The 57,671-nt window shown below is 63.0% G+C and carries 47 protein-coding genes (2 of these 47 cut by a window edge); 11 read left to right on the top strand and 36 right to left on the bottom strand.

The genetic code is table 11. The features are described from left to right. The 12 genes from H7687_RS22105 to rnr all read right to left on the bottom strand — a co-directional run. Positions 1 to 137: the 5' portion of a type IV pilin protein gene (locus tag H7687_RS22105; protein WP_183347385.1), read on the bottom strand. 91 nt of this gene lie to the left of the window's left edge; the window shows 137 of its 228 coding nt (coding positions 1–137); it begins with the start codon at positions 135 to 137; its stop codon lies beyond the left edge, outside the window. A 215-nt stretch (positions 138 to 352) separates the two neighbouring features. Next, positions 353 to 1,729, bottom strand: coding sequence for a sigma-54-dependent transcriptional regulator (locus H7687_RS11445; RefSeq protein ID WP_183347387.1), 1,377 nt, complete (start codon positions 1,727 to 1,729; stop codon positions 353 to 355). Between the two features lie 43 nt (positions 1,730 to 1,772). Beyond that, positions 1,773 to 3,395 carry a two-component system sensor histidine kinase NtrB gene (locus H7687_RS11450; protein WP_183347389.1) on the bottom strand — a complete coding sequence of 541 codons (1,623 nt, stop codon included), beginning with the start codon at positions 3,393 to 3,395 and terminating at the stop codon, positions 1,773 to 1,775. Between the two features lie 4 nt (positions 3,396 to 3,399). Continuing rightward, positions 3,400 to 4,623 carry a type II secretion system F family protein gene (locus tag H7687_RS11455; protein WP_183347391.1) on the bottom strand — a complete coding sequence of 408 codons (1,224 nt, stop codon included), beginning with the start codon at positions 4,621 to 4,623 and terminating at the stop codon, positions 3,400 to 3,402. A 40-nt stretch (positions 4,624 to 4,663) separates the two neighbouring features. Then, positions 4,664 to 5,767 (bottom strand): type IV pilus twitching motility protein PilT, encoded by a 1,104-nt coding sequence (locus H7687_RS11460; protein WP_183347392.1) that lies wholly within the window; start codon positions 5,765 to 5,767, stop codon positions 4,664 to 4,666. Between the two features lie 32 nt (positions 5,768 to 5,799). After that, positions 5,800 to 7,506 carry a type IV-A pilus assembly ATPase PilB gene (gene pilB, locus H7687_RS11465; RefSeq protein WP_183347394.1) on the bottom strand — a complete coding sequence of 569 codons (1,707 nt, stop codon included), beginning with the start codon at positions 7,504 to 7,506 and terminating at the stop codon, positions 5,800 to 5,802. A 72-nt stretch (positions 7,507 to 7,578) separates the two neighbouring features. Next, complete coding sequence (locus tag H7687_RS11470; RefSeq protein WP_183347396.1) at positions 7,579 to 8,433, bottom strand: shikimate dehydrogenase; 855 nt, start codon at positions 8,431 to 8,433, stop codon at positions 7,579 to 7,581. Beyond that, a complete protein-coding gene (locus H7687_RS11475; RefSeq protein WP_183347398.1) occupies positions 8,433 to 10,289 on the bottom strand; it encodes a glycosyltransferase family 117 protein in 1,857 nt (618 codons plus the stop codon). Before H7687_RS11475 ends, H7687_RS11470 begins: the two co-directional genes overlap by 1 nt. After that, a complete protein-coding gene (locus H7687_RS11480; RefSeq protein WP_183347399.1) occupies positions 10,279 to 11,307 on the bottom strand; it encodes a lysylphosphatidylglycerol synthase transmembrane domain-containing protein in 1,029 nt (342 codons plus the stop codon). The genes H7687_RS11475 and H7687_RS11480 overlap by 11 nt, the downstream gene beginning before the upstream one ends. 66 nt (positions 11,308 to 11,373) lie before the next feature. Beyond that, positions 11,374 to 12,360 carry a bifunctional riboflavin kinase/FAD synthetase gene (locus H7687_RS11485; RefSeq protein ID WP_183347401.1) on the bottom strand — a complete coding sequence of 329 codons (987 nt, stop codon included), beginning with the start codon at positions 12,358 to 12,360 and terminating at the stop codon, positions 11,374 to 11,376. Positions 12,361 to 12,375: 15 nt separating this feature from the next. Further along, positions 12,376 to 13,224: a twin-arginine translocase subunit TatC gene (gene tatC, locus H7687_RS11490; RefSeq protein WP_183347403.1), complete on the bottom strand. Its 849-nt coding sequence runs from the start codon at positions 13,222 to 13,224 to the stop codon at positions 12,376 to 12,378. A gap of 81 nt (positions 13,225 to 13,305) precedes the next feature. Continuing rightward, on the bottom strand, positions 13,306 to 15,519 hold the full coding sequence (gene rnr, locus H7687_RS11495; protein ID WP_183347405.1) for a ribonuclease R: 2,214 nt from the start codon (positions 15,517 to 15,519) through the stop codon (positions 13,306 to 13,308). A gap of 475 nt (positions 15,520 to 15,994) precedes the next feature. On the opposite strand from rnr, the gene H7687_RS11500 reads away from it, so the two are divergent. Continuing rightward, on the top strand, positions 15,995 to 18,124 hold the full coding sequence (locus tag H7687_RS11500; protein ID WP_183347407.1) for a transglycosylase SLT domain-containing protein: 2,130 nt from the start codon (positions 15,995 to 15,997) through the stop codon (positions 18,122 to 18,124). A gap of 93 nt (positions 18,125 to 18,217) precedes the next feature. Here H7687_RS11500 and H7687_RS11505 read toward each other — a convergent pair whose 3' ends face one another. The 5 genes from H7687_RS11505 to H7687_RS11525 all read right to left on the bottom strand — a co-directional run bounded on the left by H7687_RS11505 (position 18,218) and on the right by H7687_RS11525 (position 24,061). Then, a complete protein-coding gene (locus tag H7687_RS11505; RefSeq protein ID WP_183347409.1) occupies positions 18,218 to 19,843 on the bottom strand; it encodes a sensor histidine kinase in 1,626 nt (541 codons plus the stop codon). 199 nt (positions 19,844 to 20,042) lie between these two features. After that, positions 20,043 to 20,408, bottom strand: a complete 366-nt coding sequence (locus tag H7687_RS11510) for a response regulator (RefSeq protein WP_183347411.1) — start codon at positions 20,406 to 20,408, stop codon at positions 20,043 to 20,045. Between the two features lie 158 nt (positions 20,409 to 20,566). Next, positions 20,567 to 21,400, bottom strand: coding sequence for a class I SAM-dependent methyltransferase (locus H7687_RS11515; RefSeq protein WP_183347413.1), 834 nt, complete (start codon positions 21,398 to 21,400; stop codon positions 20,567 to 20,569). Further along, positions 21,390 to 22,370 carry a glycosyltransferase family 2 protein gene (locus tag H7687_RS11520; protein WP_183347414.1) on the bottom strand — a complete coding sequence of 327 codons (981 nt, stop codon included), beginning with the start codon at positions 22,368 to 22,370 and terminating at the stop codon, positions 21,390 to 21,392. The genes H7687_RS11515 and H7687_RS11520 overlap by 11 nt, the downstream gene beginning before the upstream one ends. Beyond that, on the bottom strand, positions 22,367 to 24,061 hold the full coding sequence (locus tag H7687_RS11525; RefSeq protein ID WP_183347416.1) for a glycosyltransferase family protein: 1,695 nt from the start codon (positions 24,059 to 24,061) through the stop codon (positions 22,367 to 22,369). The genes H7687_RS11520 and H7687_RS11525 overlap by 4 nt, the downstream gene beginning before the upstream one ends. 256 nt (positions 24,062 to 24,317) lie before the next feature. On the opposite strand from H7687_RS11525, the gene H7687_RS11530 reads away from it, so the two are divergent. The 4 genes from H7687_RS11530 (at position 24,318) to H7687_RS11545 (ending at position 28,992) form a co-directional block, all read left to right on the top strand. After that, a complete protein-coding gene (locus tag H7687_RS11530; protein ID WP_183347418.1) occupies positions 24,318 to 24,749 on the top strand; it encodes a MarR family winged helix-turn-helix transcriptional regulator in 432 nt (143 codons plus the stop codon). A 13-nt stretch (positions 24,750 to 24,762) separates the two neighbouring features. Then, positions 24,763 to 26,028, top strand: a complete 1,266-nt coding sequence (locus tag H7687_RS11535; RefSeq protein ID WP_183347420.1) for a TolC family protein — start codon at positions 24,763 to 24,765, stop codon at positions 26,026 to 26,028. Between the two features lie 67 nt (positions 26,029 to 26,095). Beyond that, complete coding sequence (locus H7687_RS11540) at positions 26,096 to 27,178, top strand: HlyD family secretion protein (RefSeq protein WP_183347423.1); 1,083 nt, start codon at positions 26,096 to 26,098, stop codon at positions 27,176 to 27,178. A gap of 254 nt (positions 27,179 to 27,432) precedes the next feature. Then, the gene (locus H7687_RS11545) at positions 27,433 to 28,992 is read left to right on the top strand and encodes a DHA2 family efflux MFS transporter permease subunit (protein WP_183347424.1); all 1,560 of its coding nucleotides are present in this window, start codon (positions 27,433 to 27,435) and stop codon (positions 28,990 to 28,992) included. Between the two features lie 474 nt (positions 28,993 to 29,466). Here H7687_RS11545 and H7687_RS11550 read toward each other — a convergent pair whose 3' ends face one another. The 14 genes from H7687_RS11550 to H7687_RS11615 all read right to left on the bottom strand — a co-directional run bounded on the left by H7687_RS11550 (position 29,467) and on the right by H7687_RS11615 (position 44,370). Further along, positions 29,467 to 29,736 carry a hypothetical protein gene (locus H7687_RS11550; protein WP_183347426.1) on the bottom strand — a complete coding sequence of 90 codons (270 nt, stop codon included), beginning with the start codon at positions 29,734 to 29,736 and terminating at the stop codon, positions 29,467 to 29,469. Positions 29,737 to 29,953: 217 nt separating this feature from the next. Further along, positions 29,954 to 30,235 carry a peptidylprolyl isomerase gene (locus H7687_RS11555; RefSeq protein ID WP_183347428.1) on the bottom strand — a complete coding sequence of 94 codons (282 nt, stop codon included), beginning with the start codon at positions 30,233 to 30,235 and terminating at the stop codon, positions 29,954 to 29,956. A gap of 140 nt (positions 30,236 to 30,375) precedes the next feature. Beyond that, the gene (locus H7687_RS11560; RefSeq protein ID WP_183347430.1) at positions 30,376 to 31,095 is read right to left on the bottom strand and encodes a pyridoxine 5'-phosphate synthase; all 720 of its coding nucleotides are present in this window, start codon (positions 31,093 to 31,095) and stop codon (positions 30,376 to 30,378) included. After that, the gene (glmM, locus tag H7687_RS11565; RefSeq protein WP_183347432.1) at positions 31,088 to 32,452 is read right to left on the bottom strand and encodes a phosphoglucosamine mutase; all 1,365 of its coding nucleotides are present in this window, start codon (positions 32,450 to 32,452) and stop codon (positions 31,088 to 31,090) included. The genes H7687_RS11560 and glmM overlap by 8 nt, the downstream gene beginning before the upstream one ends. Positions 32,453 to 32,622: 170 nt before the next feature. After that, on the bottom strand, positions 32,623 to 33,012 hold the full coding sequence (locus tag H7687_RS11570; protein ID WP_183347434.1) for a YbbR-like domain-containing protein: 390 nt from the start codon (positions 33,010 to 33,012) through the stop codon (positions 32,623 to 32,625). Next, entirely contained in the window at positions 33,009 to 33,767 is a 759-nt protein-coding gene (gene cdaA, locus H7687_RS11575; protein WP_183347435.1) for a diadenylate cyclase CdaA, read from the bottom strand. Before cdaA ends, H7687_RS11570 begins: the two co-directional genes overlap by 4 nt. Positions 33,768 to 33,812: 45 nt before the next feature. Further along, the gene (gene folP / locus H7687_RS11580; RefSeq protein ID WP_183347437.1) at positions 33,813 to 34,649 is read right to left on the bottom strand and encodes a dihydropteroate synthase; all 837 of its coding nucleotides are present in this window, start codon (positions 34,647 to 34,649) and stop codon (positions 33,813 to 33,815) included. Then, the gene (ftsH, locus tag H7687_RS11585; protein WP_183347439.1) at positions 34,649 to 36,487 is read right to left on the bottom strand and encodes an ATP-dependent zinc metalloprotease FtsH; all 1,839 of its coding nucleotides are present in this window, start codon (positions 36,485 to 36,487) and stop codon (positions 34,649 to 34,651) included. The genes folP and ftsH overlap by 1 nt, the downstream gene beginning before the upstream one ends. 179 nt (positions 36,488 to 36,666) lie before the next feature. After that, positions 36,667 to 38,043, bottom strand: a complete 1,377-nt coding sequence (gene tilS, locus H7687_RS11590) for a tRNA lysidine(34) synthetase TilS (RefSeq protein ID WP_183347449.1) — start codon at positions 38,041 to 38,043, stop codon at positions 36,667 to 36,669. A gap of 248 nt (positions 38,044 to 38,291) precedes the next feature. Then, the gene (locus tag H7687_RS11595; RefSeq protein WP_183347451.1) at positions 38,292 to 38,804 is read right to left on the bottom strand and encodes a hypothetical protein; all 513 of its coding nucleotides are present in this window, start codon (positions 38,802 to 38,804) and stop codon (positions 38,292 to 38,294) included. A gap of 176 nt (positions 38,805 to 38,980) precedes the next feature. After that, positions 38,981 to 39,835 carry an oligopeptide ABC transporter permease gene (opp4C, locus tag H7687_RS11600; protein WP_183347453.1) on the bottom strand — a complete coding sequence of 285 codons (855 nt, stop codon included), beginning with the start codon at positions 39,833 to 39,835 and terminating at the stop codon, positions 38,981 to 38,983. Between the two features lie 81 nt (positions 39,836 to 39,916). After that, positions 39,917 to 40,897: an ABC transporter permease gene (locus H7687_RS11605; protein ID WP_183347455.1), complete on the bottom strand. Its 981-nt coding sequence runs from the start codon at positions 40,895 to 40,897 to the stop codon at positions 39,917 to 39,919. A gap of 177 nt (positions 40,898 to 41,074) precedes the next feature. Next, the gene (locus H7687_RS11610) at positions 41,075 to 42,655 is read right to left on the bottom strand and encodes a peptide-binding protein (RefSeq protein WP_183347457.1); all 1,581 of its coding nucleotides are present in this window, start codon (positions 42,653 to 42,655) and stop codon (positions 41,075 to 41,077) included. Then, positions 42,652 to 44,370 carry a tetratricopeptide repeat protein gene (locus tag H7687_RS11615; protein WP_183347459.1) on the bottom strand — a complete coding sequence of 573 codons (1,719 nt, stop codon included), beginning with the start codon at positions 44,368 to 44,370 and terminating at the stop codon, positions 42,652 to 42,654. The genes H7687_RS11610 and H7687_RS11615 overlap by 4 nt, the downstream gene beginning before the upstream one ends. A gap of 213 nt (positions 44,371 to 44,583) precedes the next feature. Here H7687_RS11615 and H7687_RS11620 point away from each other — a divergent pair, with 213 nt between their 5' ends. The 5 genes from H7687_RS11620 to H7687_RS11640 all read left to right on the top strand — a co-directional run bounded on the left by H7687_RS11620 (position 44,584) and on the right by H7687_RS11640 (position 50,514). Next, entirely contained in the window at positions 44,584 to 46,146 is a 1,563-nt protein-coding gene (locus tag H7687_RS11620) for a bifunctional aminoglycoside phosphotransferase/ATP-binding protein (RefSeq protein ID WP_183347461.1), read from the top strand. After that, entirely contained in the window at positions 46,143 to 46,391 is a 249-nt protein-coding gene (locus H7687_RS11625) for a hypothetical protein (RefSeq protein WP_183347463.1), read from the top strand. Before H7687_RS11620 ends, H7687_RS11625 begins: the two co-directional genes overlap by 4 nt. Next, on the top strand, positions 46,391 to 49,627 hold the full coding sequence (locus tag H7687_RS11630; protein ID WP_183347465.1) for a SpoIIE family protein phosphatase: 3,237 nt from the start codon (positions 46,391 to 46,393) through the stop codon (positions 49,625 to 49,627). The genes H7687_RS11625 and H7687_RS11630 overlap by 1 nt, the downstream gene beginning before the upstream one ends. A 91-nt stretch (positions 49,628 to 49,718) precedes the next feature. After that, the gene (locus tag H7687_RS11635) at positions 49,719 to 50,060 is read left to right on the top strand and encodes an STAS domain-containing protein (protein ID WP_183347466.1); all 342 of its coding nucleotides are present in this window, start codon (positions 49,719 to 49,721) and stop codon (positions 50,058 to 50,060) included. A gap of 31 nt (positions 50,061 to 50,091) precedes the next feature. Next, on the top strand, positions 50,092 to 50,514 hold the full coding sequence (locus H7687_RS11640) for an ATP-binding protein (protein ID WP_183347468.1): 423 nt from the start codon (positions 50,092 to 50,094) through the stop codon (positions 50,512 to 50,514). On the opposite strand, the gene lgt is transcribed toward H7687_RS11640, so the two are convergent. The 5 genes from lgt to H7687_RS11665 all read right to left on the bottom strand — a co-directional run bounded on the left by lgt (position 50,515) and on the right by H7687_RS11665 (position 55,363). Further along, positions 50,515 to 51,288 carry a prolipoprotein diacylglyceryl transferase gene (gene lgt, locus H7687_RS11645; protein WP_183347470.1) on the bottom strand — a complete coding sequence of 258 codons (774 nt, stop codon included), beginning with the start codon at positions 51,286 to 51,288 and terminating at the stop codon, positions 50,515 to 50,517. 238 nt (positions 51,289 to 51,526) lie between these two features. Beyond that, a complete protein-coding gene (locus H7687_RS11650) occupies positions 51,527 to 52,024 on the bottom strand; it encodes a DUF4124 domain-containing protein (RefSeq protein ID WP_183347471.1) in 498 nt (165 codons plus the stop codon). A 63-nt stretch (positions 52,025 to 52,087) separates the two neighbouring features. Further along, positions 52,088 to 52,432 (bottom strand): histidine triad nucleotide-binding protein, encoded by a 345-nt coding sequence (locus tag H7687_RS11655; protein WP_183347474.1) that lies wholly within the window; start codon positions 52,430 to 52,432, stop codon positions 52,088 to 52,090. A gap of 37 nt (positions 52,433 to 52,469) precedes the next feature. Then, positions 52,470 to 53,234, bottom strand: a complete 765-nt coding sequence (locus H7687_RS11660; protein ID WP_183347476.1) for a TlyA family RNA methyltransferase — start codon at positions 53,232 to 53,234, stop codon at positions 52,470 to 52,472. Between the two features lie 287 nt (positions 53,235 to 53,521). Next, positions 53,522 to 55,363, bottom strand: coding sequence for a UbiD family decarboxylase (locus tag H7687_RS11665; RefSeq protein ID WP_183347478.1), 1,842 nt, complete (start codon positions 55,361 to 55,363; stop codon positions 53,522 to 53,524). A gap of 165 nt (positions 55,364 to 55,528) precedes the next feature. On the opposite strand from H7687_RS11665, the gene H7687_RS11670 reads away from it, so the two are divergent. Beyond that, positions 55,529 to 57,671, top strand: the 5' portion of a protein-coding gene (locus H7687_RS11670; protein WP_183347480.1) for a PAS domain-containing sensor histidine kinase. 356 nt of this gene lie beyond the right edge of the window; the window shows 2,143 of its 2,499 coding nt (coding positions 1–2,143); its start codon is at positions 55,529 to 55,531; its stop codon lies beyond the right edge, outside the window.

Genomic DNA, 57,671 nt, shown 5'->3' on the forward strand with positions numbered 1-57,671 from the left:
GCGGCGCTGTTGTAGGCCTTGGCACGGTACGCGGAGAACTGCGGGATGGCGATGGCGGCGAGGATGCCGATGATCGCGACGACGATCAAGAGCTCGATCAGGGTGAAGCCTTTGTTGCTTCTGATTTTGTTTAACATCTGTTTCTCCTTTTCGTTGGTGGATTGCCGAATTGAAGATCTGGTTAGATCATCGGTACCGCAAGACGAATGCTATAGAGCAACATGTGGGCCAAAGTAACGAAACAGACATAAGCAGATTAAATACAACAGTTTTCAGACAGGAGGGCTCTTCTGAGACAGAAACCAAAAACGTCACTGCGACAATTTAGGCAACCTGGAAGTGACGTTTTTTGTCAGTCAGCCTCGTCCATGCCGAATTTGGCCAGACGGTAGCGGAAGGAACGGAAGGTCATCCCCAGGAGCGCCGCCGCCCGCTTCTTGACCCCGCCGCTCTTGTCCAGGGCCTGCACCAGGAGCTTCTGTTCCAGGGTGTCCAGGTACGCCTGCAGGTCGATCCCCTCCTCCGGGATCTCCAGTTCCCCCGCGGGGGCCGCGGTGACGCGATGGTCGCGCACCGAGGGAGGGAGGCAGTCGAGCACGATCACCCGGCTCCCCAGCACGACGCAGCGCTCCACCAGGTTCTCGAGTTCCCTCACGTTGCCCGGGAAGGGGTAGTTGAACAGCGCGCGCAGGGCTTCGGGGGTGATGATGTCGCCGGAGCCGGACCAGAGCGAGTACTTCTTGTAAAAGTGCTCGACCAGCGCCGGGATGTCGTCGGCGCGCTCCCTGAGCGACGGCATGCGGATCTGCACCACGTTGAGGCGGTAGAACAGGTCCTCGCGGAAGGACCCCTCGCGCACCTGCTCCTCGAGGTTGCGGTTGGAGGCGGCCACGATGCGCACGTCGGCCTTGAGGGAAGTCCCTCCCCCCACCCTGCGGAACTCGCGCTCCTGCAGCACCCGCAAGAGCTTGGCCTGCAGTTGCAGGGGCACCTCGCCGATCTCGTCGAGGAACAGGGTGCCGCCTTCGGCCTGCTCGAAGAGGCCGGAACGGTCGGCGATGGCGCCGGTGAAGGAGCCCCTGGTGTGACCGAAGAGTTCGCTCTCGATGAGGGTCTCGGGGATGGCGCCGCAGTTCACCGCGAGGAAGGAGGCGTTCCTGCGCGGGGAGTTGTAATGAATGGCCCGGGCGGCCAGTTCCTTGCCGGTGCCGCTTTCCCCGGTGATGAGCACGTTGGCCATGCTGTCGGCGACCTTCTCGATCAGCTCGTAGACCTCGCGCATCTGCTTGCTTTTGCCGATCAGGCCGCTGAAGCTGAAGCGCTCCTGCACCTCGGCCTTGAGTCGCTTGTTTTCCTGCACCAGGCTCTGCTTCTCGAGCGCCTTACGCACCAGCACCTTCACCTCTTCCACCTTGAAGGGCTTGCCGATGTAGTCGTAGGCGCCCAGTTTCATGGCCTCGACCGCCTGCTCGGCGGTGGTGAAGGCGGTTATCAGCAACACCGCGGTGTCGGGGGCCTGCGCCTTGATCCGGGAGAGCAGGTCGATGCCGCTCAGCCCGGGCATGCTGACGTCGGAGATCACCATGTCGTAGTGCTGCTGTCCCAGGCAGGCAAGGGCGGTCTCGGCGCTGTCGGCCTGGTCCACCCGGTGCCCCTCGCCGTCGAGGAGGATGCCCAGGAACTCCCGCATGCTCAGTTCGTCATCGACAACCAAAATTCTGGCAGCCATCTATAACTCCTTGGATTGTTTCTACCTTAACCTCAACCTGCCTTTACGCCGGCAGGTGCAGGGTGACCGTGGTCCCCTTGCCCAGGGTGCTGTTGATCGACATCCTGCCGCCGTTGGTCTCCACGATGCGGTAGACGGTGGCGAGCCCGAGCCCGGTGCCCCCCTTCTTGGTGGTGAAGAACGGCTCGAAGACCTGCTTGACGTCCTCCTGACTCATGCCCGACCCGTTGTCGCGGATGCGGATGCGCACCTCCTGGCGGCCGTCGCTGGTGACCAGGGCGCCGTCTATGCCGATGCTGCCGGGGCCGGGCATGGCTTCAGCGGCATTGACCAGGAGGTTCCAGAACACCTGGGAACACTGGTCCTTGTCGAACTGCACCACCAGGTCGCCGGGGAGCCCGTTGTCGACCTCCACCCCCTCCATCCGGGGATCGGTGGCCAGCAGCGCACAGAGGTCGGTGATCACCTTGTGCAGGTTCAGGGCGACCTTGCTGGGCTGGTTGGGCTTGGCGTAGAGCAGGAAATCGCGCAGCAGCCCGTCCAGGCGGTCGGTTTCCCTGATGATGATGGAAAAAAGGCGCTCGTCCTTCTCGTCCACCCAGGGCCTCAGGGCGACCAACTGCACCGAGCCGCTGATGGCGGCCAGGGGGTTGCGGATCTCGTGCGCCATGCGCGCCGAGAGCTCCCCGAGGGCGGCCAGGCGGTCGGCCCGTTTCAGGTCCGCTGCCATGCGCTTGATCTCGGTCAGGTCATGCAGGTCGATGATGGCCCCGACCGTCTCGCCGTGCTTGCCCAGCAGCGGGACCGACTTGTAGGAGAGCAGCAACTCCCTGCCGTCGCGCCCACGGTGCTGGAACTCCCCCTGCCCCGACTCGAGGCAGGTAGGCCCGAAGCAGGCGCACCCGGGCAGAATCTCCGCCAGGGGGCGGTCGTAGGCCTCCTGCTGCGAAACGCCGGTCAGCAGTTCGGCGTAGCGGTTGAAGACCCGGATCCGGCCCGACGCGTTGATGGTCAACAGCCCGCTGTCGATGGTGGACACGATGCAGGAGTTGAGGCGCTCCAGCTCCTCGTAGTCGATCACCTTTTCCTGCAGGGCGCTCTCGGAGACCCGGGCCCGCTCGGCCAGGTGACCGGCCAGGAACGCGGTCAGGAAGAAGGCGGCGCAGTGGAGAAAGATCAGGTAGAAGAGGTACTCCGCCCCCCACTGCTGCGCCGGGTAGGCGGTGAGCCCCAGGGGGGCCAGCTTGCCGTAGTACTGGAAGTCCAGGATGGCGCCGTAGAGGATGACGCACAGCGAGGCGGTGTAGTAGGCCTGGGAGCGGGCCAAGAGCACGCTGGCGCTGATGATGGTGAGGAAGTAGAGAAAGGCGTAGTGGGACGTCACCCCGCCGGAGACCAGGATCAGCACCGTGACCAGGATCAGGTCCCAGACGATCTGCAGATGGGTCAGGGTGCGGACCGTGAGCGCCGTCGCCTTGCGCAGCACCCAAAGGGAAAGCAGCGAGAAAAGGTAAGTGGCGCCGATCAACCGGAGCAGTACTCTCCCGGCGACCTCGCCACTTACGTCGTAGGTGTGAACGTCAAGGTAAACGGTGGTGACCAGGAACACGGACACCACCAGCAGTCTTAGCAGTATGAACCAGAAGACTTTTTTCTTTTCAATCATCCACTTAACCGCCGACTGTGCCTGCCAGCTTGAAGATCGGCAGATACATGGCGATAACCAGGCCACCGACCGTGGTGCCCAGGAACACCATGAGCAACGGCTCCATCATCGAGGTGAGCGCACCGACGGCGTCGTCGACCTCGTCGTCGTAGAAATCGGCGATCTTGTTGAGCATGGCGTCCATGGCGCCGGTCGCCTCGCCGACGGAGATCATCTGCACCACCATGGGGGGGAAGACGCCGCTTTCCGCGAGCGGTTCCGCGATGGTCTTGCCCTCGGAGATGGACTGGCGCACGTTGTAGATCGCCTCTTCCACGATCTTGTTGCCGGCGGTCTTGGCGACGATCTCGAGGCCGTCCATGATCGGGACGCCGGAGCTGATCATGGTGCCCAGGGTACGGGTGAACTTGGCGACGGAGACCTTGCGGACCAGGGGACCGATGACCGGTGCCTTGAGCGCCAGGGCATCGATCATCTTCCTGCCGGCGGGGGTCTGGTAGTACTTGCCGATGGCGTACTTGATGCCGAACATGGCGGCGATGATCACCACGATGTACTTGACCAGGAAGTTGGACAGGGCGATGACGAACTTGGTCGGCGCCGGCAGCTCGCCGCCGAAGTCGGCGAACATCTTGGCGAAGGTCGGTATGACGAAGACCAGGATGACGCCCACCACGATGACCGCGATGGACATGATGGTCATCGGGTAGACCATGGCGCCCTTGACCTGCTTCTTGAGCTTCATGGCCTTTTCGATGTAGGCCGCAAGGCGCGCCAGGATGGTGTCGAGGATACCGCCCACCTCACCCGCGGCCACCAGGTTGACGTAGAGCTGGTCGAAGGCCTTGGGGTGCTTGGCGAGCGCGTCGGCGAAGGTGGAGCCGCTCTCCACGCTCTCCTTGACCCTCACCAGGATATCCTTGAAGGTCTTGTTTTCCTGCTGGCTGGAGAGGATGTCCAGACACTGCACCAGCGGCAGGCCGGAATCGATCATGGTGGCGAACTGGCGGGTGAAGACGACCAGGTCCTTGGTCTCGATCTTCTTGGGACCGCCCATTCCCGGGATCTTGAGCTCCATGGAAAAGCCCTTGCCCTGCTCCCGGACCGTGATGCCGTTGAAACCGTATTTCTTGAGCTGCGCCTCCACCATGGCGGCGCTGGCGGCTTCCATGACGCCCTTTTGGACGCTCCCCGCCTTGCTCCTTGCTTCCCAATCGAACTTTGCCATCTAGGTACTCCTTTCCCGGCAACACCGGGACTGGCTGATGCTATCTTTGCGGCGGGCGCCGGATCTGCGCCGCGCCCGAGCCCCCCGGGGCCAGCATCTGCTTCAGCTCGTCCGGTTCGGAGGAGCGGCCCAGGGCATCGTCCACGGTGATGAGGCGCCGCGACAGAAGCCCCATCAGACACTGGTTCATGGTCTGCATGCCGAACTTCTCCTGTCCGACCTGCATCTGCGAGTAGATCTGGTGCACCTTGTCTTCACGGATCAGGTTCCTGATCGCCGGGTTGGGAACCATGACCTCGAGCGCCAGGGCACGTCCCGGCCCGGTCGCCCTCGGTATCAGGGTCTGGGACATGACCCCTTCCAGCACGAAGGAGAGCTGGGTCCTCACCTGGGTCTGCTGGTAGGGAGGGAAGACGTCGATGATCCTGTTGATGGTCTGGGCGCAGGAGTTGGTGTGCAGCGTGGCGAAGCAGAGGTGGCCGGTCTCGGCGAGAGTCAGCGCCGCCTCGATGGTCTCCAGGTCGCGCAACTCGCCGATCAGGACCACGTCCGGGTCCTGGCGCAGCACGTACTTCAGGGCGTGCTTGAAGCTCTTGGTGTCGGCGCCGACTTCGCGCTGGTTCACGATGCACCCCTTGTGCGGGTGCAGGTACTCGATCGGGTCCTCCACGGTCACGATGTGGTCGTGGCGGTTGATGTTGATGTGGTCGATCATGGAGGCGAGCGTGGTCGACTTGCCGGAGCCGGTAGGCCCGGTGACCAGGATCAGGCCGCGCGGCTTGTCGCACAGGGCCCTGGCGACCGGGGGAAGCCCCAGTTCCTCGAAGGTGAGGATCTTGTAGGGGATCACCCTGAAGACGCCGGCGACCGCGCCGCGCTGCACGAAGATGTTCCCCCTGAAACGCGACAGCCCCTTCACGCCGAAGGAGAGGTCCAGCTCGTTTTCCTCTTCGAACCTGTGCTTCTGCGCATCGGTCAGGATGCTGTAGCAGAGCTGCTTGGTCTCGATGGCGGTGAGCGGCGGGACGTCCATCGGGGTGAGTCTACCGTCGATGCGGATCTGCGGCGAGGTATTGGTGGTGATGTGGAGGTCGGAGCCGCCCCTCTCCACCAGTTCCTTGAGCATTTGATGAAAGTTGATCATGAATACCTCGTCTCCGTTACCCTTTGGTGGCGTCAGTCATCGGCCACCGTGACTCTCAGAACTTCCTCGAATGACGTGACCCCTTCCATGAGCTTGGTGAGGCCGGACTGGCGCATGGTCTTCACCCCGAGGCGCATGGACTCGCGCTTGATCTCGGCGGTGTTGGCGCCGTTCAGGATCAGTTCGCGGATCGGCTCCAGCATCGGCATGACCTGGTAGAAGCCCACCCTCCCCTTGTAGCCGGTGCCGTTGCACTTGGCGCAGCCGGTGCCGCGGTAGCAGACCACGGACGGGGCCTGGTCGGCCGGGACGCCGGCGTCAATCAGGGCCTGCACCGGCACCTCCTCGACCACCTTGCACTCGCCGCAGACGCGGCGCGCCAGGCGCTGCGCCGTGATCAGGTTCACCGCGGAGGCGACCAGGAACGGCTCGATGCCCATGTTGAGCAGACGGTTGATGGTGGAGGGGGCGTCGTTGGTGTGCAGGGTCGACAGCACCAGGTGGCCGGTCAAGGCCGCCTTGACACCGATCTCCGCGGTCTCGAAGTCACGGATCTCGCCGATCATGATCACGTCCGGGTCCTGGCGCAGGAAGGCGCGCAGCGCGGCGGCGAAGTTCAGGCCGATGTCCTCGTGCATCTGCACCTGGTTGATGCCGGCGAAGTTGAACTCGACCGGGTCCTCGGCGGTGGAGATGTTCTCGGTCACCTTGTTCAGCTCGGAGAGCGCGGAGTACAGCGAAACGGTCTTGCCGCTACCGGTAGGACCGGTTACCAGCACCATGCCGAAGGGCTTGTGGATCTCCCTCTGGAAGTGCGCCAGCGCCTCGGGCTCGTAGCCCAGCTTGGTCATGTCCAGCTGCAGGTTGCTCTTGTCCAGGAGACGCAGAACGATCTTTTCGCCGAACAGGGTGGGGAGCACCGAGACACGGAAGTCCATGTCCTTGCCGCCCCCCAGCTTGATCTTGATGCGGCCGTCCTGGGGCAGGCGCCGCTCGGCGATGTCCAGTTCGCTCATGATCTTGATGCGGGAGGTGATGGCGTTTTTCAGCTTCAGGGGGGGCTTCATCACCTCGTAGAGCACGCCGTCGATGCGGTAGCGCACCCGGAAGTACTTCTCGTAAGGCTCGATATGGATATCGGACGCCTTCTTCTTGATGGCGTCGGTGAGGATGAGGTTCACCAGCTTGACGACCGGGGCGTCCTCGGTGGCGCGCTCCAGGGAGCCGACGTCGATGTCCTCTTCGTCCCCGATGACTTCCAGGTCCTCCATCTCCAGGTCGCTCATCACGTCGGCCAGGGAGGCGCTCTGGTCGTAGAACCTGTCGATGGCCGCCTTGATCGAGCTCTCGGCAACGACGACAACTTCGACGTTATAGCCGGTCATGAACTTGATGTCGTCGATGGCGAAGATGTTGCTCGGGTCGCTCATGGCGATGATGAGCGTGGAGCCGGCCCGGTTCACCGGAACGATCTGGTACTTGTGAGCGATCTCGGCGGGGATGATCTTGACCACGGCGGCATCAACCTCGTAGTCGGCGAGATTGATAGTGGGAACACCGTACTGCTTGGAGAGAAACGAGGTGAGATCTGCCTCGTTGATCAGCCCATCCCTGACCAGAATGGAGCCCAGACGCAGTTGGCCGCCCGCAGCTTTCTGTTCCGCGAGCGCCTGCTTCAGCTGTTCCTTGGTGATCAGGTTGTTTGTGACCAGCAGTTCACCCAGTCTGCTTACGTGCATAGCTACCTCAGGGGTTAAATATCCTGTGAATGGTATTTTGTAATCGCTTTAATGTCAAGGAATAGCTGCAGGTTACAGAACCGCTGCCAGCGCCCCTTCCATGCACCCCCCGGGCGGGGTTACCCCGGTCCAGATCCGGAACGCCGCCTCGCCCTGGGCGACCAGCATGGCGAAGCCGTTGGCGCAGGGGATGCCAAGCGCCCGGGCCTGGGCCAGAAGCGGCGTGACCGGGGGCGCGTACACCATGTCGTACAGGCATCCCCCCGGCTTCAGGGAGGAGAGCGCGAGCCCCGGGAAAGAGTCGCCGGCCATCCCCACCGAGGTGGTGTTGACCACCAGGTCGAAGCCCGCCATGAGGCCGGCATCGGAGAGGCAGTCCAGCCCGCGGGTGACGAAGCGGGTCTGGGGCAGCCGCGCGGCAACCAGTTGCGCCAGCGCCGCGGCTGAATCCTGCGAGCGGTTGGCGATGGTGACCCCGGCGGCCCCGGCCAGGGCCAGCGAGACCACGGCGCTGCGGGCCGCTCCCCCGGCACCGAGCACCAGGATGTTCTTCCCGGCCGGATCGAAAGAGAGTTTGTCGCGCACGGCGGCGATGAGGCCGATGCCGTCGGTGTTGTAGCCGGTGAGCTTCCCTTCCCGCGCCACCACGGTGTTGACCGCGCCGATCAGTTCGGCCTCCGGGGTCACCTGGTCCAAAAGCGGGATGATGGCCACCTTGTGGGGAATGGTGACGCTGAAACCGGCCACGCCGACCGACTTGAGCCCCGCGATCCCCTCGGCCAGGCGCTCCGGCGCCACCGGGAAGGGAACGTAGATCCAGTCCAGGCCCAGCGCCTGGAAGGCGGCGTTGTGCAGTACCGGCGACAGCGAATGGGACACCGGCCAGCCGATGATCCCGGTTACCGTGGTCTTCCCGGTGATGGCCATCACTGCACCCCGCTCGCCTTCAGGATGGCGTCGATCTGCGGCTTGTTTTCCGGCGAGATGGCCGCCGCGATCTGCAGGTCGCGCACCGCCGCCTCCTTCTGCCCCATGCGCAGCCGGGTCTGGCCGGACTCGATCAGGGCCGCGGCGTAGATCAGGATCGCCTTGCCGGTGTCGAGGTCGCGGAAGAACATGTCGTGGTCACCCAGCACGCCGCGCAGCGAGTAGATGGGCCAGCTGTCCAGGTCGGGCGGGGACTGCGGCACCGCAGGGTTGTCCAGCCGGAAGGTGATGCCGCGCTGGTGCAGCACGAAATTCTTGAAGTCGATCGAGTACTTGGTGGAGAAGTCCACGAAGACCGGGCGGCGGTTGTACTGCTCGGAGACCGAGGTGAGCAGCGTGTTGTCCGGCGAGCGGTAATCCATGGGGAGCTTGTACAGCTGGCTCCCCTTGAACATGCGGGGCATGCTGTCCAGGTACCAGTCGAACACCAGGTGCGGGGTATGCGGCAGGTCGAGGTCTTCGCGCATCCGCTCCACCCCCTGCAGGTACCACAGCGGGAAGGCGCCGGAATCGCCCCAGGTGTACATCACCGCGTTCTGCGGCAGCGAGCGGAGCGTGTTGCTGGCGTAGTCGAAGGCGATGTAGTTCTCGTGCTGGTCGTTCTCCACGAAGTTGCGGGCGAAGATGTTCACCGGGAGCATGAACAGCAGCACCAGCAGCGCCAGGCGCAGCGGCGCCGAGTCGGGCAGGCGCTGGGCCGCCTCCTTGAGCAGGGTGAAGAGCCCGACGCCGATGAAGACGGCGGAGAGGCAGTAGAGCGGGGTGAAGAACTCCTCGGTAAGGAAGATCAGCTCGCCCGGGGTGTTGAAGTAGCCGACGATCACCGCCAGGAACGAGCCCAGCGCGATCAGGTAGCCCAGCACCAGTTCACGCTTCTTGAAGCAGAGGTAACCAAGGCCGATGATCAAGAGCGCCATCCCCACCACGGTGAACTCGTAAGGGACGTTGAAGGCGTTCAGCTGCGACCAGAGCAGGTTCAGGTCGCGGTTGGGCTTCTCGGTCGGGTACCCCTTGCGCAGTATGTTCCAGAGGAACTGTTCCAGGTTTTTCGAGTCGCCCCAGTTGAGCACCGGGTGCTGGAAGGCGCGCACCACCAGGTGCAGGTGGATGCCGAAGCCGAGCACGCCGAAGGCGAAGGCGATGAAGAACTCCTTGAAGCGCAGGATGACGCGGTGATCCGCGGACCAGAGCAGGAAGGCGTAGGTCGGGATCATGAGCACCATGATCTGGTGCGCGCCGGCGCCGAGGCCGCAGAGAAAGGCGCCCAGGTAGACGTAGGCGGGGCGCTCGTCGCCGGAGAGGAAGCTCTCCCGCCACAAAAGCATCAGGTAGAAGACCACCGCGCAGATGAAGGCCAGCAGCGGATAGGGCTTGTCGTGGTTGGACTGCAGCCAGAGCCTCGCGGTGCAGGCGAAGGTGACGGCGGCGGCCAGGGCGGAGAGCTTCACCGGCAGCCCGCGGAAGCGCCCCTGCCAGGAGGTCTCTTCCCCTTCCAGGAACTTCACCGTCAACAGGTAGACGCCGTAGCAGGCAAGGGCCGCCGAAACCGCGGTGGCGAAGTTGACCCTTAAGGCGATGCTGCCGATGGGGAGGAAGGTGAAGGGCTTGGCGTAGTTGATGAACAGCGGATACCCCGGGGAGTGCGCCACGCCCAGGGACGCGATGGCGGTCAGGAACTCGCCGCTGTCGAAGAAGGTCACCGTGGGGGCCAGTGTCAAAAGGTAGATGAACAAGGGGATGCTGAAGGCCAGGATGGCGAAGTGGTCCAGCCTGCCGAGGATTCCGTTATTGTTCACGCAGTTGCTCCTGAGAGGTATTTTCGCTGATGTTCCTGATGGAAAGCTTGTCCCGCCACAGGCAGCCCAGCCCGGCGACGGTGACCGGGAAAAAGCCCATGGCGTGGATGACGATGGCAATGCTCAGGGCCCTTTCGCTGCCGATCTCGAAGGCGGACAGGGCGGTGACGCAGGCCAGGTGATGGGTCCCGATGAACCCGGGAGAAGCCGGCACCATGACCGCAAAGACCAGGAAGACCATGATGAACATGGCCGCGGTCGGCGGCAGGTGCACGCCGAAGGCGCGCAGCATCAGGTCCACGGGCCAGATGGCGGTGGCCCAGACCAGGAGCGAGCTGACCAGGATGCCCATGATGCTGCCGGCATCGCCCGGGAAGCGGATGCCCGAGATGAACGAGCGCAGCATGCCGTCGATCTTCTCGCCCAGGTGCGGGGCCAGCGGGCGCACCAGGCGCGCCACCAGGGAAAGTGTGAACCCGGTGTGCCGCCTAAGCAGGAACAAGAAGGCGAGCACGCCGACATAGAGCGCGAAGGTGACGTAGCCGCCGGTCACCATGGCGTGCTCGACACCTTCCATCCCGGCAGGCAGCCTGATGGTGAAGAAGGTGACCAGGAGCACCAGGAGGATGGTGAAGCCGTCGCAAAGCCGGTCCAGGACCAGCGATGCGAAGACGGCGCTGGTGCCGATCCCCTCCTTGCTCCCCAGCGAGTAGGCACGCACCAGTTCCCCCAGCCGGGCCGGCAGCAGGTTGTTGGCCATGTAGCCGATCAGTGTGGAAGGGAAAAGGTTGCCCAGGCTGGTCTTCTTGATGGGCAAGAGCAGGAACTTCCAGCGCACCGCGCGCAGGTAGTAGCTGGCGAAGGTAAGCACGAGCGCCGGCGCCAGGTAGCGGTAGTCCAGCCCGGCGAACGCCTCGGCCATCTTGTGGAAGTCGATCTTCCGGAACAGCAGAAGGAGACAGACGGCGCTGATGACGAGGCCGAGCAAGAGCTTTTTATCGAGTTTTCGTGTGAACAATCCGGCTCCTGTCTTGGCATGGGGACTGGCTCCGCCAGGTGCCTGTCCCCTTTAGCGTTGTCCCCTTCAGCGCTTGGTGGGCCGGGCGACGCAGTCCCAGTCGCCGCCGCTCTCCGAGGCGACCGGCCGGGCCTCCCGGAGGATGTCGCGGCAGCGCTCCACGTCGGCCGCGATGGCACTTTTCAGTTCGTCCAGGCTCGCGAACCTCTTCTCCCCGCGCAGCCGCTCGATGAAGAAGAGCGTGATCTCGCGGCCGTACAGGTCCTCCTCGAAGTCGAGCAGGAACACCTCGATGGAGAGGCGGTCGTTGCCGAAGGTGGGGTTCGGGCCGATGTTGCAGGCGCCGTCCAGGAGCCGGTCGCCCAGGCAGACCTTGACCGCGTAGACCCCGACCGACGGGATCAGGTCCTTGTCGGTGTCGATGTTGGCGGTGGGAAAGCCGAGCCCCCGTCCCCGCTCGTGGCCGTGCACCACGGTGCCGGTGATGGAGAAGTGCCGCCCCAGAAGCTGCGCCGCGGCGGCGACGTCGCCGGCGCTCACCAGCCTGCGCACGGCGGTGGAGCTGTAGACCGTGGCGCCGTCGGAGATGGGCTGCAGCTCCTCTACGCTGTAGCCGTAGCGCGTGCCCAGTTCCCGCAACAGCCCCACGTCCCCTTCCCTGCCGCGCCCGAAGGCGTAGTCGTAGCCGATCACCAGCCGCTCCGTCCCGATCGCCTCGACCAGGACCCGCTGCACGAATTCGGCCGCGGGCAAGGCGGCAAAGGTCTCATCGAACGGAATCTCAAGGAGATAGTCGATGCCGGAGCCCTCGATGAGGGATTCCTTCTCCTGGCTGGTGGTGATCAGCCGCACCTCCTTGTGGGCCGCCACCACCTTGAGAGGATGCGGCACGAAGGTGATCACCACGGAAACGCCGTCGAGCTCGCGGGCGAGATCCCTCACTGTGCGGAAGATCTCGCGGTGCCCCAGGTGTACGCCGTCGAAGTTGCCGATGGTGACTACCGGGCGGCGCAGTTTGCCCTTGATGTCCGAGACGCTTCTGAAAATGACCATGGATGGAGGGGATCCTTACGCCTCGACCGGCTCGACGTCCGTCTTGGGCACCTTCTTCTTCCCGAAGAGGAGCGCGACCCAGATGCTGATCTCGTACATGAGATAGAGCGGGATCATGATGACGAACATGGTCACCAGGTCCGCGTGGAAGGCGGCGACGATGGAGCTGACCAGGAGCGCGTATTTCCTGCGGGTGGCCAGCATGCGGTAGTTGACGATGCCGAAACGGGCCAGAAGCAGCGCCAGGATCGGGAGCTCGAAAATGAGTCCGAACATGAGGATCAGGCGCAGGCAGAAGTTGATGTAGGCCGAGATGTTGTACCAGCTTTGCAGCCCGCTCGCCTCGTAGGAGAGCGAGAAGTTGATGATCACCGGCCAGATGATGATCAAGAAGAACATGGCCCCGGCGCAAAAGGCGAGGGTTGCCGTGGTGACGAACGGGACCACCAGGCGCCGCTCCTTGCGCGTCAGCCCCGGCGCCACGAAGAGCCAGAACTGGTGGAACAGGACCGGGAGCACGATGACCAGGCCGGCCAGCATGGAGATCTTGCACTGCACGAAGAACGGCTCCAGCGGCGCGCTGTAGTTGAGCATGCGCGGCTTTTCCGCGACCTGGTGCTCCTCGCCCAGCTTCATGCGCTGGTACGCCTCCGGGTAGCTCTGCTTCACCTTTTCGTAGAGGGATTTCTTTATGTCCGACAGGTAGGTCTTGCCGGTCAGCGGCTGCTCGACGAACTTCAAGAGGTCGGTGGAAAAGTTCCAGGCGACCCCCATGCCGACGACGATGGCGAAAACGCAGACGATCAGCCGTTTCCGGAGTTCCACCAGGTGCTCCATGAACGGCAGTACCTTTTCTTCAACCATAAAACGTGTATCTCCTAATTAATGCCGCGCAGAGCTCAAACTAACTCTATACCACAGCGCGGAAAGCCAGCGCAACAGCTTTCAACGGCGCCTGGGCTTGGGGCGTTTCCCCTTGATGGGGATGCGCTGGTAGGCGTTGCGCACGTCGGCGATGGGCTCGATGGGGCGCTTCTCCAGGGTCCCCACCAGGGCGAACTCCACCTGCTTGCGCGGCTCGTTGACCGCCGCCACCTTGACCCTGATCTTGTCGGCGATGCGGTACATGGCGCGGCTGCGCTCCCCGACCAGGGCGTGGCTCTTCTCCAGGTGCACGTAGTAGTCCTGGGGGAGGGTCGCGACCGGCACCATCCCCTCCACGAAGAGGTCGACCAGTTCCACGAACAGGCCGAAGGGGGCGACGCCGGTAATGAAGCCGTCGTACTCCTCGCCGATCTTGTCGCGCATGAACTGCATCTTCTTCAGATCGACCATCTCGCGTTCCGCCTCCATGGCGATGCGCTCGCGCTTGCTGGTGTGCAGGGCCGTTTCCGGCAGCCGCGCCTCCAGCCGGTCCTTGTCGACCCCCTTCATCTTCCCGGCCAAGACCCTCTTAAGGATGCGGTGCACCACGAGGTCCGGATAGCGCCGGATGGGCGAGGTGAAGTGGGTATAGGACGAGGCGGCCAGGCCGAAGTGCCCCATGTTTTCGGCGCTGTAGCGCGCCTGCTTCATGCAGCGCAGGAGCACCTCGTTGATGAGCCGCTCCTCGGGCTTGCCCGCCACCTCGGCCAGAAGCTTCTGCAGGGCGACCGGGCTCACCTTCTCTTCCACCACCTTGAGGATGTAGCCGAAGCCGAAGACGAACTCCGAGAGGTCCTGCAGCTTGACCGGGTCGGGGTTCTCGTGGATGCGATACAGCGACGGGACGGGAGTCGACTCCAGGAAGTGCGCCACCGCCTCGTTGGCGGCCAGCATGAATTCCTCGATGATGCGGTGGGCCAGGTTACGCTCGGCGCGCACGATGGCCGTGGTCTCCCCCTGCAGGTCCAGGATGATCTGCGGCTCGGGGAGGTCGAAGTCGATGCTCCCCCTCCCCTTGCGCACCGCGTTCAGCCGGAGGGACAGCTCCTCCATCACCTTCAGGTCCGCGACCAGGTGCCGGTTCGCCTCGATGGCCCCGGCGTCAATATCCACCAGGATCTTTTTCACCGTGGTGTAGGTGAGCCGCGCCGCGCTTTTGATCACGCTGGTATAGAACTTCTGCTCCACCCGGGCGCCGGCCGCGTCGAAGAGCATCTCGGCGGTCATGGTCAGGCGGTCCACCTGCGGGTTCAACGAGCAGATGCCGTTGGAGAGCTGCTCGGGGAGCATGGGGATGCAGCGGTCCGGGAAATAGACCGAGGTGCCGCGCAGGTAGGCTTCCGTGTCCAGGCGCGAGCCCTCGGCGACGTAGTGCGAGACGTCGGCGATGGAGACCCAGAGGCGGATCTTGTCCCCCTCGCGGACGACCGAGACCGCGTCGTCGAAGTCGCGGGCGGTCTCGCCGTCGATGGTGACGGTGAGCCGTTCGCGCAGGTCCACCCGCCCCTGGATGGCCTCCTCGGTCACCTGCTGGGGCTGCTGTTCCGCCTCGGCCATGACCTTCTCGTCGAAGACGTGCGGCAGCTCGTACTTCTTGATGACGGTAAGCGCCTCGACTTCCGGGTCGTTCGCCTCGCCCAGCACCTCGACGATGCGCCCCTCCAGCGGGCGCGCGCCTGCGGGGTAGGAGGTGATCTGCGCCAGCACGATCTGGCCGTTCTTCGCCTTGGAGGCGCCGCCTGCGAGGCCAGGCGTCACAAAGAGGTCGCGCCCGAGCTTGGGGTCGTCCGGGATCACCCGTCCCGCCTTGCCGACCGCCTCGAAGCGGCCGACGATCTCGGTGACGCCGCGCTGCACCAGCGCCGTGATGCGCCCTTCCCGCTTGCCGTCGCGCCGGGTCGAGACCACCTGCGCCTCGACGGTGTCGCCGTTCATGTATTCCGAGAGGTAGCGCGCCGGCACGAAGAGGTCCTCGCCGCCGTCCTCGGGCATGACGAAGCCGTAGCCGTCCCGGTGCGTGGAGAGCTTGCCGCGCACGGTGTCGCCCGCCCCGGCCACCGTGTAGATCCGTCCCGGCAGCTTGGCGATCTCCCCGGTCTCCACCAGGTAGTCGAGCATGTCGTCGAGTCGGCCCCGCTCGTGCCGGGATACGTTGAGAGCCTTCAGCATCTGCCGGTACGGTACCGGCTCCCCCTTGCCGAGCAGCCTCAGGATGGCGTCTTTACCTTTACGCATGTAATAGCCCCTTCGGGAAATTGTTGAAATCAGTACCGTTGGATAATGCAGAAGGGGCAGGAGAAAGTCAAGGAGAGCAGGCGGCATTGTCCCCCTCTCCCCCTGGGAGAGGGTGCCCGAAGGGCGGGTGAGGGCTTTGCCCACTACGGTCATTTTGCCCTTGGCAACGCCCTCACCCCTGCCCCTCTCCCGGAGGGCGAGGGGGTGGACGGGCACGCTGAAACTGCTGCGCGTTGGTGGTCTGTGAGTACCCTCTCCCTCCGGGAGAGGGTGCCCGAAGGGCGGGTGAGGGCGCTGCCGGCTGCGATCTTTTTGCCCCTGGCAACACCCTCACCCCTGCCCCTCTCCCGGAGGGCGAGGGGGTGTGGACGGATGCGGGGTAAGAACACACAGAATGACGGCAGCTTTTGCATTGCCTTTTCCGCTCCGCTTCGGTACAAATACGGGTTAGCTTTTGAAACGACAGGGAGTAGCCATGTTTTGCCGTACCATTGCAGCAGCCGCGATCGTGTTGTACGCCACCCTTCCCGCCTCAGCCGTCAACCTCAACAAAGCCGACACATCGCTCAGCGCAGCAGCCCAACGCATGCAGGTCAAGGATTTTCGTGGCGCCCGCGAGGCGGCCGCGACCATCAACGACCCGGCCCTGCGCTCCTTCATGGCGGGCATGGCCGCCGCCAAGATGGAACAGTGGGAAGAGGCCGCCGCGCAGCTTCCCACCGCCGCAGACGGCTATCCGCTCCTGGCCGACTACGCCCTCTACTACCAGGGGCTCGCCCTGTCCAAACTGCAGCGCCACGACCAGGCCCTGGCTCCCCTGTACAAACTGCTCAAGGACCACGCCGACAGCCGCCTGGCGCGCCAGGCCCTGATCCTCTACGCCGACACCCTCGCCGCAGCCGGCCACCCCAAGGAAGCGCAGCAAAGCTACGCCACCTTCGTGGAACGCTACCCGTCCGGCAACGACTCCATATCCGCCATCTTCGGTTCCGCCCTGTGCAAGATCAAGCTGGGCGATGCTGCCGCCGCCGCGGCGGTCCTGCGCAACATCTACCTGGTCTACCCGGCCTCCCCCTACGGGGACAAGGCGGCGCAGGAACTGCAGGGCCTTGCCGCCCAAGGGATCAAGGTCGATCCCTACAGCAGCGCCGAACTGTACAAGCGCGCCGGCACCCTGTCCGACCTCGGTCGGCACCTCAAGGCGGCAGAGGCGTACGCGGAGATCCCGCTCGCCGGTGAAAGCGACGACTTCGTACGCAAGGTGAAGTTCAAAAAGGGACAGGCCCTGTACAAGTCCAAGCGCTACCAGCAGGCGCAAAGCACCTTCAGCTCGCTTGCCGGGAATACCGAGGCGGAACTCTGGCTCGCGCGCACGCTCGACAAGGCGGGCAAGGGGGACGAAGCCTTCCAGCTCTTCCAGAAACTCGGCCAGGACCCCAAAGGTGGCACAGTGGCCCAGGAGGCGATGCTGGAGGCGGCCTACCTGAAACGGTTCCAAAGACAGTGGAGCCAGGCGGTACCGCTGTTCAAGAAGTACCTCGCCATGGCGCCCAGCCAGAAAAACGGCAACGTGCTGTGGGAAGCCGCGTGGTGCAGCTACCAGGCGCATGACTACCAGGAGGCGGCCGCGCAGTTCAGGAAACTGGCCGAGCGCGAGGATCTGCGCGACAAGGCGCTCTACTGGCTGGCCAGGACCCTCACCCTCACCGGTGACGACAAGGGCGCGCAGTCGGTGCTGGCCACCCTGGCCGCCGAGTTCCCGCTCGGATACTACGCGCTGATCAGCAATCAGTTCCAAGGTTCAGAGGCGCTGCCGCAGCCCCCGAAAAACATGGCCGAGGTGCTCCCCATGCCCTCCGGTTTCGAGCGGGAGAAGGCGCTGATCACGCTCGGACTTTTCGAGGAGGCCGCACGGGAACTCTCTCTTTCCAAAAAGGGGAAGAACCCGGCGGGGATCGCCAGGCTGTACCTGGAAATGGGCAACTACAACGGGGCCTACCACACCATGGCCAACGACAAGCCCAGGCGCGGCGACAAGGACAACGCCACCGTGCTCGGCGTGACCTTCCCGCTCGCCTTCCGCGACGATGTCGCCAAAAACGCCGCGGCCCACGCCGTCCCCGAAAGCCTGGTGTACGCGGTGATGCGCACCGAGAGCAACTATTTCCCGGCGGCCCTCTCGCCGGTGGGCGCGGTAGGCCTGATGCAGATCATGCCCGCCACCGCCGAGGCCATGTCCAAGGGCGACTCCAAAAGGCTCACCAGTCCGGACCTGAACATCAAGCTGGGGACCCGGCACCTGAAGGACCTCTTGGAGCTGTACGACCGCAACCTCACCCTGACCGTCGCCGCCTACAACGCCGGTTCCGGCAACGTCAAACGGTGGCAGAAAGCCTACGGCGACCTGCCCCAGGACGAGTTCGTGGAAAGCATCCCGTTCAGGGAGACACGCGAGTACGTGAAGAAAGTGGTGAGCAGCATGCAGATGTACCAGAGACTGTACCGGCTCCCCCCTTTCAAGCAGCCGGAGCAGCAGAAAGGGGCGCCCAAGGAAAACAAGGGGGGCGGCCAGCAGAAGGTCGCCATGCGGGCGGGGTGGGAATAACCAGGACACGGACACGGTGAAATGATGTGGTGTCGGATGGCCCGCTGAATCGCCGGCTGCCAACCTGGGATGGTAACGTGAGATGGACCGGTATCACCGGGAAGGTTCATCCTCGGCTGCCCGTGTCAAAGGAACGGTGAAATAGAAGGTGCTTCCTGCGCCTTCGCAACTTTCCGCCCAGATCCTCCCTCCCAGCTTCTCGACGATCTGACGGGTCAGCGCAAGCCCCAGCCCGGTCCCACCGTGTTGCCGGGTCAGGGAGGAGTCGACCTGGGTGAACCTGCCGAAAATCCTCTCCAACTGGTCCTCGGGAATGCCGATACCGGTATCCCGCACCGCGAACAGAATCATCCCCTCCTCGCCGAGTCGGTCCCCCGGCATCACCTTCAGCTCGACCTCGCCCTGCTCCGTGAATTTCAGGGCATTGCCCAGCAGATTCACCAGTACCTGCCGCAAACGCCCCTCGTCCCCGACCATGGCTTCAGGGACGCTCCCGTCGATCCGGGAGGTAAGCTGCAGCTTCTTTTCCCTGGCCACCACACAGACGACTTCCAATGCCGATTTCACCACCCCCGCCACGGCAAATGGCTTGTGCTCGAACGTCATCATCCCTGCTTCCAGGCGGGAGAAGTCCAATACGTCCGAGATGATCCGCACCAGCGAGTCGGTCGAACGTTTCGCCATTTCCAGCAGGGCCCGCTCCTCCGGGCCTATGTCCATGTCCAGCACCAGCTTCATCATCCCCAGCGCCCCCGCCAGCGGCGTGCGCATTTCGTGGCTCATGTTGGCCAGGAACTCGGTCTTGGCCCTGTTGGCGGCCTCGGCCTTGCCCTGGGCGATGACGAGGTGCTTGCCGGTCTCCAGCAGGGCCTTTTCATACTGCTTCCTCTCCTCAATCTCTTTCAGCAACAGCTGGTTGCTCTCGCGCAGTGCCGCGGTCCGGTCCTCCACCTCTTGTTCCAGTTGCTCCTGCTGGGCTCTGAGTTGCTCTTCTGCGACCGCCCTGGCCGTGATCTCGGCCATCAGCTGCGCGTTCAGGTGCTCCACCCGCTCCTTGGACCGCTCCAAGGTGTCTATCACCTCCCGGTTCTCGTACTTCAAAAGCAATGACGAGGTATTGAGGTTGTAGTTGTGCAGGGAAATGCGCCACAGCAGGAGGTAGAACACCAGGACCATGGTTGCCATGACCAGGTGAAAGGTGTCGCCGATCAGGATGAAGTGTACGGCGAGCGGCACCAGTATTGGTGCTGCGAAAGCGGAATAAGCGTGCTTCACCGTGGCAAAGGTGGTGGAGGCCCCGGCAGCCATGCCTCCCAGTACGAATGCGATGAAAACCTGGTACGCCAGTGCGCTGTCGCTGTACGGAAGCACCCCGATGCCTCCCCAGCACACACCGACCACTACCAGTCCGGTCAGGAACCGGGTGGCCCAGCGCGGAGCCAGCGCCGGATCACGGCTGCTTTTCAGGTAGCACAGGACAAGCAACATCCGCACCCCCGTTACCACGACCACAAGCGCCAGCCACCCGGCAACATAGCTCAGCCGCATGACGTTCTTCAGCACAAAAAACACCAGCACCGCGTTCACGACCGCGGCCAGCATACCGTATGGTGCAAGCCGGTACAGTTGATCCACCTGTTCGGCAAAGATCTGTTCCCGGAAACGCTCGTAGGTCGGCGAGCCGCTGCCAGGTTCGTCGTTCCAGCCATCCTTACTCATGTGCACCTCCGCCGCGCAGGTTAATCAAACCGCCGGACAACATTAAGATACCATAATGCGGTTTTACATGAAAGGACCGGCGAACGAGGAGACGCCGCGGTCTGCACTGAAGACGCCGAGCCGGATATGGCGGGCAGGTATGGTGCGGCGGTGATGGAAGGATGCAGGTGGTCGAGTCGGGGAGAGGTGCCGGTGAATGTTACGGGTAGCTCCGCTGCAGCAGGGAAAGGAGTAAATCGAGGTCGATCGGCTTGGAGAGATAGTCATCCATGCCGGCGACGAGGCATTGCTGCTTGTCTTCGTCCATGGCATGTGCGGTAAGGGCAATGATCGGCACGTGCCCTCCCCTTGCCGCCTCCTGCTCCCTGATCGCCCTGGTGGCGCTCAGGCCGTCCATGATCGGCATCTGGACATCCATGAAGATGAAATCGAAGTCCCCCTGCTCCCACATTTCCACGGCCTTTCGCCCGTTGTCGACGCCGTGGCAGTCGTGGTCCAAACGCCTCAAGAGGGTCACCATCATCTGGCGTATGGTGGGGTCATCTTCGGCTATCAGTATCCGCATCGCGCCTCCCGAGCAGGGAGAACACTCCCCCCTCAGCCCGTTACAAGATAGCATCGGGGGCAAGAAAGTAAAGATCGCCGATGTTGTGACAATGACAAGGAAGTACTGCTGCAGACAGGATCGGTGACGACTTCAGCCGTTTCCTGTGCCTGGGTCGGCTAATCCTGATGCGGGGCGACCGGGCCCGTAGCTGTGATCACCACGTTCCAGCAGAGCAACCCGAGGAAAGGGAATATCCCGAGCAGGAATCGATCAAGCTTCTCGAGAGGACGATACAGAGGCGCCCAGCGATCGGCTTCCTCAACGACCTTCTTCCAGTACCTTTCCTTGTTGGGATTGCGCAACTGGACCAGCGCCATGATGATGAAGATGATGAGCGTGCTGAACCAGAAGTACCTGGTCTCGACATGGCGGAAGTGTTCTCTGAAGGTGTCCAGGTCGGCGACGGTGATGGGATGCTCGTCCGCGGTACGGACATCGGTTGCGATGCGACGGTAAACGTTGATCAAGGGGTTGTAGGCAACCGGGTCCCAACTCACGAGGACGCCTTCGGGCTTGAGCAGGGCGCACAACCTCTCCAGGGTCGACGCGATGTCCACGTGGTGGAACAGGTTGCCGACATAAATCACGTCGAACTGTTGGTCGTCCGGCAGAGACAGTGACTCAGCCGCGGCCTTGTGAGTCGTAACGGCAACGCCGTGCAACCTTGCCAGCCTTTGTGCAACGGCCAGCATCGTTTCGGACAGATCGGTGACGGTAACGTCGGCGCCTTTGAGCGCGAAATAGACGCCGGCTTCGCCCAGCCCGCACCCCACGTCGAGCACCCTCTTTCCCTTGAGGTCACCCAGCGAGCTGACGATATAGCGCATTTCCGGCGCCGTCAGCGCCTCGTTCATGCCGATGACGTCGATGGCAGCGACGTCGATACCGGAGGCCCAGTCGTCATGGAACCGCTCCTCGGCGGCAAGCCTCTTCTCCTCCTCAGTCAACACGCTCGCCCCCGACGACTTCCTCGACGATGAAACGCGGCCGCTGTTTCACTTCCGAATAGATCTTGCCGATGTACTCGCCGATGATGCCGATGCCGAGCAACTGGATCCCGCCCAGGAAGTACATGGGGAGTACGATCGATGACCAACCAGGAACCGCTCCCAGTGCCAGGTACGAATAAAGAGCATAGCCGCAGAGCAGAAGGCATATCAGGAACAGGGAGAACCCCATGGCGCTGATCAGGCGAAGCGGCTTGATACTGAACGATGTCACACCATCCCAAGCCAGAGAGAGCATTTTGGACAATGGATACTTCGACTCCCCCTCGGTGCGCTTCTGCCGGTCATAAACCACGCAGGTGGTCCGGAAACCAAGCAGCGGGAACATCCCTCTCAGGAAAAGGTTCACCTCCCGGAACCGGACCAGTTCTTTCAGGGTCCGGCGGCTCGCCAGGCGAAAGTCGGCGTGGTTATAAACCAGGTGAACGCCGAGCAACTCCATGAAGCGATAGAAGCCGAGGGCGGTGAAGCGCTTGAAGAAGGAATCGGAGCTCCTTTCTTTGCGAACGCCATACACTATCTGGAACCCTTCCCGAAAACGCGCCAACATCTCCTCGATGACAGAGAGATCGTCCTGCAGGTCGGCATCGATGGAAACGAGACAGTCCGCTTGCGTATAAAAGGTCTCGATACCGGCCAGGACAGCTTTCTGGTGGCCGTAATTGCGTGACAGTTTCACCCCTTTCACCTTTGCCGACGCCGCGCCCTCGATCAGGCCCCAGGTGCGGTCGGTACTGCCGTCATCGACAAAGGCGATGAAGCTCCCCTCACCGATGTCTCCCTGCTGCTCCAGCCTCTGGAGCAGGGAAAGAAGCGAGGGAACCGTTTTCACCAGAACGGCCTCTTCGTTGTAGCAGGGCACGATGATGCCGACGACGGTAGACGTAGTGCTGCGAGAGGCGTCGTGATTCATTGCTTGGGCTCCCATATGTCGATCTGCCAGTGATATCCCATGTGCGGCATGTAGAGAGTGACGACATCACGGTGGGTATAGTATTGGGGAAACAGTTCCTCAGGGGCGATCCACTTGCTGAAGGAGCGGTCCAGCATGAGAAGGTCGAACTTCTTTGCCTTGATCGCCGCGACGATGTCCTCCCGGTACCTGGCACTCTGCCCCCTGACCTCCTCCACGCGCGGGAAAAGAAAACCAAACGGCGGCGGTTGTTCCAGTCCGCAGCTGAAATACTGGGATTGGCCCGAGTCGTAGAGGGGCTTGCCCTGGGCAAACAGCAGTGGCGCTACGGCTGCGGAATTGAGGACGTTGCGATGAGATGAGACGTAAGTCGCGGCCTTTTCCCAGTTGGCCCTGTCTTTGGGGCCGAAGGCGTTGTCCAGGTCACTGTACGCTGCCGAGGTACGCAGAAGGTTCAACGCAAGCAGCGGCAGGATCAGGTAGCTCCACGCTCCCGCCCGGTCCAGTAGCGGGAATACCGACAGCACGAACAGCGGTGCCACCAACTGGTACAGGTAGGTCATGTAAGCACCGTCGTGAAGTCCCAGTTTGAATGTGAACACGCAGGCAACCAGTACCAGTGCGAAGAGCGGCAGGGAGACGATGACCGGGGACTGGCCCGTGCCGGGGACGTCCCCCCCATGGCCAAGGTTCATCAGAGAATTACGGGGAGTCAGCGTCTCCTCCATCCAGTGAGGAGACAAGGGCCTTACGTCCCCCCCTTTGCGAAGGGGGGACAGGGGGGATTTGCCCTGCCCATCGGCCGCGGGGGCACCAACTCTCCCCCTTCTGGCAGCCAAGACCGAGAGGGCCATGGCACAAACTGCTATCGACAAAGCGGCCAACACCTCAGTCAACTGCCTGCCGAAGGTCGCCCACTGCATCAGCATGAGGTTCACATCCTTGCCCGCTACGTTGCGGTGGATCAGGAATGTGTTGTAGAAGTAGGTCTCGCAAAGGGCGCTCACTGCCACTGCGCTCAGGATAAAGGCCGAGGCGGTACCTATGGTGTACAGGATCCCCTTCTTCCTGTTCACGAAGAGCACCAGATAGAACGCGACAAGAGGGATGCCCAAGATGAAGTACGGCTTGGTGTAGAAGCCGGCTATGCCGGCCAGGCCACTGGCTGCCAGGCCCCACCTGGAAAAGTTGCAACGAACCGCAATGGCAATGGTCAGCAGATAGAAGAAAAGCCCGAGACTGTCAGGCTCGGCAAGCGAGGTCTTTCCCACCAGCAGCGCGATGTAGACCACCAGGGATCCACTCCAGCTAAGAGTGCGGGTAACTCCCCCGCCTCTCAACATCCAGTAGGTCACCAGGCAACAACCAAGGGTAAAGACGCCGGCGACTGATTTGTGCACGGCGAGAGTAGGTCCGAACAGGGCCGCCACAGGATAGGTGACCAGGTTGTACAAGAGCCCGTAAACGTTGGTGTAGAGGGGCTGATTGACCAGGGCGTACGGGTTGCCGCCCTTCAACAGCAGAGACGTTGAAAGCAGGTTTGCCGTCTCTCTCAGTTGTATCGGCCAAGGGAAAAGAACGAGGTTGAGGTGGTAGGCAAGCAGTTTGAAAGTGACGAAGCCGCAGACGGCCGCAAAAGCTGCCGTGAGGATCTGTGGTGGAAACGTTGACACAACCTTCTTTAAATCCAAGCCTTTGCCTCGCTCAGGGAATCGCCGGAATTATACACCGTGGCGCTGTCGCAGTACAAATAGAACCTGCATCGACTCTTGTTATCTCAATATCCTTCCTTTGTAAATTAAAATAGCCACAAGGGACAACTTGATCCCTCGTCGTAAAAGATGGGGCACCCTTTTTGGGGGCAATTGACAGCATACTGATTATATGCATAATGACTGGTTCACCACGAAAGCATGTGGACGGTTGCACGGGACACAGGAACGGGACATGGCAAAAGAAAATCTACCGATGGACATCGAAAAGACGGTGGGGTTCCTGCTGGCCAAGGCCTACCAGCGCGCCTGCCTCATCTTCAAGGAACAGTTCGAAGAGCACGACCTAACTCCGCAGCAGTTCGGCCTGCTCGGGTTTCTCTGGCGCGAGGACGGTCTCAGCCAGGCGCTGCTTTCAGCCAAGAGCCAGATAGACCGCACCACCATGGGCGGGCTTATCGACCGCCTGCAGAAAGAAGGTCTCGTGGTGCGCAAGACCGACCCCGACGATCGCCGCGCCTACCGCATCTGCCTCACCGAGAAGGGCAAGGCGCTGCAGCCGGTCCTGACTCCCATTGCGCAGCGAGCCCAGGAGATGTTCATCGCCAAGCTCGAGCCGCAGGAAGTGGAAACGTTGAAATCCCTGCTGGAGAAGATCCGCACCTGATTCAGGAGCTTTCATGCACTTAGTTATAGTTTTGCTCGCACTGCTCTTGGGTGCGCTCACCGGCACGGCTTGCGCCGAGCCCCTTACCCTGAGGGAGGCCCTGGAGCGCGCCGCCGCCACCAGCCAAGGCCTCAGATCGGCCTTGCGCGAGGTGGAGATCGCCCGCGAGCAGGTGAACGTGGCCCGCTCCACCAGGCTCCCCCGCATCGACCTGCAAGGGGGCTACGTCGCCCAGGCCAAGGCCCAGGCCTTCAAGTTCGGCAACCAGTCGCAGGAGACCCAGGACCCGCGCTATCCCTTCTTCAACTTCAGCGTCTACCAGACCCTGTACGACTTCGGCCGCACCCGGGACCAGGAGGGGATGGCGAGGCTGCGCGGCGAGGCCGCCCAGTACTCCTACTCCGGCAATCAGCAGGACCTCTTTCTGCAGGTCGTGCAGGCGTACTACGGCATCCTGACCGCCCAGAAACTGGTGCAGGCCGCAGCGGACGAGGTGGTGCAGATGGAATCGCACCGCAAGACGGCCCAGGCCATGTTCGACGAGGGGGTGGTCACCCGGAACGATCTGCTGCAGGCGGAGGTGCGGGTCGCCTCCAGCCGGCAGAACGTCCTGAGTGCCGAGAACGAGGTGGCCAACGGTTGGCTGCTCCTGAATTACCTCACCGGCGCGGCCCCGGACTTCCGCGCCGAGTTGAAGGACGAGTCGCAACGCCCGCAGCTATCGGCGGACAACGGCGCTCCCGACCTCTCCCGGCGCGGGGAACTCTCCGCGCTCAAGGCACTGGTCGGCGCCGACGAATACGCAGTCAAAGAGGCCAAGACCAGCCACTACCCCGAGTTCTTCGCCAAGTTCGGCGTGGATTACCTCTCCAACAGCAAGGTGCGTGAACAGGCCATCACCGCGCTGACGGTCGGCTTCAAGGTGAACCTTTTCGACGGCCCCGCTTCCGCCGCCCGGGTGAGGCAGGCGGTCCAGGCCCGTTCCCGGGACGAGGAGAGGCTGAGGGATCTCGAGGAGCGGACCCGGCTGGAATACAGCATGGCCGTGAACGACCTGAAGGTCGCCGACGCCCGCATCCGCGTGGCAGAAAAGGCCATCACCCAGGGGGTTGAGAACCTCCGCATCACCAAGGACCGCTACCAGGAGCACGTCGGCACCGCGACCGAGGTCGTGGATGCCCAGACACTGTTGACCAAGACCAGGACCGACTACTATCGCAGCATGTTCGACCTGCAGGTCGCCGCGGCGAGGGTCAAGAGGGCAACGGGCGAACTGTAAGCGACTCACACCACCAACCACGGGACAGCGCCCGGTCACCCGGCCGCACCCGATACCGGAGCTACACATGGCAGACGAAACCACAACCACTGAACCGACCACGCCCCCCGCAAAAGGCGGACTCACCAAGAAACAGCGCGGCGCCATCATCCTCATAATCCTCATCCTGGTTGGCTCACTGTTCGGCCTGCGCCAGTGGGTGCGCAGCAAGACCCACATCGAGACCGACAATGCCTTCGTCGAGGCCCATGTCCATTCGGTCGCGAGCCGGATACCGGCGCTGGTGCAGCGGGTCGCCGTGGCGGACAACCAGTTCGTGCACAAGGGCGACCTGCTGGTCGAGCTGGACCCGGCCGATTACCAGGCGCGGCTGAAGAGCGCCGCCGCCTCCCTGGAAATGGCCAAGAACGAAACCTCCGGCGACTACGCCGAGGTCGAGAGCGCCCGCGCCAACGTCGGCCTTGCCTTAGCCCGGCTGGAACAGGCCAGCCTCGACCTGAAACGCGCCGAGGCGCTCTACGCCAAGGAAGTGATCCCGAGGGAGCAGTTGGACCGCGCCCGGACGGCGCACAAGGTGGCCCAGGCCCAGGTGAGAGAGGCGCAGGAAGCGGAAAACCGCGCCAAGGCCATGATCGGCATGTCCGGCAGCGGCTCCAAGGATGCCAGGGTCGCCCAGAAGCAAGGTGACCTGGAGGCGGCCAAGCTGAACCTCTCCTATACCCGCATCGTCGCCCCCAGTGACGGTTTCGTCACCAGGAAAGGGGTCGAGGTCGGCAACTACGTGCAGCCCGGACAGGCGCTCATGGCCATCGTCCCGCTCGAGGACGCCTGGATCACCGCCAACTACAAGGAAAGCCAGCTGACCAACGTGCGCCCGGGGCAGGAGGTTGATTTCACCGTGGACGGCTATCCCGGCCGGCATTTCACCGGCAAGGTCGAGAGCATCATGGCCGGCACGGGCGCCGCCTTCTCGCTGCTCCCCCCTGAGAACGCCACCGGCAACTACGTCAAGGTGACCCAGAGGATCCCGGTGCGCATCGCCATCGACAAGAGGAGCGATCCCGAGCATCTGCTGCGCGTCGGCATGAGCGTGGTTCCCACCATCCTCACCGGGCAGACCTTCGGGCAGGTTTTAGGGTTCGGGCATTAACGCTAGCCGTACCCTTTTCCGCCATGCACACGCGGCTGGGCGAATGATTATTCGCCCCTACAGCCCCCCTCTCCCTCTGGGAGAGGGTTGGGGTGAGGGCGCCCCTCCCCTCTGAAGATGTTGCTGCCCCGGCGACAGCACCCCCCCACCCGGCCTGCGGCCACCCTCTCCCACCTGCGGGCCGAAGCCCTACGGTGGGCGAATGCCCGCAGGGAGAGGGTATGGATGGCGAACGTAACTCAACTGGCGGTTCGATGAAAAAGAGCGCTGAAGAAAAAAACGTCAACAAGTGGCTGATCACCATCACGGTGATGCTGCCCGCTATCATGGAGATCGTCGACACCTCCGTCGCGAACGTGGCGCTCCCGCACATGCAGGGGAGCCTCAACGCCGGCACCGACGAGATCACCTGGGTGCTCACCTCCTACCTGGTGAGTAACGCCGTGGTGCTCCCCATGACCGGGTGGCTGGCGCGCATGTTCGGCCGCAAGCGCTTCCTCATCACCTGCATCACCCTCTTCACCCTCGCCTCCCTCATGTGCGGCGCCGCGCCCTCGCTGGGGCTGCTCATCTTCTTCCGGGTGCTGCAGGGAGCAGCCGGCGGCGCACTCATCCCGATGAGCCAGGCCATCATGATGGAGACCTTCCCTCCCTATCAGCAGGGGATGGCGATGGCGATCTTCGGCGTCGGCGCCATGTTCGGCCCCATCATCGGCCCGGCGCTCGGCGGATGGATCACCGACAACATGAGCTGGCGCTGGATCTTCTACATCAACATCCCCATCGGCATCATCGCCGTGGTCATGGCCACCTTCTTCATCTACGACCCGAGTTACCTGAAACGGGCCAAGGCGAGCATCGACTACTGGGGCCTGGCCCTTCTGACCGTGGGACTCGGCGCGCTGCAGATCGTGCTCGACAAGGGGCAGCAGGATGACTGGTTCAACTCCGGCTTCATCGTCGCATGTTCCATTCTCACTGCCGTTTCGCTGGCGGCGCTGGTCTACGTCGAGCTCACCCATCCGCACCCGATCGTGAACCTGCGCCTGTTCAAGAACGTCTCCTTCTCCGCGGGCAACCTGGTCATGTTCGCCGTCGGCTTCTGCCTGTACAGCTCCATCATGCTGATCCCCCTCTTCCTGCAGACGCTCATGGGGTACAACGCCACCATGGCCGGCATGGTGCTCGCCCCCGGCGGGGTCGCCACGCTGGTATGCATGCCCTTCGTCGGGGCCATCATCCAGCGCTACGACGGCAGGAAAGTGGTGTTCGTCGGCCTGCTCATCGCCGCCTGGTCGATGCACATCATGCAGGGCTTCACCCTGGAGGCCGCCTACCGCGATTTCGTCTGGCCCCGAGTAGTTCTCGGCATCGGCCTCGCCATGATCTTCGTGCCGCTCACCACGGTCACCCTGGCCACCATCTCCAAGGAAGAGATGGGCAACGCCACCGGGATTTTCAGCCTGTTGCGAAACATCGGCGGCAGCGTCGGCATCGCCATTTCCGCCACCCTTCTGGCGCGCTACTCCCAGTTCTACCAGACCACCCTGGTCGCCCACGTGAACCCGTACAACCCGATGGCGCAGTCCCAGGTCGCCGTGCTCAAGGGGGCCATGCTGAACCGGGGATTGGGTCCCGCCGCTGCCGAGCAGGGCGCCTTCGCCATCATCTACGGCAAGGTCGTCAGGCAGGCCTACATGCTCTCCTACAACCGGATCTTCTTCATTGTCGGCATCGCCTTCCTGATCATCATCCCGCTCCTTTTGTTGCTGAAAAAGCCGCAGAAACACTTGCCGCCCGGCGCGGTGCACTAGCGGCTGAAAACCCACCCAATCCAGCAAACTCTCAAGATCAATGGCCGCCTTTGCCCCCTACGCTCCCCCCTTTGGCTTACTTCGATTAGCATGATCTTCCGCCGAATGCTTCTACATCCCCTCTCCCTCCGGGAGAGGGCTAGGGTGAGGGCGTTGCTCAAAGCAGATTATCCGAGCCGGCAGAGCCCTCACCCGCCCGTTGGGCACCCTCTCCCACAGGGAGAGGGACTATTTCCTGGTTCCCAAGCTCCAGCTTGGGAACCCCATATGGCGCAAAGCTCCAGCTTTGCATCCGAGGGAAGTTGAAACTTCGGCGAGGCTTTGCGTTCCCAAGGAGGACCTTGGGAACGAGATCAACCAGGTATTCCCTTTGCGTCTTAGCGTCTTGGCGCCTTTGCGTCAGGTCTTTGAGCCATAAAAAAAGGCGGGGGATCACTCCCCCGCCTTTACTATTTCCATTCAGCCATCCGGCCGCTATTTCTTCTTTTCCGCCTCATCCGCCATCCGCTTCTCGTGGGCCTGCCGGGCCTGATCCATCTCGGCCCAGTGCGCGTCCCAGTCCTTCTTCCTGATGAAGTGCAGACCGACGCTGCCCAGCACGATGCAGACTCCGAAGAAGAACTGCATGACCTTGAAGCCCTCGGCCACGCCGTAGATCATGCACCCCACGCCGACCAGCCCGAGCAGAACCGGTGCGCTGAAGATAAGGCTGACCAGGGATTGCTTCTCGTTGTTATCTGCCATCAAGTTCCTCCGTGTTAACAACCGGTGTCCACCTGTAGGGGCGAATAATTATTCGTCCCCCTGTTCCGCGTCTCCGCCTGACTTGCCATGGGCACAGGTGAGGCACCTGTGGCTGGGTGAATGATCATTCGCCCCTACAAACCCTGAAAAATGCGCCGCTGACGCGGTGCGCGTCCCCTCCCCCGGAGGGGGAGGGTCAGGGAGGGGGAAAACAACACTACGCCGTGCGGCTGGTGATCAGGATCAGGTGGTAGCCGAACTGGGTCTTGACGGGGCCGAGCACCTTGCCCACTTCGCCGCTGAAGACGACCTCGTCGAACTCCCTGACCATCTGCCCCGGGCCGAACTCGCCCAGGCGCCCCCCCTGGTTGCCGGACGGGCACTGGGAATGGGCGCGCGCCACCTCGCTGAAGTCGGCGCCTGCCTCGATCTGGTTCTTGAGTGCCACGCATTCCGCCTCGGTTGCCACCAATATATGACTTGCTGTTGCTCTTGCCATTACTATCTCCTTTGTCTGGGGGGGACTGGCTCCGCAGGTGCCTGTCCCCCTTGCTTTTCGTCTGCCTAGGGACTGGCTCCGCAGGTGCCTGTCCCCCTTACTCTCAGGTTACTTACAAAAGTAGCCTGTCCCCTTTTTCTTTAGGCGTAGCGCACCAGCTCGGACATATCGCGCACGGCGCGGTCCAGGCCGACCAGGATGGCGCGGGACATGATGGAGTGGCCGATGTTGAACTCCTCGATGCCGCCGATGGCCGCCACCTTCTTCACGTTGGTGTAGTTGAGGCCGTGCCCGGCGTTGACGCCAAGCTCGAGCTTCCTCGCCAGTTTCACCGCGTTCTCGATCTTGATCAGCTCCAGGTTCTCTTCCTTCCAGGTGGGGGCGTCGGCAAAGGAACCGGTGTGGATCTCGATGTAATCGGTGCCGATCTTGTTGGCTACCTTGATCTGGTCCGGGTCCGGATCGATGAAAAGGCTCACGATGATGCCGCCCGCCTGCAGCTTCTCGATGGCGACCTTCAGCGCTTCCTGGTGGATCCTGACGTCGAGCCCACCCTCGGTGGTAAGCTCCGCACGCTTCTCGGGGACCAGGGTGCAGCATTCCGGCTTGACCTTCAGCGCGATGGCCACCATCTCGTCGGTGGCGGCCATTTCCAGGTTGAGCCGGGTCTTCACGGTCTCACGCAGGATCTTCAGGTCGCGGTCCTTGATATGCCTTCTGTCCTCCCGCAAGTGGATGGTGATCTGATCGGCTCCGGCCAGCTCGGCTATGGCGGCAGCGGCCACCGGATCGGGCTCGGCCCCGCCGCGCGCGTTGCGCAGGGTTGCTACGTGGTCGATGTTGACACCCAGTCTAGCCATGGTTCTCACCTCCCAGGGCGGCGGATGCGGTCTGAGCGATCTCATCGGCCCAGTTGCGGATGGTCGTTTCGTCGTTTCCTTCCAGCATGATGCGCAGCAGCGGCTCGGTGCCGGACCAGCGGATCAGCACCCTCCCCTCCCCTTTCAGCTTCTCCTCGACGTCGTTGATAACCTTGGCGATCTCGGGGACCTGCATCACGTCGGTCTTCTGCGGCAGGCGCACGTTGACCAGCACCTGGGGCAGGGAGTGCATGACCAGGGCAAGTTCGGAGAGGCGCTTCTGGCGCCGCTGCATGATGGCGAGCACCTGCAGCGCGGAGAGGATACCGTCGCCGGTGGTGTTGTGATCCAGGAAGATCATGTGACCGGACTGCTCGCCGCCCAGGTTGTAGCCTCCCTTCAGCATCTCCTCGACCACGTAGCGGTCGCCCACGGCGGTCTTGATCACCTCGCCGCCGGCGCGCTTCATGGCGATGTCCAGGCCCATGTTGCTCATCACCGTGGCGACCAGGGTGTTCTGCTTCAGCGTCCCCAGTTTCAGCATGTCGGTGGCGCAGATGGCCATGATCTTGTCGCCGTCCACCACGTTGCCGTACTCGTCCACGAAGATGACGCGGTCGGCATCACCGTCGAGGGCGATGCCCAGGTCGGCGCCGTGCTGCTTCACCGCCTCGCTCATCACCTCGGGATGCAGCGAGCCGCAATCCGCGTTGATGTTGGTGCCGTTAGGCTTCACGCCGATGGTGATCACCTCGGCCCCCAACTCTTCGAAGACGGCCGGGGCCACCTTGTAGGCGGCGCCGTTGGCGCAGTCGAGCACGATCTTCAACCCGGAGAGGTCGAGATCCTTGGGGAAGGTGCTCTTCAGAAAGACCACGAAACGCCCCTGGGCGTCATCGATGCGGTACGCCTTGCCCACTTCTTTCGCGGTCGGGCGCAGCGAGTCGATGCGTTTGGAGAAGATCAGCTCCTCGATCATCAGTTCGGTCTCGTCCGGCAGCTTGAAGCCATCGCGCGAGAAGAACTTGATGCCGTTGTCCTCGAAGGCGTTGTGGGAGGCGGAGATGACCACGCCTGCGTCGGCGCGCATCGAGGAGGTGATGTTGGCGATGCCCGGGGTCGGCAGCGGGCCGACCAGGAGCACGTCCACGCCCATGGAGCAGATGCCGGCCATGAGGGCGCTCTCCAGCATGTAGCCGGAAAGGCGGGTGTCCTTGCCGATCACGATGCGGTGCCGTTTCTTGCCGTTTTTGAATATGTAGGCGGCGGCGCGGCCGATCTGCATGGCCATCTCCGCCGTCATCGGGTAGACGTTGGCCACTCCGCGGACCCCGTCGGTACCGAACAGTTTCTTCATCACTTCACCTCTGATTGATTTATTTGCTGATTCACCACATACCCTCTCCCCCTGGGAGAGGGTGGCCGAAGGCCGGGTGAGGGGGTGTTATCCGCCACGTCATCCTGAACACAAGCCCTCACCCCGGCCCTCTCCCGAAGGGCGCGGGAGAGTGGGCAGGAAACTGGTAGTTATTTTCCCTTGGGCGCCAGCACGATGCTCGCCGTAGCCGGCGCCACGTGCATCACCTTGATCTCCGCATCAAGGTTGAATTCTGCCTCCTTCAGCGAGACCAACTGCTGCCCGGCCTGCGCGCCGGCCAGGTCGATGCCGCACCTGGTCTGGTGAAAGGGGAGCAGAAAGAGCAGGATGCGCGGTCCCGAGACGACCACCTCGGCCTCGGCAGGAGCCGTGCCGTCCAGTTGCAACCCCGGCGGCATCCGCTCCAGCTCCACCGGGACCGTGAGCAGCATCTCCCCGGGACGCTCCAGGATCACGCTGAGCCAGATCAGCACCGCCAGGAGCACCGAGAGGAGCTTCACCCCCTTCAGCCATTCGTGTCCCTTGACGTGCACGGTCATTTAAGCCACCTCGGCTCCACCAGCCTTCTCAGCGTCTTGCCCAGCGAGGGCATGTCGACCACGTCGGTCTTCTTGCCCCCCACGATGACCGAGGCGGTGCCGGTCTCCTCGGAAACGACCACGACCACGGCATCGACCAGTTCGGTGAGCCCGATCGCCGCGCGGTGCCGGGTCCCCAGGCTCTTGCTCACCTCCAGGTTCTGGGTGAGCGGGAGGAAGCAGCCCGCCTTGGTCAGCTTGCCGTGCTGGATGATCACGGCGCCGTCGTGGATGGGCGAGTACGGCAGGAAGATGGACGAGATCAGTTCGCTGGTCACCTTGGCATCGATGTCGGTCCCGACCGCGAGATAGCTGTCCACCGAAATGGCACGCTCGATGACGATCAGGGCGCCGATCTTCTTCTGTGCCAGCCCCGCCACCGCGAACACCAGTTCGTCGATCACGTCGGACATCTCGACGTCCTTCTCGGTGCGGCTTCTGGCCAGCGTCGCAAACGCCCTGCGGATGTCGGTCTGGAAGATGACCGCAAGTCCCACCACGGACGACCCAAGGATGAGGTCGACGATGATCCGGACGGTCTGCAGGGAGAAGAAGCGCGCCAGGAGGTGCAGGGCCACCAGGCCCGAGAGGATGGCGAGGATGCGTAGCGCGAGCACACCCTTCAACAGTCGCGCCAGCCTGGAGACGATCAGTATCGCGAGCGACAGGTCCAGGAGGTCCCGCAGTATGCCTATGTTTTGCAGGAAAGAGTTCATCCGCACCGGTCGGGAAGCCAAAGCTTCCGGTTTTGGTCCCGCGGCCTACATGAGCGCCCGCGTCATCAAGGCGACGTCCCTCATGGCTGCCACGTCATGCACCCGAATTATGGTGGCCCCGTGCACGATCGACATTGCGACCGCGGCAGCGGTGCCGAATACCCGTTCTCCCCCGTCGCGGCCAGTGATGGCGCCGACGAAGGATTTGCGGGAAGGTCCCACCAGGATGGGCCGTCCCAGCGGCAGAAATTCCTCCAGCCGCTTGATCAGTTCCAGGTTGCCCTGGACGCTCTTGCCGAAGCCAAGCCCCGGGTCGATCGCTATGCGCTCTTCGGGGAGCCCCGCTTTCCGGGCCAGCGCAATGGAACCGGCCAGGTACTCTTTCACGTCCGCGATCAGGTCGTCGTAGCCGGTGTCCTTCTGCATGGTGTCGGGCATGCCGCGGGTGTGCATCACCACCACGCCGGCATCGGCCTCGGCCACCACCGCCGCCATCTCCGGGTCGAACATCAGGCCGGTGACGTCGTTGACGATCTCGGCACCGGCGGCACATGCGGCGCGCGCCGCCCCGGCCTTGTAGGTATCGATGGAGATGGGAACGGTGATGCGCCCCTTGAGGGCCTCTATAACGGGAAGCACCCGGTCCAGTTCCTCCTGCAGGCTGACCGCGGGAGCATTGGGCCGGGTGCTTTCACCCCCGATATCTATTATGTCGGCACCTTCCCGCTCCAGCTCACGGGCCCGCTCCACGGCGGCTTCCAGGGAGAAGAAGCGCCCCCCGTCCGAGAAGGAGTCCGGAGTCACGTTCAGGATGCCCATGATCTGCGGACGCTCCAGGGACAGGGTGCGTCGGGAAAGTTCCCAAGTCTTCGCCTTCATCATCACTCGGCGGCGACGGGTTCGGCAGAGACCTCTTTGCCTTCGATGATGCGATCGACCTCCTCGCCGGTCAGGTTTTCCTTCTCGATGAGCGCCAGGGAAATGCGGTGCAGGGAGTCGAGGTTCGCCTTCAGGAGGTCCTGCACGCGGGCGTAGTTCTGCTCGACGATGAGCCTGATCTCGTGATCGATCTCGATGGCGGTCGCCTCGGAGTAGTTCTTCTGGTGCGCCATGTCACGCCCGAGGAAGATCTGCTCGTCCTTCTTGCCGAAGGAAACCGGCCCCAGCTTCTCGCTCATGCCCCACTCGCAGACCATTTTGCGAGCGATGTCGGTGGCGCGCTCGATGTCGTTGCCGGCGCCGGTGGTCATCGAGTTGAAGATGATCTCCTCGGCCACGCGGCCGCCCAGCAGCACGGCGATGCGGTCCAGCAGGGACTCGCGGGAGTAGCTGTGCTTGTCCTCGATGGGGAGCTGCATGGTGACGCCGAGAGCGCGACCGCGCGGGATGATGGAGACCTTGTGCACCGGGTCGGCGCCCGGGATCAGTTTCGCGATCAGGGTGTGCCCCGCCTCGTGGTACGCGGTGTTCTTCTTCTCCTCGTCCGAGATGACCATGGAGCGGCGCTCGACACCCATGAGGACCTTGTCCTTGGCGTCGTCGAAGTCGATCATCTCGACCATGCTCTTTTCCTTGCGGGCGGCGAGCAGCGCTGCCTCGTTGACCACGTTGGAGAGGTCGGCGCCGGAGAAGCCCGGTGTGCCGCGGGCCACCACGCCGAGATCGACGTCCGGGGCGAGCGGGGTCTTCTTGGTGTGCACCTTGAGGATCATCTCGCGGCCCTTCACGTCCGGGCGCGGCACCACGACCTGGCGGTCGAAGCGGCCCGGGCGGAGCAGCGCCGGGTCGAGTACGTCGGGGCGGTTGGTCGCAGCGATGAGGATGACCCCCTCGTTGGATTCGAAGCCGTCCATCTCGACCAGGAGCTGGTTCAGGGTCTGCTCGCGCTCGTCGTGACCGCCGCCAAGGCCTGCGCCGCGGTGGCGACCGACGGCGTCGATCTCGTCGATGAAGATGATGCACGGCGCACTCTTCTTGCCCTGCACGAACAGGTCGCGGACGCGGGAGGCGCCCACGCCGACGAACATCTCGACGAAGTCGGAACCGGAGATGGAGAAGAAGGGAACCCCGGCCTCGCCTGCTATGGCGCGGGCCAAGAGAGTCTTACCTGTGCCCGGAGGGCCCATGAGCAGGACCCCTTTCGGGATACGGCCGCCCAGCTTGGTGAACTTCTTGGGATCCTTCAGGAAGGAGATGATCTCCTCCAGTTCGTCCTTGGCCTCCTCGATGCCGGCCACGTCCTCGAAGGTGATGCGCCCCTGCGCCTCGGTGAGCAGTTTCGCGCGGCTCTTGCCGAAGGCCATCGCCTTGCCGCCGCCGCCTTGCATCTGACGCATGAAGAAGATCCACACGGCGACCAGGAAGATGATCGGGAACCAGGAGACCAGCAGCGAGAACCAGGAGAAGTGCTCCTCCTCCGGGCGGGCCGACACGGCGATCTTCTTCTCGATCAGCTTGTCGGTCAGGTTGGCGTCGGCCGGCTTGAAGGTCCTGAACTCCTTGCCGTCGGCGAACTTGCCGAGGATCTCGTCGCCCTGGATGACCACCGAGGCCACCGGGCGGTTCACGTTCTTCACCTTGCCGGTTTCCACCGCCTCGATGAAGTCGCTGTAGTCCAGTTTTTCCTGGGTCGGCTTGGGCTTGTTGAACAGGTTGAACAACAGGATCATCATCAAGCTGATAACAAGCCAGAGCGCCAGGTTCTTATAGAATTGATTCAAGTTTCCTCCCGATCAATCGGTATGCTGCAAACACTCAATCTGCAATGGTTTTGACATGACACAGAAAGCGTGCTGCTTGGTTGAACGGTCGCCTATGTCGGCTTCCTTATGAGAATGAAGAAAAAAGCGTTCAAATGAGTAAAAAGGATTACCATAAAGGGTGCAGGTTGACAAGAGCTTTAAGGTGTAATTTCAAGAATTTCCACCCGTAAAACCGCGCCAGTCGCGGAAGTTACCCGTCCCTTCTCCCCGACTCTCACCCCGGCCACCCAGATGATCTCCCCCTCGCTGAAAACGAGCGGCACGCGGCTGCGCTCATGAAGGGGCAGCTTCTCGTTGATAAAAAGTTCCTTCACCTTCTGGGATCCTGTCATCCCAAGCGGCGTGAAACGGTCGCCTGGGGTGAAGGGACGCACCAGCCACGGAAACGGCGCCGCCTCCGTCGACAGGTACACGATCCTCTTCGACCCGGTGGCAAGGTCCTCGGGACGCTCCACCCGGCGCACCGTAAGCGCCATGTCGTTGTCGAGGTGGTAGCGCCCCTCACCCGGCACCACCTGCTCCCAACGTTGTGCGGCCTGAGGCGCGGCGCAGGTGAAGCTGAGCCGGTCGTAGCAGCGCTCGACCCGAAGTGTTCCCGGCAGTTTCAAGCTCGCGTTGGGGCGACCGGAACTCGCCAGGCGGTCGATGGCCTCCAGGTGTGCGAGCCCTATGCGCATCAGGTCCCCGCGCAGTTCGTGCAAACCGTGGCGGTAAAGACGCAGGCGCAGTCCACGGTGTTCCTTGAGGAGAGCTTCGATATCGAAGGCAACCGTGTCGTCATCCTGAGAGGCCAGGCGGTCGAAGGCACTGCCGGTGAGGTGTTCCAGGAGTTCCTCGTCCGCGGCGAGGATCTCCGCCGTGGCGGCGAGCCGTTCGCTGATCCGAGGGTTGTACTTCCTGAGGGTGGGAATGAGCTCGTGCCGGATGCTGTTGCGCAGGATGGTGGTATCGGAGTTAGTCGAATCCGTGCGCCAGGTTAGGCCGCGGCCGTTCAAGTAAAGCTCAAGCTCCGCGCGGCTCACCTGCAACAGCGGGCGTTTCACCAAGCTGTCGCCGCTGGCCGTCATGGCGCTCAGGCCGGTGCCGCCGGCCCCGCGCAGCAGCCGGATCAGGACCGTTTCCGCCTGATCGTCGAGATGGTGCGCCACCGCGATGCTGGAAGCGCCGCGCCGTCTGGCCACCTCGTGAAAGAAGGCGTAGCGTGCCTGTCGGCCGGCGTCCTCTAGGGAGAGGCCTTCAGCGGCAGCGAAGGAAGCAACGTCGACGCGGATGGCGACGAAAGGGAGATGGTGGCGGGTGGCGATGTCCGAGACGAATTTCTCGTCGTCGTCAGATTCGGAGCCGCGCAGGCAGTGGTTCAGGTGGGCGACCACGAGGTTCAGGCGTTCGTCCGCGAGTCGGGACATGATGTCCAGTAGAGCCACCGAGTCGGCGCCCCCCGACACCGCGACCACCACGGTCTCGCCAGGAGCGAATAAGTGTTGGGAGCGGACGTGAGTGACGAGGTCTTTCAAATGGGGAGGCTCCATACGAGATGAGTTATTGACGGCAGTGCAGGCGAGTTCAGCAAAGGGGTCGGGCAGTGTTGGGCTAATGATTATTCGCCCCTACAGAGTCTGCGGCAGTTCACCCAAGAAATGAGTCCGTTTGTAGGGGCGAATAAATATTCGCCCAGCCCAAGCGGCAACAACCGTTGCGGCCACGCCAAGGCAAGCAACTTTCCCGGGCACCCAAACGTAGAACGTAGAACGTAGAACGTCCGTTAGTCCTTAAGCGTGCACTCCCTCTCCCAGGTGTTGTACCCGTCCCCCACGATGTCCCAGAACGACTCGATGCGCCCGGCGTAGTAATCCAGTTCCGAGCATTCCGACTCGATGGCCTGGAGGAACTTGAGCGAGATGAGCTGGTGGCCGAAGAGGAAGCGGTAGAACTCGCGGATCCCGGCCAGGTATCCCTCGATCTCGGAGGCCAGCGGCTCCATGGTGTTGACGATGTACCAGTTGCCGGCGAACTGGCGCACGATGCCCGGGCGCTCGTCGAAGATGCTGCGTCCCTTGATGGAAACCACGAAATCGCGGGTAAAGTAATCCGCCGCCCCCGCGAGCGCCGTCGCCTGTTCCGGCGACATCCCCGTCAGCTGTATTTCCTCGTAGAAGCGGTGCAGCAGGTCGCTCACCAGCTTATCCACCCGCACCTCGTCCTCGAGGGTCGTCGGCACGTAATCCCTTTTATCAACCTTCAACACGTCGAATGCCTCTTCGCAAAGTTCAGCCATGTGCTCCTCTTATGAAACATGTTCTACGTTCTATGTTCTAAGTTCTACGTTAACTGCTCTTACACCAACGCTCTCAGTTCTGTCCTCTGCACTAGCAACCAAGACAGAAGAGGTTCATGGTTCTAACAACGTAGAACGTAGAACCTAGAACGTAGAACGTCTGTTAGACTTTTGTGTTAGCCTTGTCTTCTCGGATCCAGCGCGTCCCGGATCCCCTCCCCTACCAGGTTGTAGGAAAGCACCGTCACCAGGATGGCCACGCCCGGGAACAGCGACAGCCACCAGGCGAACTCTATGTAATCCTTGCCGGAGGTCAGGATGTTGCCCCAACTCGGCGTCGGCGGCTGCACCCCGATCCCCAGGAAGGAGAGCGCGGACTCCGTCAGGATGGCGCCCGCCACCCCGAGCGTCGCGGAGACCAGCACCGGCGACAAAGCGTTGGGCAAAATGTGCCGGAAGATGATGCGCAGGTCCGACGCACCCAGCACGCGGGCCGCCAGGATGAAGTCGCGATTCTTCAGCGACAACACCTCGGCACGCACCAGTCGTGCCACCCCCATCCATCCCGTCAGGCCGATGATCACCATGATGTACCAGATGGAAGGTTCCAGCATGGCGATCACGGCGAGAATCAGGAAGAAGGTCGGGAAGCAGAGCATGATGTCGACCAGCCGCATCAGCACCGAGTCCACCCAGCCGCCGTAAAAGCCTGCGAAGAGTCCGATTACCGTCCCGATGACCACCGCGATGCCGACGGCAACGAAACCGACCTTCAACGAGACGCGGGCGCCGTACACGACGCGGGTGAAGACGTCGCGCCCAAGCTCATCGGTCCCGAACCAGTGACTGGCGGAAGGGGGCAGCAGTACGTGCCACGCGTCGATGGTGTCGGGGCTGTACGGCGTCACCAGCGCCGCAGCTAAAGAAAGCAGGAACAGGACCACGATCACCACCAATCCCGCCGTCGCAAAGCGGTTGGTCGTGAAGCGCTCCCAGAATTCCCTAAATGGGCTGCTCACCTGCTCACGCATACAGCCCCCGCAGCGCCCGCCTTCCCGGGTTCTCAATCTTAATCTTAATCTTTATCTTTATCTCAGTTTTAATCTGCCTCATCATCCCCTCCCGTGCCTGATGCGGGGATCCGCCACGGCGTAGCAGAGGTCTGCCAACAGGTTACCGATCAGGGTGAGGCAGGCGCCGATCACCAGGATGCCCATCACCAGCGGGTAGTCGCGCGCCATGACGCCCTGGTAGAAGAGCTGCCCCATCCCGGGGATGGAGAAGATGGTCTCGAAGATGACGCTGCCGCCGATCAGGGCCGGGAGCGAGAAGCCGAGCAGCGTGATCACGGGAAGCAGCGCGTTCTTCAGGGCGTGGCGGTAGATGATCACCCGCTCGCGCACCCCCTTGGCCCGGGCGGTGGTGATGTAGTCCTGCGACAGCACCTCGATCATGGTGGAGCGCATGTAGCGGGACAGGCCGGCCAGGGAGCCGAAGGTGGCGATGGAGATGGGAAGCACCAGGTGCCGGGCGAGGTCCGCGCTGCGCCAAAAGAAGGACCACTGGTCGCTTCCCAGCGAGTGGATCCCGGAGATGGGGAGCCAGCCGAGCTTCACGCCGAAGAGGTACATGCACAAAAGCGCGAGCCAGAAGGTCGGCACGGCAAAGCCGACGAAGACGAACACCGAGATGGCGCGGTCCAGCAGCGTGTCCCGGTGCACGGCAGCCATGATGCCGATCGGCAGCGCCAGGCCGAACTCCAGGATCAGGGCGATCACGTTGAGCGAAATGGTGATCGGGATCCTTTCCTTGATCTTGTCCAGGACCGGCCGGTTGTCGGGCGCGAAGGAGCGGCCGAAGTCCAGTCGCGACAGGTTGGAGAGCCACATGCCGTACTGCACGTGCAGCGGCTTGTCCAGCCCGTAGAACTCGCGCAGCCGGGCCCGCGTCGCGGCCGAGGCCTTGGGACTCATGGCGGTCGCCATCTCCACCGGTTCCCCCGGCGCGAGATGGATCACCGTGAAGGTGATCAGCGTGATCCCCAAAAGGAGCGGGACCAGCATGAGTATCCGTTTGATCAGGTAGTTGGCCATAATTCTCTAAAGTAGTAGCTGCAACAGGTTGGTACCCTCTCCTTCCGGGAGAGGGTGCCCGAAGGGCGGGTGAGGGCTTTCTCTTGCACCGGCTCTCCCTCACCCTGGCCCTCTCCCGGAGGGAGAGGGGATGTGGACGTATGTGTCGGAAGACCGTCCATAAACGGCAAACATTGCCTAGTCGACGTACCACTTGATGAAGTTGTGCATTATTCCCGCGGGCGCTGGCTCTATCCCCTTGATCCTGGACGTCACTACCGGCAACGCATCCGGCACGTACAGGAACGTGTAAGGCTGGTCCTTGGCCAGGATCTCCTGGATCTGGTAGTAGCAGTCGCGCCGCTTGGCCATGTCGAAGGTGCCGCGCCCCTCCACGATGAGGCGGTCCAGTTCCGGGTTCAGGTAATGGATGAAGTTCAACTCCTTGGGCCCGGTCTTGGAGGAGTGCCAGACGTCGTACAGGTCGGGGTCCTGGGAGATGGTCCACCCCATGAGCACCACCTCGAACTTCCCCTTGTCAATGAAGTTGGTCAGAAACGACGCCCACTCCATCACCCGGATCTTCACGTCGATGCCGACCTTTTTCAGGCGCATCTGGATGATCTGGGCGCATTTCAGGCGCTGGTCGTTGCCCTGGTTGGTCATGATGGTGAAGCTGAGCGGCTTGCCCCCCCGCGTCATGATACCGTCCGCCCCCATCCGGTACCCCGCCTCCTCCAGCAGGGCCTTGGCACGGGCCGGATCGTAAGCAGGATCGTTGTCCACCTTGGCCTTGTAGGCCCAGGTGCCGGGCTTGTAGGGGCCGTGGGCGATCTGTCCCATGCCGAGCAGGACCCCCTGGATGATCTCTTCCTTGTTGATGGCGCAGGTGATGGCCCGGCGCACCCTGACGTCCTGGAACATGGGCAGGCGCAGGTTGTAGCCCAGGTAGGTGTAGGCCGAGGCCGGGTAGCGGTACTTGTTGAAGCGCGCCAGGAATTCCTTGCCGGTGGTCTGGCGCTGGTACTGCACCGGGGAGAGTCCCATCATGTCCACCCCGCCCGCTTTCAGCTCCATGTACATGGTCGAGTTGTCGGGGATGATGCGATAGACGTAGCGGGAGAGACGCGGCGCCCCCTCCCAGTACTTCGGGTTTGCCTCCAGGATTACCCTCTGCCCCGGGACCCACTCCTTGAAGATGTAGGGGCCGGTGCCCACCGGGTTGCGCGAGAGCGGACTCTTGGTGATGTCCTTCCCCTCCAAAAGGTGCGCCGGCAGGATCGGCATGCCCCATGAGGCAAGCGCCGGGGCAAAGGGTTTGGCATAGGTGACCCGGAAGGTGTAGCTGTCGGGGGCCTGTGCGCTCTGCACCTGCTTGAAGTCCTCGGCGTATGCGGTCGGGGTCTTGGGATCGACGGTAACGCGATAGGTGTACAGCACGTCGCGCGAGGTGAAGTCGTGGCCGTCGTGCCACTTCACCCCGCGCCGCAGGTGGAAGGTGATCTGCAGCCCGTCGCGGGAAACCTCCCAGGATTCGGCAAGGTCCCCTTCCAGCTTCAGGTTCTTGTCGTAACGCACCAGGCCGTTGTACACCAGGCCCGAGATGTCGCTGGAGGAACTGTCCGAAGCGAGGATCGGGATCAGGTTGGAAGGCTCGCCGATGCTCCCGGTGACAAACTGGGCGCCCCCCTGTGCCTGTGTCTTATTCCAGGGTGCATCCTGTCCGCAGGCGGCCAAGCATAGGAAGAGCAGGAGGCAGACGGTGCGTGCCAGGCTCATTTCTCACCGGCTTCCTGGCGGCAGTGCTTGATCTTCTCGGCCAACTCGGCGCTCTGCTCGGGCTCCATCTTCTGCAGCTTCTTGTAGAGCGGCAGCGCCTTCTTGAAGATGCGAGCGGCGCAGTAGACGTCGGCCAGGTGCAAAAGCACGGTGGCATCGCCGCCGGAAAGCTCGGCAGCGCGCTCCAGTTGGATCATGGCGTCGTTGTAGCGCTTGAGCTTGAAGTAGGTCCACCCCAGGCTGTCCAGAATGAAACCGTCGTCCGGCCTCAGGCTCACCGCCTTTTTCAGGTAGGTCAGCGCCTCCTCCAGGTTCACCCCCATCTCGGCGTAGGTGTAGCCGAGGTAGTTGAGCGCCTGCGGGTCGTCGGGAGTGGCCTCCAGCACCTTCTTCATCATGCCGACCGACAGTTCCTTCTGCCCCATCTTGTCGTAGAGGATGCCCAGCCGGAACAGCACGCGCGCGTCGGACTGCAGCTTCGGGTCCATCGATTTAAGCGTGTCGATGCCGCGCTGGTACTGCTCCATCGACTCGTAGAAGCCGGCCAGGTGTAGGTAGGGCTCGATGCGGTTAGGCTGCTCGCTGATCTCCTGCAAGAGCAGGGCGACGCCCTTCTCCGGCTGCCCCTTCTCCTTGTACAGGTAGGCCAGGTGCCCAAGTGCATCGAAATAGTAGGGCGAGTCCCGGGAGATCTGCTTGAACTGCTCGATCGCCTGGTCCACATCCTCCTTCTCCTCGAAGGCCGAGGCGAGGTAGAAGCGGACCTGCTGCGCGGCGGGTTCCACCGCGAGGATATCCTGAAAGGTCTTGATGGCCTCGTCGTAACGCTCGAGTTCCAGCAGCAGCAAGCCGATCTTGCGCGAGGTCTCCAGCGACTTGCCCCCCTTTTGCTGCAGCAGGGCAAGGGCCTCGTCGAGACGCTTCTGCTGGATGTAGAGCTGCGCCAGGTGCTGAATGACGTTGGCGTTGTTGGGGTTGATCTCCAGGAGATCCTTGTAGCTGTCGATGGCGTCCGGGATCAGCCCCTGGGTCTCCTGGGAGATCCCCATCTCGATCAGGGCCTGTTCGAAATCCGGCTTCAGTTCGACCGCCTTCTTGTAGTAGGCGAGCGCCTCCTTGGGGAGCCGCATCTGCTCGTAGGTCTTGGCGAGGTAGTAGTACCCCAGCGCGGAGTCCGGGGAGGCCTTCACCAGCGCCTTCAGGGTGTCCACCGCCTGCTCGTACTCGAAGCTCTTCAAGTAGTAGATGGCGATGTGCAGGTAGACCTCTTCCTTGGTGGGATCGATCTCGATCACCTTCTTGTAATGCGGGATCGCTTCCTTCTCGCGCTGCAGGCTCATCAGGATGTTGCCGCACAGCTGCTGGGCCTGCAGGGAAGCGGGATCGATGGCGATGGCGGCCTGGCACTCGGACAGGGCATCGTCCGGGCGGTTCTGCTGCAGGTAGATCTGTGCTGCGGCATTGTGCAGGTACGCGGAGTTGGGATCGGCGGCGATCGCCTCGCGCAGCAGGAGCAGCGCCCCCTCCTGGTCCCCTTCGGCGGCGCGCAGTCTTGCCATGGCGAACAGGGAAAGGTTCTTCGCTTCTCCGGGGGGAGGGGTCGGCGCGATAACCGCGCCCCGCTCGTTAAGCGGTGACGAGACCGAAGCTTGCTCGGTGGCGCAGGCGTTGATCAGCAGGGGCAGGAAAAGGAGCGCTAGACACTTCTTGGTCATGGGTTACCTGTGGCTTCGGTAGATTTCGGGCAAAATCTAAAAAACGCGGCACCCCGGTGGGATACAGTATCCGGGGTGGCGCGGTTTACTACATGAAAGCTAGCATAAATAGGTAACAGCGTCAAACAACATTTAGATGCATTTTAGACTGTTGCACCTCAAATGCGGTATGGTACTATTCTTAAGTGAAATCATTGGTTTACCGGCAAAACGATGGATCAAAAGCTTATAAAATCGCTACTTGAAGCACCAGCCTACCCAGAGCCGACGGCAGAGGTGCGCCTGGTCGAGACCCACGTCTCCTTCATCTTCATCACCGACCACTTCGTATACAAGGTAAAAAAGGCCGTCGATTACGGCTTTCTGGACTTCACCACGCTGGACCGGCGCCGCTTCTACTGCGGCGAGGAGGTGCGCCTGAACCGGCGCCTGTGCCCCGACGTCTACCTGGGGGTGGTCGAGCTCCGGGAGACCCCGCAGGGCGCTGCCTTCAACGGTTCCGGCAAGGTCATCGACTACGCCGTCAAGATGAAACGCCTGCCCCAGGAGCGCATGCTGGACCAGCTCCTCAAGGACGGGGCCGCCTGCGCCGCCGACATGGCCCGCATCGCGACCGCCGTGGCCTCCTTTCATGCCGCAGCGGAGCGAGATCCGCAGATCGAGGCCTGCGGCTCCCCCGCCGAGATCGGACAAAACTGGGAGCAGAACTTCCGCCAGAGCGCCCCCTTCGTCGGGACCACGCTGCTGGCCGGGGAACTGGCGGAAATCCGCCAATGGGCCATCGCCTTCCTGTCCGAAAACGAGACGCTGTTCCAGGCCCGGATCGCGGAAGGCTTCATCAGGGATTGCGACGGCGACCTGCACTCCGGCAACATCTGCCTCACCGACCCGGTCTGCATCTTCGACTGCATCGAGTTCAACGAGCGCTTCCGCTACATCGACACCGCCGCCGACCTCGCCTTCCTGCTCATGGACCTGGAGTATGCCGGCCGCCCCGACCTGGCGCGGGAACTGCTGGCCGCCTACTGTGCGGCAAGCGGCGACCGCAGCATGGCGCCGCTGCTCGACTTTTACAAGGCGCAGCGGGCCTTCGTGCGCGGCAAGGTCACCAGCCTGCGCCTGGGGCAGCCGGGGATGAGCCAGGAGCAGTCCGCTGCGGTGCGGGAAGCCGCCCGGCGCTACTACCGCTTGGCGCGCGGCTACACACTGAGAAGCCGGCTCGCGCCGACGCTCATCCTCACCTGCGGCCTGAGCGGCTCCGGCAAGAGCAGCCTGGCCGCCGAGGTCAGCCGCGAACTCGGTTTCGACCTCGCCCGCTCCGATCTGCTGCGCAAGGCGCTGGCCGGCGTGCCGGCTGCAGGCGTCGAACCGGACGCAACCTACCGCGCCGGGATCTACAGCGAGGCCATGGACCGGGCCACCTACGACGCCCTCCTGGTCGAAGCCGAGCGCTCCCTTGCCGGCGGCAGGGGCATCGTGGCGGACGCGACCTTCCAGCGGCGTGCCGACCGGGAGCGCTTCAGGGAACTCGCAGCCAGAATGGGCGTCCCCTTCCTGGTCGTCGAAACGCGCTGTCCGGAAGAGGTTACCCGCGAACGGCTGGAGCGGCGCCGCCACGACCCGACCGAAGTCTCCGACGCCCGTTGGGAGCAGTACCAGCAGCAGCGCGCGGAATTCCAGGCGCCGCAGTCCGGGGAAAGCCTGCTGCTCGACAGCACCCTTCCGGTCTGGGACGAGGCGGAGCGGGTGCTCTCCGCCATGGGGTTGACGGCATGAAGACCAACTTGAAGCAAATCGTGCTGCACCGGCTCAAGCTGAAGGACACCTGGGTGATCGCCTTCATCCTCGGCCTGGTGATGATGAACTACCCCTTCATCAGCATCTTCAACAAGCCGACCCTTCCCTTCGGCATCCCGCTCCTCTACCTCTACCTGCTGACCGGCTGGGTCTTCTCCATCTTCATCGTCTACCTGTTCAGCCGGGCGGCACGCAAGGACAGCGACACCAAGGGGCACATGTAATGCTGGACGTGAACTGGGTCTGGGGCACCGCCCTGCTCTACATAGCATTTCTGTTCCTGGTCGCCTACTACGCCGACCAGCGCCAGAAGGCCGGCCGCAGCATCACCGCCAACGCCTGGGTCTACGCCCTCTCCATAGCGGTCTACGCCACCTCCTGGACCTTCTACGGCTCGGTCGGCAAGGCGGCCACCACCGGCATCGATTTCCTCCCGGTCTACCTGGGCCCCACCCTGACCGCCTTCAGCTGGTGGTTCCTGCTCAAGAAGATGGTGAGGATCTCCAAGGAAAACAACATCACCTCCATCGCCGACTTCATCAGTTCCCGCTACGGCTCCTCGCAGTGGCTGGGCGGCATCATCACCGTCATCACCCTGATGGGGGTGATGCCCTACATCGCCCTGCAGTTGAAAGCCATCTCCACCTCCTTCACCATCATCACCGGCTACCACGACTTCCACGTCGGCTTCATGGAACGGGTCTACATGCCCTCCCCCCACCCGGGCCTGTTCACCGCGCTCTTTCTCGCCGTGTTCAGCGTGCTGTTCGGGGCGAGGCACCTGATCTCCACGGAGCGCCACGACGGCCTGGTGGCGGCGATCGCGCTGGAATCGGTGGTGAAGCTGTTCGCCATGCTCACCGTCGGCCTGTGCGTCACCTACTTCGCCTTCGACGGCATGGCCGACATCTTCCAGCGCATGCAGGTGAAGGATCCGCAGCTCCTGGCGCGGCTCACCACCTTGAGCGACCGCGGCAACAACTCCTACGCCTCCATGTTCAGCATCCTGACCCTTTCCATGGGCGCCGTGATGCTCCTGCCGCGCCAGTTCCAGATCATGGTGCTGGAGAACGCGCACGAGTCGCACCTGAACACGGCATCCTGGCGCTTCCCGGCCTACATGTTCCTGATGAACCTGTTCGTGATGCCCATCGCCCTGGCCGGCGTGCTCATGAACGGCAACAACACGGGGGCCGACTACTTCGTGCTCACCCTCCCCATGCAGCTTGGCTACCCCTGGCTCGCGCTGGTCGCCTTCCTGGGCGGCTTCTCCGCCTCGGCCGGGATGGTGATGGTGGAATCCATCGCCGTCTCCACCATGCTGTTGAACCACGTGCTGCTGCCGGTGGTGATCAAGCTCAAGCCGCGCACCTGGTTCCCGCTGCTGCTCATCAACCTCAAGCGCTTCGGCATCGTGCTGGTCATCCTTTTGGGCTACCTGTACCAGAGCGTGGTCGGCGAAAGTTACATGCTGGCCAACATGGGGCTCATCTCCTTCTCGGCGGCGATCCAGTTCGCACCGGCCCTGGTGGGCGGCCTCTACTGGCCCCGCGGCAACAAGGCGGGCGCCATCGTGGGGCTCTTGGCCGGCTTCGCGGTCTGGTTCTACACGCTGCTCATGCCCTCGCTGTTGCAGGCCGGCGGCTGGCAGGGGAATTTCCTGCTCCACGGCCCCTTCGGCATCGCCCTGCTGCGTCCCCAGGAGCTGTTCGGACTGACCGGCCTGGACCCGTACACGCACACCCTGTTCTGGAGCATGTTCATGAACATCTCCGCCTACGTCTCCCTCTCCATCCTGTTGGGCCAGGGGGAGAAGGAGCGCGAGCAGGTGAACCGCTTCGTCCGCGTCTTCACCCCCGAGAGCGCCGAGCCGCAGTGGGAAACCAAGCGCCTTTCCAAGCCGGTCACCATCGTGCAGTTCGTGAACCTCATGACCAAGTTCATCGGCGAGCAGCAGGCCAACGCCGCCATCACCGACTACCTCGGGGACCGCGAGATCGACAGCAAGGGGGGCGTCTCCGAGTTCGAGCTCCCCAACCTGAAGCGCTTCGTGGAGAAGACCCTGGCCGGCTCTCTGGGCGGGGCGGCGGCGGGGGCCGTGGTCGAGAGCTTCCTCTCCGACATCGGTTCGCGCATGGAGCCGGTCTACGACATCTTCTCCACGGTGCGCACCTCCCGCGACCAGAGCCGGGAGGCCCTCTTCGTCAGGCTGCGCGCCTCGGAGATCATGAACCGGTCGCTGGAGCTGGACATCATCATGGGCGACCTCCTGGAACTGTTGCTGCGCGAGTTCAAGCTCGACCTCGCGGTGATCCGCCTTTTGAACCAGGAAGCGGTGCTGCAGGTGCGCTGCTTCCGCGGCATCGGCGGGGAGCGGCTCACCGCGGAGGACCGCATCCTGGAGATCGACACCCACGTCGGCGAGGCCTTCCTCGGGCGACGCACCGAGTTCTTCAACGACACCGCCTTCATCAGCAAGCCCATCGCCAAGGAGATCTTCCGCCGCGAGGGGATCAAGTCCTTCGCCCACATCCCCATCGCCAGCGAGGGATCCCAGCCGGTCGGCATCCTCTCGGTCTTCTCGCGCTCCATCGTGGGGCTTTTCACCGAGCAGTTCGTGGAACTCCTGGAGAGCCTCGCCGGGCAGCTGGCGCAGGCGGTGCGCATCGTCGAGGAACGCGAGGCCAAGGAACGGGAGCGGCGCCAGAAGGAAGCGGCCCTTTTGGAGAATGCCCGCGTCACGCGCGACCTGGAGCTCGCCAAGCAGATCCAGCTGTCCCTGCTCCCGGAGGCCCCCCCCACCCTGCCGGGGGTGCGCATCGCCAGCCGCTGCGTCCCCGCCGCCCACGTCGGGGGGGACTACTACGACTTCTTCGAGCGCGGCGACCAGGTGGTGGACCTGGTCATGGCCGACGTCTCCGGCCACAGCGTGGGTGCCGCGCTGATCATGGTGGAAACGCGCAGCGTGCTCAGGGCGCAGATCAAGGAGCCGCGTTCGGCGAGCGACCTCCTGAAACTCCTGAACGAGCTCCTCCACGACGACCTGACCGGCGCCGAACTGTTCATCACCATGTTCTGCGCGAGGTACGACAGCGCGACCCGGACGCTCAGGTACGCCAACGCCGGCCACACCCGCCCGCTTCTGTTCCGCGCCGGGACTGCCATCGAGCTGGACGCCGAAGGTCTCATCCTCGGGGTCGAGCGCAACGTCGCCTTCGAGGAACAGCACATGGCGCTGCAGGCGGGGGACCTCCTCTTCATCTACACCGACGGCATCATCGAGGCCGAGAACGGCGCCGGCGAGCTCTTCGGCATCCCGAGGCTGTGCGGGCTGCTCGAAACCATGCTGGAACTGGAGCCCGAAGTGGTGATCGAAAAGGTGCTCTCGGAGGTTTCATCCTACGCCTGGCCCAATCCTTTACAGGACGACATATCCATGGTAGTCATGAAAGTTGCCTGAACCAAAGGCGGCGCCACTTGCTAAATGTCGGCACTTATTGCACAATAAATCTGGCGGTATACCGTACGGACCTCACTACAAGGAGATGGACATGAACCTAGCGACCGAGACGAGGAACGACGTTGTAATCATATACGTCAAGGAGGAAAGGCTGGACGCACACAACTCAACCGAGCTTAAGAGCGCGGTACAGAAGCTTTTTGAGGACGGCAAAAAGAATGTTCTGGTGGATCTGAAGGATGTACGTTTTATTGACAGTTCCGGGTTGGGTGCGCTGGTTTCGGGGTTCAAGAATGCCATCTCGCACCAGGGCAACCTGAAACTTTCCTCGCTGCAGTCCCAGGTCAAGTCGATGTTCGAACTGACGCGCCTGCACCGGGTTTTCGAGATCTTCCCTTCCACAGTGGAGGCGGTGGAGAACTTTCAGTCCTAGCGGGTCGGGCGGCGGCAAAGCGAGGCATCAGATGGGAAACACGATCGAGGTCGACATAAAGGTTCCCAACAAGACCAGGTACCTGAGTCTCATCGGGAAGATCGGGGAGGACATCGCCCGGGAGCTGGAGCGTTACAGCGGCGACAAGGAGGTGCTGGCCTACCATCTGAACCTGGTTCTCACCGAGGCGATGGTGAACGCCATCAAGCACGCCGGCCCCAAGGAGCCGGAGAAACTGGTGCGCATCGTGATCACCCTGCACCGGGATGACCTGACCATCAGGGTGTACGACGACGGCCAAGGCTTCGACATCAACGCCATCCCGGCCCCCAACTTCGAGGAGTTGGAGGACCGGGGCCGGGGCATCTTCCTGATCCGCACCCTCATGGACTCGGTGGCCTACCGCAAAAACTGCAAGGAAAACATGCTGGAGATGAAGAAGAAGCTGGCTTGATTACCCCCGCCTGCAGCGATAGCGCACCATCGCCACGCCCAGCAGGAACATCGGCAAACTAAGCATCTGCCCCATCGACAATCCCCCCACCACGAACCCGAGCTGCTCGTCGGGCTGCCTGACGAACTCCACCAGGAACCGGAACAGGCCGTACAACGCGATGAAGGACCAGACCACCGCGCCGTCACAGCGCACCCGCTTGGAGACCTGGTACAGGATCAGGAACATGATCGGCCCCTCCAGGAACGCCTCGTAAAGCTGCGAGGGATGGCGCGGCAGCGGGCCGCCGCTGGGGAAGACGATCCCCCAGGGGGCATCGGTGACGCGGCCGTAGAGTTCGCCGTTGATGAAGTTGCCGATCCGGCCGAAGCCAAGCCCCACCGGTGCCGCCAGGAACCCGAGGTCGGCCAGCGGGTAAAAGCCCAGCTTGAACTTGCGCACGTAGTAGATGCTGGCCAGCAGCGCGCCGATCAGGCCGCCGTGGAAGGACATCCCCCCTTCCCAGACCGCGAACAGCTTGAGCGGGTGGGCGAGGTAGAAGTCGAAGTTGTAGAACAGGATGTAACCCAGGCGCCCGCCCAGGATCACCCCGACCGCGACCGTGAAGATCAGGTCGGCGACCTGGTCCCGGTTCAGGGGGAGCCCCTTTCTCTTCACCCCGGACAGGATGATGAAGTAGGCGGCGACGAAGCCGCAGATGTACATGAGACCGTACCAGCGGAATTCCAGCGGCCCCAGGCGCAGGAAGACCGGGTCGATGTTCGGGAAGATCATGCTGCATTCTCCAAGGTGAAAGTTATTGTGCCCGACTCGGCAGAAGGGACAGGCTCCGCAGGTGCCTGTCCCTCTAGCGGAACGCTCCATTCAGCTCAAGCATCTGCCCAGCACCAAGGGGACAGGCAGAAGGGACAGGCTCCGCAGGTGCCTGTCCCTCTAGCGGAACGCTCCATTCAGCTCAGCCACCTGCCCAGCACTAAGGGGACAGGCACCTGGCGGAGCCAGTCCCCCTGAGCTACTTCCGGTATTCGGGGGGGACGCCGAGACGATCGGCACTTTCCCGCAACTGGTCGAGCTTTTGCTGTTGCGCCTGGACCCGGTCCTCCGCGTACTTGATGCTGTTCTGGATGGCGAGGTACTCGGAGCGGGGCATGCGCGAGGTGTCGGCGAGCCTACCCTTGAGTGTGGCGAGGTCGGTCTGGGCGTTTTTCAGGTTGAACTCGGCCTGCAGGAACTCCCTGCGCCACACCGTCTCGTCCTTGCCGCCGTAGAGCTTCTTCGCCCCCTGGGCATCCTCCCCCTTGACCTTGGCAGGTTCCGCCGCACCACTTTCGATAACCTTGGGACTGGTGTCTTCCTGCCCCAGCCTGCGCGCCTTCTTGCGGTACTTCTTGGGTACCTGCCCCAGGTCGTCGGCGAAGTTCACTGTACCCCGTTCATCGGTCCACTGGTAGGTTTCCGCCGCTGCGGTCAGCGGGTAGAGCAGGAGCAACAACACGAGCAATTTCTTCATTTTGGTTCTCCTTTAGCCGTACCTCCCGGTATCGGCACCTCGCAACTGGCTCCGGTGCTACGGCTAGCCCGGAGGCCACCCGAGTTTGCGGCCCGCCAGCAGGTGGAAATGGATGTGCCACACCGACTGTCCGGCCCCGGCGTTGTTGTTGTTCACCAGGCGGAATCCCTCCTGGTCGAAGCCGCGCTCGCGGGCCAGCGATGCCGCCACCCGGTGTACCGCCCCGATCAGCTGGTCGTCAGCCGGGGTCAGCTCCAGTGTGTTCACCACGTGTTTTTTCGGGATGATGAGGATATGGACCGGCGCCACCGGGTTGATGTCCTCGATAGCGAACAGGAGGTCGTCCTCGTAGACCTTCTTTACCGGGATGGCGCCCTCGGCCATCTTGCAGAACAGACAATCACTCATGATTTCCTCCAGTTGTCAGTGAGACCTCGAGCGTTGGTCAAGCCTCCGGCGCGGCCGGGGCAGGCTCGGCTATCCCTCGTTTTTGCAGGTGGATCAGGAATTCCTTGTTCCCTTTGGGGCCCAGGATGGGAGACTCGCACACCCCCAACACCAGGAGCCCCAGCCCTTGGGCCAGTTCGGTCACATTCTCCACGACCTCCTGGTGCTTCTTCTCATCCCTGACCACGCCCCCCTTCCCCACCTGGCCGCGCCCCACCTCGAACTGCGGCTTGATCAGGGCCACGATGGTGGCGTGATCCTTGAGGAGGCGCAGCGTCGGGGGGAGCACCTTGTCCAGCGAGATGAAGGAGGCGTCGATGACGGCGAGGTCGGGCAGTTCCGGCAGCGACTCCAGGTGCCGGATGTTGGTCTTCTCAAGGTTCACCACCCGCGGGTCCTCGCGCAGTTTCCAGGCCAGCTGGCCGTAGCCGACGTCGACAGCGTAGACCCTTTGGGCGCCGCGCTGCAAGAGGCAATCGGTGAACCCGCCGGTGGATGCGCCCACGTCGACCGCGATCACCCCCTCGACGGCAATGGCGAAGCGGTCCAGCCCCTGGGCGAGTTTGAGACCGCCGCGGCTCACGTAGGGGAGCGGTTCCCCTTTCAGGCGGATCTCCGCTTCCAGTGGCACCATGAGTCCCGCCTTGTCCGCCAGGTGGTCGTCCACCACCACCTGTCCCGCCATGATGAGCGCCTTGGCCCTCTCCCGCGAGGGAGCCAGTCCCCGTTCCATGACCAGCTTGTCCAGTCTTTCCTTCGCCAACCTGACTCCCTTATTCAACAGCAGCAAAAAGCAAAACAGGCATTGTTAACGCAAAGACGCAAAGGCGCAAGGAACTACAAAACCCTTTTGAAGGGTCTTACCTCTTTGTCTTGGTGTCTTAGCCCCAATGGCGTTAATTCATGGCCTGATAGGTTTTGCAGTACCCCGTATTTGTATTGTCTTTGCGGCCTTGCGTCTTTGCGTTAAATACAAAGCCTTTGCAGTTCCCGTAGTTGTTTATCTTTGCGTCTTAGCGCCTTTGCGCCTTGGCGTTAAAGCCTTTCAGGTTAATACAACCCATGCAGCGGTCCGCCCGGTGCGGCGAGCTCATCCACCCTCTTCTCCACCGCCGGATCCTCGATCAAGGGGGGCGCGTGGTGCGGCTTCACCCTGGCGTCGATGACCAGCGGCCCGCTGCAGCCCCACTGCTTGCAGACCGTGCTGGCGCCCACGCCGTAGATGTCGGCGGCCGGATCGGAGCGGGTGAAGGTGACCCAGAGGAAGTTGTTCAGTTCCGCCGCGGTGAAACGGCTGTCGTCGCAGACCACGATGAGCGGGAAGGCGTCCAGCCCCTGCACCCCCTCGAGCGCCCGGCACAAGGCCTCCATCTGCGCATCCGCCTCCCCCTTGGGGGTGCTGCACGCCGGCCCCTGCACGGCGATGACGCCGGGAAGACACAGCGCCGGCGACGAGAAGCCGGGGGCAAGCCTGAGGGCCGCGGGGAGCTCGGTCCCCAGCGTGCGCCGCTTCTCTCCGATCGCAGCGAAGACCACCTTGGAGCCGCTGTTCAACCCGGAACCGGAGTAATCCAGGGTATCCATGGTGGTGGCGGTCTGGAAGTGGAGGTCGCGGCGCGGGTCGATCCGCTCCAGGACGTGCCCCAAAAATGCGGGAATGTCGTGGATGTCGAGCCTGGGCGCGTCCTCGTGGGCTGCGATCATCAGGTACTTGGCCAGGGAGAGCTGCCCCTGCCCCAGCACCGCGTTGGCGATGGTCAACAGTTCCTGCGGGGTGCGCCGCTCCCCGTACGGCACGTAGCGCTCGCTCCCCATGGCGAACAGCAGCGGATGCACCCCCGCCGCGTCCACGGCGTGCACCGCCTTCACCCCCGGGATCACGGTCGGGATCAGCGGTCCGGTCAGTTCGTGGATGAAGGCACCGAAGGAGGTGTCCTCCTGGGGCGGGCGCCCAACCGTGGTGAAGGGCCAGATGGCGCCGTCGCGGTGGAACACCTCCTCCACCTTGAGCACCGGGAAATGGTGGGCCAGGCTGTAGTAGCCGAAGTGGTCCCCGAAGGGCCCTTCGGGCAGGGTCTTGGCAGGGTCGATGACGCCGGTGATGCAGAAATCAGCCTGGGCCGGAATGGGAAGCCTCCCCTCGCGTCGCACCATCTCGATGCGGTGCCCGGCCAAAAGACCTGCAAAGGAGAGCTCGGGCATCCCTTCCGGGAGCGGCATCACCGCGGCCACGGTCATCGAGGGGGCGCCCCCGACGAAGATGTTGACCCGGAACGGCTCACCCTTGGCGATCGCCTCGGCGTGGTGGAAGCCGATGCCGCGGTGGATCTGGTAGTGGAGGCCTATCTCCTCGTTGTGCCGGTACTCGCCACCCGAGAGCTGGACCCGGTACATGCCCAGGTTGGAATGGCGCAGACCCGGCTGCAGCACGCTTTCGGAGTAGACCTGGGGCAGGGTGATGAAGGCGCCGCCGTCGTCGGGCCAGGACTTCAACTGGGGGAGTTTGTCGATGGTGGTGCGGTTGGCCATGACGGGGCCGTCGCTCACGCTCTTGGGGAGCAGGTGCCAGGCGGCGGGAACGGCGCCCACGAGGGTCGCGGGTTCCCGCAGCGCGCAGCGCGGGTCGACCTTGAGCTTCACCAGGCGCTCCACCGCTTTCAGCGTGTCCCTGAAGATGTACCTGGTCCGCTCCAGGGTGCCGAACAGGTTGCCCAGCATGGGGAAAGAACTCCCCTTGACCCGGGTGAAGAGCAGTGCCGGCCCGCCCGCCTGGTACACCCGGCGCTGAATGGAACCGATCTCCAGTTCCGCGGATACTTCGCAGTCGATCCTGACCAGGGCGCCGGTGCGCTCCAGGTCAGCCACGCAAGATGCAAGGTCTTTATATCCCAACCAATTCCTCCGCCGCTCCCAAGCCTTAGTACCGCATTACTTTTAATGCACCCCCGCAACCAAGTCAATATAAAACACCCCCGTCCCCGGCGCCTGAAAGCAACGCTGTTCGTGACCGCCGTTTTGTGCTAACCTGCTGCCCTGATTACCTTGCGGGGGAGCCTCTTGCCACGTTTCACCATCTTCAAAAAGATCCTGGTCATCACGCTGCTGCTCTCCCTGCTGCCGCTGCTGGTCTCCTCCGCCATCCTGCTGGCCAACCTGCAGTCGACCAGCGCCAGGCTTTCCGCCGAGATCAGCGCATCCGATGACCGCCAGGCGGTCGAATCGCTGCAGATGAAGGCGCGCGACCTCGCGGAAAACATCAAGGATTTCCTGCACCAGTGCGAGTGCGACCTCCTCTTTCTCTCCCGCTCCCCCCTCTCCCAGCCGTCGCTCATGAACTTCTACCAGACCCGCCTCTCCGAGGTGTGGCAGCGCGGCGGCAGCTCCACCGCCGCCCAGGGAACCCACGAGTTCCTCCCCATCTACCGCTCCATCGCCCTCATCGACAGAAACGGCCAAGAGCAGGTGGTGATCCGCAACGGCCGCTTCGTCCCCAGGGAGCAGCTTGCCGACGTCTCCGCCCCGGCCAATACCGAGTTCAAGAGCGAGGAGTACTTTGCGCGGGTGCGCGCGCTGAAGCCCGGAGAGATCTACGTCTCCCACCTGACCGGCTTCCACATCGGCAAGCAGGAACAGCTGGCGGGGGCCGCGGACCCCGAGAGCGCCTACGACGGCAAGATGTACCAGGGGGTGATCCGCTTCGGGGCGCCGCTGTTCGACCCCGCCGGCGCCTTCAATGGGATGGTGCTCCTCTCCCTGGACCATCGCCACCTGATGGAATTCACCCAGCACATCGACCCCGGCAAGAACGCCTCGTCGCTCTTTCCTTCCTACCAAAGCGGCAACTACGCCTTCCTCTTCGACGACGAGGGATGGATCATCACCCACCCCAAGTTCTGGGACATCCGCGGCGTGGACCCGCTGGGGCGGCTGGTCCCTCCCTACACCGCCCGCTCCGGCAAGGCCGAGATCGAGAGCGGCCGCATCCCCTTCAACCTCGACCACGCTGGCTTCATCCACCCCGGCTACCCCAAGGTCTCGGCGGCGGTGCGCGCCAAGCAGGAGGGATCCGTCGACATCACCAACGTCGGCGGGGCCAAGAAGATCATGGCCTACGCCCCCATCTTCTACGACACCGGCGACTACGCGAAACACGGTGTCTTCGGCGGCGTCACCATCGGCTTCCAGGTGGACCGGTTCCACGAGGCGTCGCGCAAAGGGAGCAGGCTCATCGCCAGGCAACTCGGTGAGCACCGTCGGACCAGCGCCGCCATCATCCTCCTGACGGCACTGGTATCCGCACTCTCCGCCTGGCTCCTCTCCCGCGGCATCAGCGTTCCGCTGCGGCAGCTGACCGAGAACGCCGGCAAGCTCGCCGCGGGCGACTTCGCGGAAAGGGTCGCGGTCAACTCGGCCGACGAAATAGGTGTGCTGGCGCAGACCTTCAACAACATGGCCGACGAGTTGGACCGCCGCAAGCTGAGCCTGCTCTCCACCCTGGAGGAGCTGAAGCAGTCGCGGCTGGAGATCATGGACGAGCGCAACTTCAAGGCGAGCGTGCTGGAAAGTATCTCCAGCGGCATCGTCACCTTCTCGCCGCATGGCTTCCTCACCTCCATCAACCGCACCGGCCGGCTCTTTTTGGGCGATGACGTGGCCGAGGGGATCCACTACCGCGAGCTGTTCCGGGACTGGGAGGGGTTGAGCGAGCGCATCGCCGCGGTCTTCGCCACCAACTCGGGGTACGGCCGGGAGACCTTCCGCTTCGACCACGAACCGGGCAAGACCCATTTCGACGTCGGCTTCTTCCCCATCGGGCATGATTCCGAGCACGGGCTCACCATCACCCTTAGAAACGAGACCGAGCGGGAGAACCTGCACGAGGAGATGATGCGCCTGGACCGGCTCGCCTCGCTGGGCAAACTGTCGGCGGGGATCGCGCACGAGGTGAGAAATCCCCTCACCGGCATCTCGCTGCTTTTGGACGACCTGCACGACCAGGCGGCCTCCAACAGCGCGGACCGCGAACTGATCAAGAAGGCCCTGGCCGAGATCGAGCGGGTGGAAAAGCTGGTCAACGCCCTGTTGAATTACTCCTCGCCGGTACGCGCCGAGTTCCGCGAGTGTGACCTGAACCGGCTGGTGAACGACACGGTGCTGTTGCTGCGGCGCCCCTGTGAGAAGCAGCAGGTGCAGCTCCTCC

This window comes from Geomonas paludis, assembly GCF_014193585.1.
Classification (GTDB): Bacteria; Desulfobacterota; Desulfuromonadia; order Geobacterales; family Geobacteraceae; genus Geomonas; species Geomonas paludis.

Bases quoted from the DNA above. Each gene is read 5' to 3' on its own strand.
- H7687_RS11535 (WP_183347420.1), top strand. From the start codon at position 24,763: ATGCACTTAGTTATAGTTTTGCTCGCACTGCTCTTGGGTGCGCTCACC.
- pilB (WP_183347394.1), bottom strand. From the start codon at position 7,506: ATGCACGTAAGCAGACTGGGTGAACTGCTGGTCACAAACAACCTGATC.
- H7687_RS11485 (WP_183347401.1), bottom strand. From the start codon at position 12,360: ATGGTCATTTTCAGAAGCGTCTCGGACATCAAGGGCAAACTGCGCCGC.
- H7687_RS11540 (WP_183347423.1), top strand. From the start codon at position 26,096: ATGGCAGACGAAACCACAACCACTGAACCGACCACGCCCCCCGCAAAA.
- H7687_RS11630 (WP_183347465.1), top strand. From the start codon at position 46,391: ATGCTGGACGTGAACTGGGTCTGGGGCACCGCCCTGCTCTACATAGCA.
- H7687_RS11455 (WP_183347391.1), bottom strand. From the start codon at position 4,623: ATGGCAAAGTTCGATTGGGAAGCAAGGAGCAAGGCGGGGAGCGTCCAA.
- H7687_RS11610 (WP_183347457.1), bottom strand. From the start codon at position 42,655: ATGAGCCTGGCACGCACCGTCTGCCTCCTGCTCTTCCTATGCTTGGCC.
- H7687_RS11505 (WP_183347409.1), bottom strand. From the start codon at position 19,843: ATGAGTAAGGATGGCTGGAACGACGAACCTGGCAGCGGCTCGCCGACC.
- H7687_RS11570 (WP_183347434.1), bottom strand. From the start codon at position 33,012: ATGACCGTGCACGTCAAGGGACACGAATGGCTGAAGGGGGTGAAGCTC.
- H7687_RS11510 (WP_183347411.1), bottom strand. From the start codon at position 20,408: ATGCGGATACTGATAGCCGAAGATGACCCCACCATACGCCAGATGATG.
- H7687_RS11655 (WP_183347474.1), bottom strand. From the start codon at position 52,432: ATGAGTGATTGTCTGTTCTGCAAGATGGCCGAGGGCGCCATCCCGGTA.
- H7687_RS11550 (WP_183347426.1), bottom strand. From the start codon at position 29,736: ATGGCAGATAACAACGAGAAGCAATCCCTGGTCAGCCTTATCTTCAGC.
- glmM (WP_183347432.1), bottom strand. From the start codon at position 32,452: ATGAAGAAACTGTTCGGTACCGACGGGGTCCGCGGAGTGGCCAACGTC.
- H7687_RS11460 (WP_183347392.1), bottom strand. From the start codon at position 5,767: ATGATCAACTTTCATCAAATGCTCAAGGAACTGGTGGAGAGGGGCGGC.
- H7687_RS11450 (WP_183347389.1), bottom strand. From the start codon at position 3,395: ATGATTGAAAAGAAAAAAGTCTTCTGGTTCATACTGCTAAGACTGCTG.
- H7687_RS11625 (WP_183347463.1), top strand. From the start codon at position 46,143: ATGAAGACCAACTTGAAGCAAATCGTGCTGCACCGGCTCAAGCTGAAG.
- H7687_RS11520 (WP_183347414.1), bottom strand. From the start codon at position 22,370: ATGAATCACGACGCCTCTCGCAGCACTACGTCTACCGTCGTCGGCATC.
- H7687_RS11470 (WP_183347396.1), bottom strand. From the start codon at position 8,433: ATGGCCATCACCGGGAAGACCACGGTAACCGGGATCATCGGCTGGCCG.
- H7687_RS11635 (WP_183347466.1), top strand. From the start codon at position 49,719: ATGAACCTAGCGACCGAGACGAGGAACGACGTTGTAATCATATACGTC.
- H7687_RS11595 (WP_183347451.1), bottom strand. From the start codon at position 38,804: ATGGCTGAACTTTGCGAAGAGGCATTCGACGTGTTGAAGGTTGATAAA.
- H7687_RS11615 (WP_183347459.1), bottom strand. From the start codon at position 44,370: ATGACCAAGAAGTGTCTAGCGCTCCTTTTCCTGCCCCTGCTGATCAAC.
- H7687_RS11555 (WP_183347428.1), bottom strand. From the start codon at position 30,235: ATGGCAAGAGCAACAGCAAGTCATATATTGGTGGCAACCGAGGCGGAA.
- H7687_RS11650 (WP_183347471.1), bottom strand. From the start codon at position 52,024: ATGAAGAAATTGCTCGTGTTGTTGCTCCTGCTCTACCCGCTGACCGCA.
- H7687_RS11640 (WP_183347468.1), top strand. From the start codon at position 50,092: ATGGGAAACACGATCGAGGTCGACATAAAGGTTCCCAACAAGACCAGG.
- H7687_RS11500 (WP_183347407.1), top strand. From the start codon at position 15,995: ATGTTTTGCCGTACCATTGCAGCAGCCGCGATCGTGTTGTACGCCACC.
- H7687_RS11620 (WP_183347461.1), top strand. From the start codon at position 44,584: ATGGATCAAAAGCTTATAAAATCGCTACTTGAAGCACCAGCCTACCCA.
- H7687_RS11545 (WP_183347424.1), top strand. From the start codon at position 27,433: ATGAAAAAGAGCGCTGAAGAAAAAAACGTCAACAAGTGGCTGATCACC.
- opp4C (WP_183347453.1), bottom strand. From the start codon at position 39,835: ATGCGTGAGCAGGTGAGCAGCCCATTTAGGGAATTCTGGGAGCGCTTC.
- H7687_RS11605 (WP_183347455.1), bottom strand. From the start codon at position 40,897: ATGGCCAACTACCTGATCAAACGGATACTCATGCTGGTCCCGCTCCTT.
- rnr (WP_183347405.1), bottom strand. From the start codon at position 15,519: ATGCGTAAAGGTAAAGACGCCATCCTGAGGCTGCTCGGCAAGGGGGAG.
- H7687_RS11560 (WP_183347430.1), bottom strand. From the start codon at position 31,095: ATGGCTAGACTGGGTGTCAACATCGACCACGTAGCAACCCTGCGCAAC.
- lgt (WP_183347470.1), bottom strand. From the start codon at position 51,288: ATGATCTTCCCGAACATCGACCCGGTCTTCCTGCGCCTGGGGCCGCTG.
- folP (WP_183347437.1), bottom strand. From the start codon at position 34,649: ATGATGAAGGCGAAGACTTGGGAACTTTCCCGACGCACCCTGTCCCTG.
- H7687_RS11445 (WP_183347387.1), bottom strand. From the start codon at position 1,729: ATGGCTGCCAGAATTTTGGTTGTCGATGACGAACTGAGCATGCGGGAG.
- H7687_RS11530 (WP_183347418.1), top strand. From the start codon at position 24,318: ATGGCAAAAGAAAATCTACCGATGGACATCGAAAAGACGGTGGGGTTC.
- tatC (WP_183347403.1), bottom strand. From the start codon at position 13,224: ATGGTTGAAGAAAAGGTACTGCCGTTCATGGAGCACCTGGTGGAACTC.
- cdaA (WP_183347435.1), bottom strand. From the start codon at position 33,767: ATGAACTCTTTCCTGCAAAACATAGGCATACTGCGGGACCTCCTGGAC.